Consider the following 57,671-nt stretch of genomic DNA (forward strand, 5'->3'; position numbering starts at 1 on the left):
CCCACCGCGATGTTCACGCCGCTCTTCGTGATTGCCCGTACGGCGGGCTGGAGCGCGCACATCATCGAGCAGCGCATCGACAACAAGATCATCCGACCGAGCGCGAATTACACCGGTCCAGAGAATTTGAAGTTCGTGACGCTAAATAGGAGAAAATAGCGTCCGCTGTGCGCTTTCAGGGCGCGTGCAGTTCCACCCTGGCGGCTGTGTTCACCCGTAGCCGCGCACTATTCAACCAATATTAGATAGAAAGGCTAACTCCATGAAAAAGCTGTTGATCGCCGCCGTTGTTGGCGCCTTGTCCTCGACGATGCTGATCGCCGCGACGGACGCTTCCGCACAAACGGCGTCGGCCACCGCCGCGACCTCGACCCCCGCCAAGAAGGCGAAAAGACCGGCTCCGAAACGCCTGATCAAGCGCAAGCCGAATCCGGCCAAGGAAGCGAAGGTCGATCCGGTACCGGACGGCTCGGTTAAGTGGGCATGTAACGAAGGCCTGTCGTTCGACCTGAAGGGCGACATGAAGCGCGACCAGATCGTCACGGTTCACTGGGCGAACAAGAACTACAACTTGCCGCGCGAAGCCACCACGACGGGCGCTGACCGCTTCCACGACGCCGCTTCGGGTCTGGACCTGGTCGTGATCCCGACCAAGGCCATGCTGTTCTCGGACAACGACGGCTCGCGCCTCGCGGACGAGTGCAAGACGCCGGAAATGGCACAAGGCGCACCGGCTCCGACGCAGTCGAACGAGCTGATCAAGAACCCGAGCAACTAAGTTTCCTTTTTACGAGGGAAGACCCCGATGTCCGCTCCGATATCCAACGTACGGCCCGACCCGGACCAAGTCCTGGTCGATATTGTCGATTACGTGCTGGATTTCCCGATCGACAGCACGCTCGCGCTGGAAACCGCGCGTAACTGCCTGATCGACACGCTCGGCTGCGGACTCGAGGCGCTCACCTACCCTGCTTGCTCCAAGCTGATGGGACCAATCGTGCCCGGCACGATCGTCCCCAACGGCGCCAAGGTGCCTGGCACGCAGTTCCAGCTGGATCCGGTTCAAGCCGCCTTCAATATCGGCGCCATGATCCGCTGGCTGGACTTTAACGACACCTGGCTCGCGGCCGAATGGGGCCATCCGTCGGACAACCTCGGCGGGATCCTCGCCACGGCCGATTGGCTCTCGCGTACCGCCATCGCCGCCGGCAAGAAGCCGCTGACGATGAAGGACGTCTTGATCGGCATGATCAAGGCGCACGAAATCCAGGGCTGTATCGCACTGGAGAACTCATTTAACAAAGTCGGGCTCGATCACGTGCTGCTCGTGAAGCTCGCCTCGACCGCGGTTGTGGGCCGACTCTTAGGCCTCACGCGTGACGAACTGATCAATGCTATTTCCTTGGCTCTCGTGGACGGCCAGGCGCTGCGTACCTACCGCCACGCGCCAAACACCGGCTCGCGCAAATCGTGGGCTGCAGGCGACGCCACCTCGCGCGCCGTGCGTCTCGCGCTGATCGCGAAGACCGGCGAGATGGGCTATCCGTCGGTGCTGACCGCGAAGACGTGGGGCTTCTACGACGTGCTGTTCAAGGGCCATGAGTTCAAGTTCCAGCGCCCGTACGGCTCGTACGTGATGGAAAACGTGCTGTTCAAGATTTCGTTCCCGGCCGAGTTTCATTCGCAAACCGCGGTGGAAGCAGCCATGACGCTGCATGCGCAATTGCGCGCAGTGGGCAAGACAGTGGAAGATATCAAGCGGATCACGATTCGCACGCACGAAGCCGCGATCCGTATCATCGACAAGCAAGGGCTGCTTAACAACCCGGCCGACCGCGATCACTGCATCCAGTACATGATCGCCGTGCCGCTGATCTACGGCCGCCTGACGGCCGCGGACTACGAAGATTCCGTCGCACAGGATCCGCGCATCGACGCGCTGCGCGACACCATGAGCTGCGTGGAAGACCCGCAGTTCACCAAGGATTATCACGATCCGGAGAAGCGTTCGATCGCCAATGCACTGACGGTCGAATTCAACGACGGGTCGACATTCGACGAAGTAGTAGTCGAATACCCGATCGGTCACAAGCGCCGCCGTGCAGACGGTATTCCGTTGTTGGTCGAGAAGTTCAGGACCAACCTCGCGCGCAAGTTTCCGGTCAAGCAGCAACAAGCGATTCTCGATGTGTCGCTCGATCAGGCAAGGCTCGAAGCCATGCCGGTCAATGAATACGTCGATCTGTATGTCATCTAGTTCAGTACTGTAGTTCCGCGATCAAACCAAGGAAAACACCATGGCCCACAACCTCCACAAAACGCTCAAGGAATTCGACAGCGGTTCCGGCAAAGGCAAGTTCTATTCGCTGCCGCAACTCGGCAAGGCACTGAACATCAAGATCGACCGCCTGCCGGTTTCGATCCGTATCGTGCTGGAGTCGGTGCTGCGTAACTACGACGGCAAGAAGATCGCCGAAGAACACATCACGCAACTAGCAAACTGGAAGCCGACCGCCTCGCGCGTCGATGAAATCCCGTTTGTCGTCTCGCGCGTCGTGCTGCAAGACTTCACCGGCGTGCCGCTGCTCGCCGACATCGCAGCGATGCGCGGCGTCGCGCAACGCGCCGGCAAGAACCCGAAGTCGATCGAACCGCTGGTCCCGGTTGACCTGGTGGTCGACCACTCGGTGCAGATCGATTATTTCCGTCAAAAGGATGCACTCGACCTGAACATGAAACTGGAATTCCAGCGCAACAACGAGCGCTACCAGTTCATGAAGTGGGGCATGCAGGCATTCGACACGTTCAAGGTCGTGCCGCCGGGCGTGGGTATCGTTCACCAGGTGAACCTCGAGTACCTCGCACGCGGCGTGCACAAGAAGACTGACGGCAGCGACACCGTGTACTACCCGGACACGCTCGTTGGCACAGACAGCCACACGACGATGATCAACGGCATTGGCGTGGTGGGCTGGGGCGTAGGCGGCATCGAAGCGGAAGCGGGCATGCTCGGCCAGCCGGTGTACTTCCTGACGCCGGACGTGGTGGGCGTCGAACTGAAGGGCAAGCTGCGCGAAGGCCTGACAGCGACCGACCTGGTGCTGACCGTTACCGAACTGCTGCGTAAGGAAAAGGTAGTCGGCAAGTTTGTCGAGTTCTTCGGTGAAGGCACGAAGTCGCTGTCGCTGCCGGACCGTGCAACGATCGGCAACATGGCGCCGGAATACGGCGCAACGATGGGCTTCTTCCCGGTCGACGAAAAGACCATCGACTACTTCAAGGGCACGGGCCGCACCGACGCCGAAATCTCAGCTTTCGAAAACTACTTCAAGGCGCAAGGCCTGTTCGGTATTCCGAAGGCTGGCGACATCGACTACACCAAGGTCGTCAAGCTCGACCTCGGCACCGTGACGCCGTCGCTGGCAGGTCCGAAGCGCCCGCAAGACCGTATCGAAATCGGTCACGTGAAGTCGACCTTCGGCGACCTGTTCTCGAAGCCGGTCGGCGAAAACGGCTTTGCGAAGAAGGCTGCTGATCTGGACGCGCAATACACGACGTCGAACGGCGTGAACGTGAAGAACGGCGACATCCTGATCGCTGCCATCACGTCGTGCACGAACACGTCGAACCCGAGCGTGCTGCTGGCCGCCGGTCTGCTGGCGAAGAAGGCTGTGGAAGCTGGCCTGACGGTCGCTCCGCACATCAAGACCTCGCTGGCTCCGGGATCGCGTATCGTCACCGAGTACCTGACGAAGACCGGCCTGATGCCGTTCCTGTCGAAGCTCGGCTTCGAACTCGCTGCTTATGGTTGCACGACCTGTATCGGTAACGCGGGCGACCTGACGCCGGAACTGAACGAAGCGATCACGAAGAACGACATCGTTGCTGCGGCAGTGCTGTCGGGCAACCGTAACTTCGAAGCGCGTATTCACCCGAACATCCGTGCGAACTTCCTGGCATCGCCGCCGCTGGTCGTAGCCTACGCAATCGCAGGCAACATCACGCGCGACCTGATGACCGAGCCGGTTGGCAAGGGCAAGGGCGGCAAGGACATCTACCTGGGCGACATTTGGCCGACCAGCGACGAAGTTAACGACCTGCTCAAGTTCGCGCTGGACGCAGAAGCGTTCCGCAAGAACTACGCACAGCTCACCAAGAAGGGCGACCTGTGGAGCAAGATTGAAGGCGAAGAAGGCCAGGTCTACGACTGGCCGAAGTCGACCTACATCGCTGAGCCGCCGTTCTTCGGCAAGGACTTCTCGATGACGCCGGCAGACAGCATCGCCGCCGTCAAGAACGCACGCGCGCTGGGCATCTTCGGTGACTCGGTCACGACCGACCACATCAGCCCGGCAGGTTCGATCAAGGAAGACTCCCCGGCAGGCAAGTGGCTGAAGGCAAACGGCGTGCAAAAGGCCGACTTCAACAGCTACGGCTCGCGCCGCGGCAACCACGACGTGATGATGCGTGGCACGTTCGCCAACGTCCGGATCAAGAACCTGATGATCCCGGTGAAGGCAGACGGTACGCGCGTGGAAGGCGGCTTGACGATTCACCAGCCAAGCGGCGAACAAGAGTCGATCTATGACGCAGCGATGAAGTACATCGACGCGGGTACGCCGACCGTTGTGTTCGCGGGTGAAGAGTACGGTACGGGTTCGTCGCGTGACTGGGCGGCGAAGGGTACGCAACTGCTGGGCGTGAAGGCTGTGGTCGCACGCAGCTTCGAACGGATCCACCGTTCGAACCTGGTGGGTATGGGCGTGCTGCCGCTGCAGTTCAAGGGCTCGGATAGCGTGCAGTCGCTCGGTATTACCGGCGAAGAAACGTATGACGTCGAAGGCCTTGGTGACGACTTCAAGCCGCAGCAGGAAGTCACGCTGGTGATTCGCGGTAAGGACGGCAAGGAGAAGCGCGTGCCGGTTCTGCTGCGTATCGATACGCCGATCGAAGTCGACTACTACAAGCACGGCGGGATTCTGCCGTTTGTGCTGCGTTCGCTGCTGGCTGCTTAAGGCTAGCGACTACGCACGCAGTAGAGCTAAGCTGTTTTGCAGGTGCTGCGTCCGTTAGGACGCAGCCGACTTTGGAAGCCCGACTTTGGTCGGGCTTTTTTTAAGTGTCGAGCTTAGTTAAACCCTACTCGGCTTTGGATTTAGCGCGTGGGTGTGTCATCGCCCAGCTTTTGAGAGCGGTGGTGACTTCGTCGATGACGCCAGTCCAGTCGTCGAACTTCGCTTGTCTGAACAGGCGTATCCCCTTCGGATACCAAGGCGAATCCGTCTGGTCGGTCAGCCAGCGCCAGTCAGTGTTGAAGGACGGTAGCATGACCCAACAAGGCTTCCCGAGCGCACCCGCAACATGGGCGACCGAAGTATCCACGCAAATGGTCAGGTCCAGTTGCGACACAATGGCCGCCGTATCGGCGAAGTCTTGAATGCCTTGTCCCAGCGGAATAAGGGGTTGTCCAGCCGGTGGTCGAATGGCTTCATCCTCTCCTTGCCCCTTCTGCAGGCTAATAAACGTCACGCCTGGAACTGACCATAGCGGCGATAACACGGAAATTGCCGGCAAAGACCTACTGGCGTCGTTACTGTGTGCGGCGTTTCCCTTCCAGACAAGCCCCACGCGCAAGCCATCGCGGGGCAGCTTCTTTCGCCAACGTTCGATTCGTTCACGCAAGGGGAAAACATAAGGAACGCGGGCTGGGATCGTTTGCACGGTCGTGGCAAAGCGCAGCGGCAGGCTCATGAACAGCGACCAGTAGTCGTGCAGAGGTACCGTGTTTGGATTGGTGAATACGGCGTCCACGCCCTCAACAGTTTCCAGCAAAGGCTTGAGTGCTGGGCGACAGACCAGAGTGACGCGAGAAGCGCCACGACGCTTTAGCAGTGATGCGTATCGCACGAACTGGACCTGGTCGCCCAAACCTTGTTCGATCCATATCACAATCGACTTCCCGGCAACGCATTCTCCGTGCCATTGCGGGTAGGGCAGATAGTGGGGTATCCCCGTGGCCGGCTTCTTTAGTCTTGGACTGTAGCGTAATTCGTAGCAATTCCAAGCCTCGGCATACCGCCCCAAACCAAGGAGTAGACAACCGAGGTTGTATTGGACATCTGTGAAATCAGGTTTGAGTTCCAGCGCGCGACGATAGGCGGCTTCCGCTTCAACATACCGCTGCGAATGCGCAAGCAAAACACCCCGATTGTTATGGAGATCGGCGAATTCCGGGTTGAGTTCCAGCGCCCGACGGTAAGCGGCCTCCGCTTCAACGATCCGCTTGGTGTCTGTATACAGGCTTCCAAGATTGTTGAGCGTTTCAGCGGAATCCGGTTCGAGTTCCAGCGCGCGAAGATAAGCGGCCTCCGCTTCGACAAACCGATTGGTGTGTGCGAGCAGATTACCCAGATTGTTACGGGCTTCCAGGAAGTCAGGTTTAAGTTCCAGCGCGCGGCGGTAAGCGGCTTCCGCTTCGAAAAAGCGCTTCGCCCGTACCAGCAGAATACCCAAATTGTTGAAGGCTTCTGCGAAATCCGGTTTGAGTTTCAGCGCGCGGCGGTAAGCAACTTCTGCTTCGGATATGTTGCCCTTTGCCGATTCGATTGCACCGATCTGACACGCAAAGATGGCATCCGCATCCGAAGTGCGTGAATCCGCGCCTTGCTGTTCCTCTGATTCGACAAACGTATGGGGTGCGAACGTATCCAGTATTGGGTCTTCGCTCACTGATATCTTTTGTTGGTTAAGCATTGTGGCATCATGCATTTCGTTAAATCAGGGATGGCGCCCACGCAGAGACGGTTGACGGTGCCGCTCTACCTGCGCAACAAGACACGCCCGCGCCCCTTTTCCGGTACCCGTCGTGACTGCGGCCGAGCGTCCCTTATGATTGGCGAGGAGGGTCGCGTTAAACCCTACTCACTGCGATCGGATTGGGCACACGGATGTGTCAGTGCCCAGTTCTTCAGGGCGACAGTGACTTCATCAATGACGTCAGTCCAACCATCGGACTTCGGTTGCCTGAACAGGCGCATCCCTTTTGGGTACCAAGGTGAATCTGACCGATCTTGCAGCCAGCGCCAATCACTGACGTAAGGCAGCAACACCCAGCAAGGCTTCCCGAGCGCGCCCGCAACATGGGCGACCGAAGTATCAATACAAATGGTCAGGTCCAGTTGCGACACAATGGCCGCCGTATCGGCGAAGTCTTGAATGTCTCGCCCCAGCGGAATAAGGGGTTGTCCAGCGGGTGGTCGAATGGCTTCATCCTCTCCTTGCCCCTTCTGCAGGCTAATGAACGTCACACCTGGAACTGACCATAGCGGCGATAACGCGGAAATCGCCGGCAAAGATCTCTTGGCGTCGTTGGAGTGCAAGACGCTTCCCTTCCAGACAAGCCCCACGCGTAAGCCATCGCAGGGCAGCTTCTTTCGCCAACGTTCGATTCGTTCACGCAAGGGGAAAACATAAGGAACGCGGGCTGGGACGGTTTGCACGGTCGTGGCAAAGTGCAGCGGCAAGCTCATGAACAGCGACCAGTAATCGTGCAGAGGTACCGTGTTTGGATTGGTGAGTACGGCGTCCACGCCTTCAACCGTTTCCAGCAAAGGTTTGAGCGCGTCGTTGCAAACCAGAATGATGCGAGAGACGCCACGACGCTTGAGTAGCGGTATGTATCGGGCAAATTGAATCTGGTCGCCAAAACCCTCTTCAGCCCATATGACCAGCGACTTGTTGGCGAGACGCTCTCCTTGCCAACGCGGAAAAGGCAGATGGTTGGGCGCTACAGCGACCCCATCTTTAAGGCTAGGATCGTAACGCGATTCATAATGCTCCCAAGCTTCAGCGTAACGCCCTGATCCAAGGAGAAAGCAGGCCAGATTGTGGCGCACGTCTGCAGAGTCTGGCTTGAGTTCCAACGCACGACGAAAAGCAACTTCGGCTTCGACAGGTCGCCCAATCTCCTTAAGTAGCTTCCCAAGATTGTTCTGCACTTCCACCCAGTCTGGTTTCGCTTCCAGTGCACAACGGTAAGCGAACTCAGCCTCGACGACTCTCCCTGCATCCCTAAGAAGATTACCCAAATTGTTGTGAGCTTCTACGAAATCTGGCTTGATTTCTAGCACGCGGCGATAAGTGGTTTCAGCCTCGACCCATCGCTTTGATTCCCAAAGCAGTATTCCCAGATTGTTTAGCACTTCAACGAAATCAGGTTTGATCTCCAAAGCGCGTCGGTATGCGAATTCCGCTTCGACAAAGCGCTTCGTCGCTGCAAACAAAATGCCCAGGTTATTGAGAACCTCTGCAAAATCCGGCTTGAGCTTCAGGGCGCGACGGTATGCGATCTCTGCTTCGGTCAAATTGCCCTTTTGCAATTCGATTGCCCCGATCTGAAGGGCAGAGATGGCATTGGCATCTGACCTGAATGTGTCCGCGTCCAGCCGTTCACTTGCATCGACAGACGTCTTCGGCGCACGGCTTGTCAGCGTCAGGTCTTCGTTCGCGGAGAGATTTTGTTGGTTAAACATCGTTGAATCGTGCATTTTGTAAACTCGCGGATACCCCCTGCAGACCGCCGGTTCGACCGTAACGTCGACACACACTCGTGCGTGCGGATCACAGATCAAAGCCGGCCAAGCCAGACAGTGCATATGTTGTCATTGGCCGTCGCGATCAGTATGGAAAGCGCTTGGATCGTCGGTAATCCGGCGCTGCGTCATGTGGTCGTTCCAATTGTTGTCGCCCGCCACCGGCACGGCGGCGCGCATGGTCGGACGCTGCTGCTGCGCCGACCAGTTGAGCCACGGGGCGTCGTTGTTCGCCTTAGCGTCGTCGTGCGGCATTTTGGCAGCCCATTCGGGTTGCGTCGACGGCACAGGTTGCGTCGCAGGATGCGTTGCGCGGCTCAATGCGACCCGTTCGTTGACGTGCGTTTCGCTCAGAGTGGCAACCTTGACCCGCTTGACTGGTTTCGCTGGCTGCGTTGAACTGTCTTCCTCACGGGCCGCAACGCGCACGGACTGCTTAGGTGCGACTTGCTTTGGCACAGCAAAGGACAACGGCTTGGCCTGGGTGACTTGCTCGGGTGCCGAGGAACGCACCGGCGCCGCTTGTGAAACCTGATTCGGCGCGGTGGAAGACAACGGTGTCACCTGCGCCGCCTCCTTCGCCACACTAGAGGGCGCAGCCGCAACTTGCGCGACGGGGTTCGGCGCCGCAGGCGCCGCAGGCGCTGCCGACACGGCGAGGGCGACCAGCGGCGTACCAGGGGTCGCCTGATTCGCCGCGGTATGTGTGCCTTCGTCAATCGTCGGCGAAGCCGGCTTCGCAACCGCGACCGTTTCTGCGTGCGTATCACCAACAACCGGCTTGGCGGCAGGTTTCGAACGATCGCCACGCGAGCTTGCAGACGCCAGCACCGTCGGCGCCGCCGTTTTTGCCTTCTCCGCATCCTTCATTGAGTACGTAACCAGCAGCCACGATAGCGCGATGGTGCAACCAGCAAAGATAGCGGCGGCCAGCGCATGATCCGAGCGCGACGAACGGGGACGAACCTTACCCATCTCGAGATAGCGTTTCGCTTCCGCCATCATCTCGTCGATATCATGAGTCGCCACGCGTTGCGGCGGCGCCTTGTAGAACAGCACGTGCTTGACGCCGGGAGGAAACAAGCTAGCCCGCGCCGGTCCGGCAGGTTCACGCACGGCTCGCTGCACCGCTTCGCGCAGCACATTCCGGCGCGAGCCGAACGGCGGCGGCAAACCGTCGAACGGGCGAGGCAGCGGAATCGTCAGATCGCCCTCGATCAAGGCTAGCGGTCGAGTCATGGTAGGTTGCTCCGTTGTGTTTCGATCGCTATGTCGAGATCCTTCATTAGCCCTTCTATACGGTATGCGAGCGCATCGATCGCGCCCGCTTCAGGTTCGGGCTGGACCACGCTCGCGCGCCGCAACGCCTCCATCAAACCGCGCGCCCCGACCAATCCCACGGCGCCGCTCAACCGGTGCAGCGAAGCGCGCAATCCGCCGATATCGCCCCGGTCGAGCACACCGCGCATCTGTTCCAGGTCGTCGATCATCGACTTGCGCCAACCACGCGCGAACGCGCGAAGATCGATACCTTCGTCCGACAGCGCGACGAGATACCACGGATCAAAGGTTTCGGCTAAAGCGGCCGACGGGGGTTCCACGGGCTGTGCGGCAGGCTCCTGCGCAGCCGCGCGACTATCGCAATGCGCCGGTTCAACGGATGAGTACTGCGGTTCGATTGCGAACGGCGCACTGAACATCCTGCTTGTACCGAAGCCCGGCTCACTGCGCACCGTGAGTTCGCCACGCATGTGATGCGCGAGTTGCTGGCAGAGTGCGAAGTTGGGATCGCCATGGTCACTCGCCGCTTCGGCCGGCGTGCCAGTGGCAAACAGGCAAGGAAGCTGCACCTGGATTGGGGCTTCAGGGAAAGCTGCCGCGGCACTGACATCGCGCACCCAGATGAAAATGCGCTGTGAGCCAGCGTTCAGAGACTCTGCACGTGCGGCTACCGTAATCTGCCCGCGCCCGGTCAACCGGACAGCATCACTCAACAAATGGAAAACAATCTGACCGAGTCGGGCACTGTCCGCCAGGATGCGCGCAGCCACCGACCGGTCGATACTCACGCTCAGATACAGGCCTTTCTGCGCCGCAGCAGGTGAAAACAACGCAACGACGCCATCGATGAGTTCGCGCAGGTCCGTCAGGTTTTCGTCGAGAACAACGGTACGCGCTTCGACGGGCGCGGGCGCCAGCATGTCTTCCAGTGCGCGCGCGCACGTGCGCACTGCGGACTGGATTTTGCCGACCACAGGCCGTTGGGACGAAGACATGGAGCTGCTATCAAGCGCTTCGAACAAACCGGACAGCGCGGACAGCGGACCACCCACAAAATGGCGCATGGACATAAGGATTCGTTCGCGCTCCTGAACAGCAGCGGCAGCTTGCCTCGCGGCAACTGCGCGCTCGGCCTGTTCGCGCTCTTCAACCGCGATATACCGGCGCTGCCATTCACTCTCCGTCCCACGCAGCTTCTCGGCTGCACGCTTAAGGGCGACGCGCGCGCGACACCAGCCGCCAAGCGCGACGAGCGTGAGTGCCGCCAGAGCTAGCAGGGATATCAGCAACCCGTGCCACACCATAACCGCACGATGAGCCCCCATTGCAACCTGATGTTGCAACAGACCGGCTTCAGCGGCGGGAATGACCTCGGAGTCGCAAGCGATGCCGGTCGCATCGCGAGAATAAGGATTCTCTTCCGGTTGGACGCGTGTCGCCAGCGCGTCGCGCGCGCTAAGCGCTGCGACTGCGCGCGGCCCGCGCGCGTACTGCGCGCCCGCGCCCTCATTGACCACCGGCGCGGCATTGGCACGCACCGACAGAACGCACAACATCACGAACGCCAAGATGCTGCCAAACGCGGTTGCGTAGCGGATCGAGGCCGCGCGTGCCGAGTGCGAAATGCTGCGAGCGCGGTCCTGCGCGAGTGCCCGGAAGCCAGGCAGGCTCATCATGTCCATACTCGGCCCAGCTCAATCGATCAGCTTTTGCAGCGACGCAAATTCTATGAGCGCGGCGAGCGACGACAAACCCAGCTTTTCCTGAATGCGACTCTTGTACGTACTGACGGTTTTGTCGCTCATGAACAGCGCGTCCCCGATCACCTTGTTCGACATCCCTTTGGACAGCATTTGCAGGATCATCAGTTCCTTATCGGACAGCAACTTGAGCTTGTCTTCCTCGCCGGCATCGTTGGCGGATGCGCCCTTGCCGGCGCCACCGGAACTCATAGGGAAGACGGTGTAACCCGCCATCACGGCCTCCACGCCGCGCATAATCTCCCTCATCTCCTGAGATTTCCCCACGAAACCCTGGGCACCCGAGCGCATAGCTCGTGGCGCGAAGGTAGCCGGATCCTGGCCCGACAAAACCAGCACGCGGACCGACGCATGCGCCAACTTCAGACGCGGGATGACCTCCAGCCCGTTGATACGCGGAATATCGAGGTCGAGGATGGCGAGATCCGGCGTACTTTGCCGTGCCACTTCGACCGCGGTTTGCCCGTTCTCCGCCTCCAGAACCTCGACGACGCCGAGCAGTTGCATAAGATGCATCTTGATGACCAGGCGAAATGCGGGGTGGTCGTCCACAACCAGGATAGTAGTCATTGCGTTGTTATCCTAACGAAATTCTTGTAAGAGGCGTATCTGTGTCGTGCGCCGGCAAAAGCGCGTGCCAGCTGTATTGGCGCGTCGCCTGATTTGCAGGCAGCCGCGTCCGTTCCGTTGTGTTGCGATCAGCCGGCATCGCGCAAGAAATCGATCTCGACGCGCCGGTTCGGCGCGAGACACTGCACGAGTTCGTCGCGCTTTGTTTGCGTACATTCCACCATTGGGTTCGTTTTGCCGCGTCCCGTCACGGTAATGGGCAACGTCACCCCGCGTTTGACCAAATAGGCTTTCACGGTCAGCGCACGCTGCAGCGAAAGCTTCTGGTTGTAGGCGTCGCCGCCCAGACGATCCGTGTAGCCACTGATGTTCAGTTGGCGGATGCCCTTTGCCCGTTGCAGACCGGCCACCACGGCATTGAGTTGTCCTTTGCCGCCCGGCAGCAGCGCAGATACGTCGCCACCGTTGAAGCGGAACGCCGAGTCGGCTCGCAGCGTGATCCGCGGCGCTGCGGCGTGCGCCGGAGCTGGTGCGGACGAGGGCACTGGCGAGCTCGGCGTCGCGCATTGCAGCGCCGCCTCCGCCGACTTTCGCAAGTTGCCCTGGATACCAGGCATCGCCTTCTCGGCAGCCGCGAAGTTACGCGTCCATGCGTGGTGGCCAGCCAGCATCAGTTCGACTTCGGCGCAGGCGAGCGGCGCTTGCGCGTCCGGGCAGCGCGCGGTGGCCGGATCGCTCTTGATGACGTTGACGATCTTCCACAAGTCCGGACGGACTGTCGATACAGTGCGCAGTTCTGGATTGGCAGCGGACAGCGGTGTGCTGTTTTCCAAACCGAAAGTGATCATGGCGGCCTGGCCGATCGCTTCCTCGACGAAGCCCCACTGGTCGTGCGCGCTCCATTCCGCTTGCCCTGCATCGATCCAGCATTGGGCCTTCGTGTGGAAATAGGTGTTCTTGTCGCCGGGCAATTTGTCGAGCCGCTGCTGGAGAGCAGCAAGCGCCTCGCCGCCGCTCGTGATCTGCGAATAGGTGCTCAGCCATTGCGGCGTGACCGCACCGGCGGCTGTGTCCTGAGCTGTTCCGATACCGGTCTGGAGAACCGTTGGGTCTTCAATGCCCAGTCGGTCGCGTTCGGCCTGGCTCGCGCAGCCCGTTAAAGCCAGTGCACACGCCACCATCGTTAGCTGAAATTTCATCGCTTCCCTGCGTTAAAACGCATTCATTCTGTAAGAAGCGTTGAGTATGGAGGGGCGCCTCTAGGCCTGGAATGGGAAGATTCTTAGAGTGTCGTCGGACGAGCGAGCGATTTGATCTATTTCGCATGTCCGAACTTCCCTCGCTAATTTAACTAACTAATCAACTAGCCTGAATAGATGAGCGCGAAAGGCTCTCCGGCAAAGCACGCGGATGCGGCAAACGAACCATGGCTAACCGACTGGATGGATGAAGTCACGGACTTTGCGGACACTGCTGGGCTGATCGAGAGCCTCGACCTGGTGATCTCCACCGACCTCGGCGGCCCATCTTGCCGCAGCGAGGCGACTCGGATGCTGTGTTGACTAGGGTGGCGGCAGCTTTGGCGGAGTGTTTCATTCCTCATGGCGAGCGTCGTGAACCGTTTCGGGACGATCCTACAGACCGACTGCCTTTCAACACGCATAATCGGCGTGGAGTAGAACTCGCACACCGCGCCGTGTTTCGCATATCTGGCCGAGCGTCTATCTTATCCTCGCGTCCCAACGTGCCGACTCGATTTAAGTGCTTATGGCCGTCGGACGGACCTCTCAGCGGCTCTTCGTTCTCCGATCATGCAATCCCCTTCCCACCTGCGGCCTGATGACACTTCAACCTGGTACGACGACGCCGTGGACGCCTATCAGGCGCGGCACTTTGACGTGGCGGCGGCGCTCGTTGACCGCATTCTTGCCCGGGACCCGGGACATGCGGGCTGCCTGCACTTGCGCGGGCTGCTGGCACTGGTGTCGAACCAGATCGAAGCGGCACAAAGCTGGGTTGAGCGCGCGATCAGGATTCAGCCCGAGCCGATCTTCTTCAATACCCTATACGCCATCTACCTGAGATTGAACGACTTCGACAGCGCCGTTCAAACCATCCGCCAAGGTCTGGCACTCCACCCCGCCTTTCCGGTGCTTCACTACAACCTGGCGCTGACACTACAGCATGAGGAACGTCTTGAGGAGGCAGCCATCAGCTACCGCCGGACGCTTGAACTCCAGCCGGACAACTCGGCGGCACACAACAACCTGGGCCTCGTCTACAAGAATCTCGGCGCATGGGATGACGCCGAGCGGCACTACAGGCACGCCGTCACGCTCGGACCGACCAATCTCGTCGCTCGCAACAATCTGGGCAATGCCTTGCTCGCCACGGGCCGCTATGAAGAAGCGTGGCCCTATTTCGAAGACCGCTGGGCCAGTTTCAAGGATGCCGAAGGGCGACCCCAACCAGTGCGCCCGCAACTGCCACTGCCGCAATGGAAAGGCGAAGGTCCCGGTGCAGCAAATCGCGTGGAGAGACCGCACGCACGCGGAATACGCCTGCTCGTCGTTCACGAACAGGGCTATGGCGACAGCCTGCAGTTTGTTCGCTATCTGCCGTTGGCACTCGAACGCTTCGCGCAGGTCGGCTACATCTGTCCGCCATCCCTGCGACGCCTGTACGAACAATCGTTGTGTTCGCGCTGGCCGGCCCTCGTGCTGCTCGACGCAGTACCCACCGACCTGAACGATTTTGACTGGTATTGCCCTTTGATGTCGTTACCGATGGCGTTCGGCACCCGGCTCGACAACATTCCGGCGGCGACGCCGTATCTGTATGCCGATCCCGAATGCGCTGCCCCATGGCGAGCAAAGCTGGCTGAGTTGCCGAACCCCGAACTGCCACGTGTGGGCGTTGTGTGGGCAGGTGGTCATTCAGGCTGGGCGGCCGACCGGGTGCGCAGCCTGACGGCCGCGCAAATGGCACCGTTGCTCGCCTTGCCGCACGTCCGCTGGATCAGCCTGCAAAAGACCGATGACCCGGAAAAGCGAGCCGATGCGGCAAGCAATGCCAGGCTGAAAGACTGGACGGACGAGTTCACAGACTTCGCAGACACCGCCGCGCTGATCGAGAACCTCGACCTTGTGATCTCGGTCGACACCTCAGTGGCACACCTTGCGGCAGCGATGGGCAAGCCCGTCTGGTTGCTCAACCGCTTCGCGGGTTGCTGGCGCTGGCTGCAGAATAGAGACGACAGCCCCTGGTATCCCAGCTTGCGCGTCTTCACGCAGTCGCGGCGCGGCAATTGGGATGAAGTGCTGGCGCGAGTCGCCGCGGCCCTGCAGCAGCACTTCTTGTCGCATGACGGGCAGAAAGAAAGCAGCCTCCCGAACTGCGAGAATCAGGCACCTTAACCTTGGCTCACGGCTCGCGATTTGCCATGTATCAGGCTCGCGCGGCGCTCACGCCTCACTTCAACCCAAAGTCCACCCGCGTCGTCGCTCCCTTATCCTTGATCCCCTGTGCATCAAGCTTCGGTGCAACGATAAACACACGGCTGCTGTCGATCTTCCCGTCGAAGTATTGCTGCACGCTCTGCGCACGCTGCTGCGCGAGTTCACGCAAGCTGGCGTCGTCGACGGGCGCATGTTCGGCCAGCGCGCTCTTCATGTCATCCTCGGGCAGCGACTTCGTGAGACCCACAAAATTGCGCGGCTTTTTGAAGTCCGCATCTTTGTAGGCCTTGGTCAGATACTTGTCGTAGTCCTTTGGATCGACCGTCACCGTCGACAGATCGACGCTTTCCCCATTGCCGACCACATCCTTGATCTTCTCCTGCTTGACCAGTTTCTCAACGTACGCCGTGCGCAATGCCGGCGTATCGACCGCCGGATCGACACGCCCGATCAAGTCAATGCGAATCGACGATTTATCCGTCAGTGCCTTCGCAATCGTGTCGAGCTTCTTGTCCGCAGCATCCGAGAGTTTTGCGGACCCCGCGTCGAATTCGACATAGCCCATCTCTTCGCCGCTACCGCCAAACGCATTCGCGAGCAGCGAGAACGGCGCGGTCACCGCCTTCTCCAGCAGATTCAGCACCGCGTGCCAGATCAGACCGCCAATACTGAATTCCGGATTCGACAGCGAGCCGGACACCGGAATGTTCACGTCGATCTCGCCTTTTGAGTTCTTCAGCAGCGAAATCGCAAAGCGCACCGGCAGCCTGGTCGCCGTGTTGTTGTCCACGTGGTCGCCGAACGTCAGTTGATCGATGAAGATGTGATTGTTCGCAGTCAACTGGTCGTTATCGAGCTTGTAGTGCAGGTCGACGTTGAGCTTGCCCTTCGTGATCGGATAGCCCGCGTACTTCGCCGAGTACGGCGTGAGGTTGGTCAACTCGATGTCATGCGCGCTCGCCGTCAGATCGAGCGCCGGCTTGGCGATCAGCGGATTCACCGTGCCTTTGATCGACAGCGGGCCGTTCGCCGCGAGCTTGGCGGCGACATCCACTGGCGCGGACGTGGTCGATTGTGTGCCGAACGCTCCGATCGTCCCCTGAATGCCCACCAGGTTCGCCGTGAAGTTCGGCTTGATGAAGTTGTCGGTGTACGTCACGCGGCCCTGCTGCAGTACAAGTTGACCGAAGTGCAGCTTTACGGGGCTGGATGGCGGCGTAGCCGCGGTCACTGTGCCGGAAGCCGTCGCGGATGCCGCATTCGTCGTTGCCGTGGACCTAGGCACGACCGCGGATGCCGGCACCGTCGCTGACGCAACCGCAGTCGTCGAGGCCGGCACCACAGCCGCAACCCCGGCGGTAGCAGGCGCCGCCGACTCAGACTCGGCACCGGCCGTACCCGGCGTCAACGGCACCGGCTCCGTTTTGCTCTTGCTGCGCGTCAGCGACTGCGGGCCGCCGGTTTCATGCGCGACGACGTCCGTGAGATTCAGCTTGCCCTGTGGATCCAGCAGCACCCGACCGTAGAAATTCGAGAACGTCACGCGCCCGGCATCCACGTCGGTGCCATGCTCGTCATAAATGGCCTTCAGGTTCGTCAGCGCGAGCGAGCCCCATCCTGCGAACGAGTCTGAGGTCGCCTTGTCGAGCATGCGCACGTCAACCAGCGCCGCGTTGCCGCGATAGGACGCCTTCAATGCTTTCGCTTCCTGCGACAGCGCCACATCGCCCTTCATGTTCAGCAGCGCGCTGGCAATCGTCGCGTTGAGTTTGCCACCAAAGTACGGTTCGAACGCCGCCGCGTCGAGTCGGTTCGCATCCACTCTCAGCGCGAGTTTGAGCGGTGTCGCAGTAACGTCGCCTGTGACCCCGAGCGTGCCTTTGCGATTAAGCGTTGCCTGCAGATCGATCGGCAATGGCCGGCTCAGATCGTCGCTGATCTGCTGTACCTTCAGTTGCAGCGGCGTGATGTTGAGTTTGACCGGATGCGGCGTCGAGTTATCGGTGAAGTTGGCCGTCGCATCCTTCAGGCTGAGTTCGCCGATCTTGTAGTGCCAGGCAGGCCCCTGTTCCTGCGCCTTCTTGACCGCATGGATGGCAGTGCGTTGCTGGGCCTCCTGATGCGGTCCGGCAAGCGCGGCGAGGTCGATGCTGCCGTCCTTCAGACGCTGGGCATTGATGACGAGGCCCGTGGTGTCGACGCCGGTGATATCCGCGTTGCGGCCGGACACGTCAACCGCCTTCACGTTCACCTGCCCCTGCGCGAGCGCCACGACCGGCTCCTTGCTGCCGTGAGCCGCCAGCTTCAGCGATTGCAGGTCCAATTGGCTTTCGCCGACCTGAATGTCCGGCGGCGATTTCGACCAGTTCGCGCTGACGTTGGCCGTCGCGGAGAGCGCGCCATCGGTCACCTGAGCGGCGGTCATGCTGTCGAGATACGGTTGCAACATCGGCAGCGACAGCGACTTGAGATCAATCTTCGAATCCGCGCTCTTCGCCACAAGGCCAAGCGAACCCGCCGCATCAAGCGAGCCGGGGCTGTCCTTGAACTGTGTGCTCACCGTGTAATGCGCAGGCGCCGCTGCAATCGTCGAGAAGTCCGCGAGCGAAACTGCCAGGCTCTTCAAACCCAGCGCCACGGGCCTCGCCGCCGCGTCATCCTGAACGTTGACGGCACCGTCGTTGAGCGCAAAGCGTTTGATCGCCAGATCGAGCGGCGCCGGTGCCTTTGCTGGACTCGCCGCGGATGACGCAGCCTCGGGCGCGCTCGCCGCGCCTTGCGCAACACTCGCGGATGCCGCCTCGCTTGCCGATGCAGCCGCGCTTGCCGGCACCGGACCTGCCGCCGGCGTAAACGTGCGCTCGACGCTCAACACGCCGTCCTTGTCGCGCGCCAGATTGACCGTAGGCGTGTCGACGCGGATATCGTCGAAGTGATACACGCTCTTCAACGGTTCGAGCATCGCCGCCGCGACATGCAACGCGTGCGCCGCGAAGAACGGCTGCTTGTTCTCATCGAGCACGTCGACATCGTTCAGATCGACGGTCCCAGTCACGCGCAGCGAAGGCGCGTTGTCGGACATGACGAAATTGAGCTTCAGATCCGTCGACAGCTTGGCCGTCTGCACGGTCACCGGCAACTTTGTGGGCGCATACGACAGGATGTGCGGCACATCGAGCCCGTCGAAACGCAGCGACACTGCCGACTCGCGCGACGCGGCAAACGGCTTGGTCTTGCCGTCGATGGCGAGCGGGCTGCCGTCGATTCGCGCGCGCAACAGTGGTTCGACGAAGATATCTGTCTTCGACGGCAACGTGGCGATAAACGGAATGCCAAGCTTCCACTGGTCGATCACGTGCTTCACGCCAAGCAGTCGATCATCGAAGGTAATCTGGCCGTTTTCGAGCCGGATATTCGACACCGAAAACAAAGTGGGCTTGCTATCGGGCTTGGACGGTTGCTTCGCGAACTTCTCGATCAGATCGGTGAAATTGAAGCGCTGCGCGTCGTAGCGAATGATGTTGAAGCGCGGCGAGTCGATCTGCACTTCGTCGACGATCGGCGCGCCGCGAAAGACCGAGCTCCACGACGGCTGCAAGATCAGCCGGGAGATATCAATGAAATCCCCCTCCCCGGCGCGCCCGCCGATATGGATGCGGTCGGCTTCGAACCTCAGCGTGTAGGGGTTGAGCGCGATACGGCCGATCGTAGCTGGCCGGTCGAGCTGTTTGCTGAGCTGTTGCTCGGCAATATGGCGAATCAGCGGCGGCGCTGCAAAAAAGCCGAGCAGACCGAACACCACGAGGAAGATCAGCAGGCCGATCACAATCCGTCGCGTACGACGTGCCTGCGCGACTCCGCGCACGGCCTGCAGGGAAGATGTCAGGGTAGCTTTATTGAGGCTTGCCATGCTCGGTCATGGGTGATGCGGCGGCAAGCCCGCCGCGTAACTAAGGTCCTGCCTCGGGCAAGTATATGTCTTGGGGCGAGTGCGGGATAGGAATGTAAGCCGAAAGGAAACAATCACCCGAATTGCATGAACCTAGTGTGAAACGAGCGGGATCACGCGGTTTGTGACGCTCGCTGCAATGCCGCGAACCTGCACTTCAGGTTCAGAAACAATCGACTGGCGGGTGTTGCGCCCGCCAGTCAGTATGCGCGCCGCATAGACGCGACACACACCCTTGCATCACTGACGCACCACCGCCGGCGGTTGCCAGGTGCCGTCAGTGGCTGGCGGCTTCGGCGCATAGAGACGCAGCACGAGCTGGAGGTCGGTATGCGGCGCCGGCAGCCAGTTCGCCGCCCGCACTCGCGCCGACGACACCACCACATCGAGCGAGCCGTCACGATTGCGGCGCGCGCCGTTGCGCTCGCCCACGGCAAGCCGCGCCGGCGCGCTTTCGCCGAGCGCGCCGTCTTTCGTATAAGCGGTGATGGTCCAAAAGCCGCGTACCGGCGGCAACTGGTTCGGCGTGAAATGGATCACGTAGCGGTTCGCGCCGTTCAGCGCGTGGCCTTCGCTATCCAGCGTCAGCGTGGCGCGCACTTCGTCGTCCCGCGTGCCAATGCCGGGCTGTGCATACGCCGCGTAGGCACGTAGCGCATAATCAGGTCCGTAGTTGCCGACCCCGTCGCCGAACCAGGTCCAGCCATTGACACTCAGCAGATTGGGCGGCGGCGTAACCACACGCTCGCGGCCATCGCTCAGGCCCGCGGTGATCGCGTCGCTGGCGTCCGGCAGTTTGACCGGCTCGCCTGGTTTCACGCCAAGGTCAGCGAGGATCTTCAAGGCGTGAGGATCGTCGGGCACCGGTGGGTTGTCCTGCAGTCCCTCCGCAAGGCGGCTGAAGAAGCCGCTCGCATCGAGCGCGGCCACCTGCGCGGTCGGCGAGCCAGATGCCGCCAACGCCGCTGCCGCCGCGGCGTTGCCGCCCGGTGCGATCGAGGCCGAGCGCGCATCGCTCGTGTAGACGCTCAGCGGTACCAGGCGAAGGCCGCGCTGCAGCTTGCGGATCAAGGTCACGTCATGGCCGCCGTTCGACTGGATCCGCACCGTCACCCACGCATTGCGGGACGGCACGTCGACGCGTTTAACATTCTTCGGCAAGTCCCCCTGCCAGCCTGGGCCGACGAAGGCCACCGCCTGCTCCTTGATACCGTTGGCACGCGGTCCGGTTTGCGCACTGGTCGACCAGACCACGTTGGTCCACATGTCGAGTGCACGCGCATCGACATAACGGCCGTGCGAATCGGGCAGCGAAAGGATGACCGGCTCCGCGCCAAGGTCGAGCCAGCCGCTCGAATCGAACGTATCGAGACTCGGCGTGGGCGGATTGGCCGAGCCGACCGGCGGCAACGCCTGCGCGTGCCGCAAGGTATTGAGCGGCGCCTGCCCGGGGTCGGTGCCGACAGCAGCGTCGCGCGCCGTTTCCATCAGCACGAGCGGGTAGCCGAACACGTAGGAATCGGCCACCTCGTCCTTGATCCAGCCGGTTGGCTTGGGTGTGTCGACGGCTGTCGAGGCGCAGCCGGCGAGAAACGCGAGCCCTGCGAACGACGCGCAGGTCCAGTGAAGCGAAAACAGTTCTCGGCGATTTTTTATCATTCGTTCAGAGGGCAGAACGTTCGGTCCAGGGAGATGCGTCGGTCAGCAGCGGCTCTGCCCGCGTGGCCCCCAAGCCCACCGCGAACGTGCCGCGTATCTCTATCCCGACAACAACGGGTTGTATCGTATCCTTGACAGCTAGCAAGCGCAAAGGCACAAACGTACCTTTTGCACGACTCGCCGCCCTCTCGCACCCGGAGTGCCCCATGTACGTCCCAGCCCATTTCGAAGAGAACCGTCCCGAGGTTCTTCACCAACTGATCGTCGACCAGCCGTTCGGCACGCTCGTCACAACCGGTCCCAACGGTCTCGATGCGAATCATTTGCCTTTTGAATTCGCCGCGGACGTGGGGCCGATTGGCACGTTGCGGGCGCATGTCGCGCGCGCCAATCCGGTCTGGCAAGAAGTGGCCGAGAATCCGGACACGCTAGTGATCTTTCAAGGGCCGGCGGCCTATATTTCGCCGACCTGGTATCCGAGCAAGCACGAGACGCATCGTCAGGTGCCGACCTACAACTACATGGTGGTTCACGCACACGGCAGGATCGTTGTGCACGAAGAAGAGGCGTTCTTGCGCGGCCTCGTCGCGCGGCTCACCCGCACGATGGAAGCCAATGAACCGAAGCCGTGGAAGATGGGCGATGCGCCGGCCGACTATATCTCCCAGATGCTGGGGGCGATCGTCGGCATCGAGATTGAAGTAACACGGCTGGTCGGCAAGTGGAAGCTGGGGCAGAACAAGGAGGCCCGCGATCGCCGCGGTGCAGCGGAGGGATTGCTGGCAGGGGGAAGCGAGGTTCAGGAGGCCGTCGCGGAGGCGATGTTGAATGCGCCGCCGGCGTTTTGAGTGAGGTAGCGAGCGGGCGTTTGAGCGTGATGCGCGTTATGGCCCCATCTAGTTTGCATTTGGTTAGCGTGAGCGCCGGGCGGCTTCCGATCCGGCTGCGATCCGGTTCCAACCGGGTCGTGATCTGGCGCTAATCCCGCGTCGGCCGATGCGGCTCGCCGTTGCAGCGCCAGTCAACGCGCGCGGCGGGCGGATTTCACCTCGCATTTCAGCTATTTCATCCTGCGCTGCATGAGTCCTTGACCTTCCCATCATGGGAAGGTGAATACTGGAATCATGATGCGGCCTCACGCCGCCCCGAGCCAATATCACCATGACCGATCTTTCCACTCCCGAACGCGTGGCGCAGGCCAGCGCCGAACTCGATATCAGCGGGATGACCTGTGCCTCGTGCGCGATGCGCGTCGAAAAGGCGCTCGCCAAAGTGCCGGGCGTCACGCGCGCCTCGGTTAACCTCGCCACGGAAAAGGCCAGCGTCGACGCCGATCCGTCGGTTCAGACCGACGCACTGCTCAATGCCGTTCGCAAGGCAGGGTACGACGCGACGCCAGTCGTGCATGCTGACGCGGCATCGGAGCAGGTCGCCGAGCTCGCGATCGGCGGCATGACGTGCGCTGCGTGCGCCATGCGCGTCGAAAAAGCGCTGGCGAAGCTGCCCGGCGTCGGCAATGTGTCCGTCAATCTTGCGACCGAAAAGGCGACCGTCAACCTGACCGATGCGACCACCGGTATCGATGCGCTCGTTGCGGCGGTGACCAAGGCTGGCTATCAGGCAACGCCGATCGTCTCCGACGCCGCGCCGGCTGCAGCGCCATCCGGTGCGGTGCAGCTCCAACACCAGACCCGCCGCGAGCTCGCAGCCGTCGTGATCTGCGCGCTGCTGACTCTGCCGCTCGTGTTGCCGATGGTCAGCGAAGGTTTCGGCGGCGCTTTCGGCTCACACAGCATGAGCGAGGTCGTGCCGCCATGGCTGCAGTTCGGGCTCGCCACGCTCGTCCAGGTCATCTTCGGCGCGCGCTTCTACAAGGCGGCGTACCGTGCCGTGCGGGCCGGCGCGGGCAATATGGATCTACTGGTCGCACTCGGCACCTCGGCGGCGTACGGCATCAGCGTCTACGAGCTCATCATGCATCCGGGCGACCCGATGCATCTGTACTTCGAGGCATCGGCGGTAGTGATCACGCTGGTGCGCTTCGGCAAGTGGCTCGAAGCACGTGCCAAGCGTCAGACCACCGACGCGATCCGCGCGCTCAACGCGCTGCGACCGGAGCGCGCGCGCATTCGTGTCGGCAACGAGGAACACGAGTTGCCGCTCGCGCAGGTCCGGGTCGGCATGATCGTGGTCGTACGGCCTGGCGAGCGCGTGCCCGTGGACGGTGCGGTGCTCGAAGGCCGCACTCACATTGATGAATCGCTGATCACCGGCGAGAGTCTGCCAGTGCCAAAGCAACCGGACGATCCGGTCACGGCGGGTTCGATCAACGGCGAAGGGGCGATTACCGTGACGACGAAGGCTATCGGCGCGGAAACGACGCTTGCCCGGATCATTCGCCTCGTCGAAACGGCACAAGCTGAGAAGGCGCCGATCCAGCGGCTGGTCGACCGGGTGAGCGAGATTTTTGTGCCTGCGATTCTGGTGATCGCCTTGCTTACGCTGGCCGGCTGGCTGATCGCCGGGGCGGGTGGCGAGACCGCCATTCTCAACGCGGTCGCCGTGCTGGTGATTGCCTGCCCGTGCGCGCTTGGTCTCGCGACGCCTGCCGCAATCATGGCCGGCACGGGTGTCGCTGCACGCCACGGGGTGCTGATCAAGGACGCGGAGGCGCTGGAGATTGCACACCGCATCAACATTGTTGCCTTCGACAAGACCGGCACGCTGACCGTAGGTCAACCGTCGCTGACCGCTTTCGAGCCGATCGGGATCGAGCGCGGCGAGGCGTTGGCGCTCGCTGCGGCCGTGCAGCGGCAGAGCGATCATCCGCTCGCACGGGCTGTGGTAAGAGCGTATGACGAGGCGATGACGCTGGAAATGAACGATGGCGAAGCCGCTACGTCCGGCGACGCGGAGGGCTCGGACACTGCGGTGATGGCCACCCATGCGAAGGGCCTTGCCATGGTGGCAAGCTCCAAGTCGCAGCCCGAAGGTACCTCTTACGGCAGCCCCCTCACGGGAGCGGCCTCCAGCGCGCGTGCCGTGCCAGGGCGAGGTGTCGAAGCGGAGATCGACGGCCGCACGCTGGCGATCGGCAGCACCCGCTGGCTGAACGAACTGGGCATCGTGTTGCCTCCCGACCTGACCGCCCGCGCGCAGCAACTCGAAAGCGCCGGCAACACAGTTTCATGGCTGATGAGCGTGGAGGACGGCACGAGCGGTAAAGCCACGCCGTCGACCGCACTCGCATTGCTCGCCTTCGGCGACACCGTCAAGCCGACCGCACGCGCCGCAATCGATCGCCTCAAACACATGGGCATCCGCAGCGTCCTCGTAACCGGCGACAACCACGGCAGCGCGGCTAGCGTCGCTGCGGCGCTCGGCATCGAGGAATTCCACGCTCAAGTGCTGCCGGAAGACAAAGCCCGCGTCATCCGCGATCTGAAGATCCGCACCACCGGCATCGTCGCCATGGCGGGCGACGGCATCAACGACGCTCCTGCACTCGCCGCCGCCGACCTCGGCATCGCGATGGCGACGGGCACCGACGTCGCCATGCACGCGGCCGGCATCACGCTGATGCGCGGTGACCCCGCGCTCGTCGCCGACGCCATCGATATCTCACGCCGCACCTGGCGCAAGATCCAGCAGAACCTGTTCTGGGCGTTTGTGTACAACCTGATCGGCATTCCGCTCGCCGCCTTCGGCCTGCTGAATCCGATGCTAGCGGGCGCGGCGATGGCGTTTTCAAGCGTCAGCGTCGTCACCAATGCGCTCTTGCTGCGCACGTGGCGAGGGGCGAAGCGCACTAGTTGAGGAGAGAACAAGTTCCGCCTGCAAACGTTTCCGATCTCAAGAATTCGGGAAATCTGCCGTAAATGGAGCAATAGCGCGGTCCGCCACGACGTACGGACAGCCCTATCTCTCTCATCCTTACACGCAGAAACCCCATGGAAATCTTCTCTTTGCGTCGCGCCAGCGTCGGCGCCAGGCTCGCCATGCTTTCGTGCGCGCTGGTAGCGCTGATCTTCGCCGCCTTTACATGGGCCCTCACCCGCTCGGCTGGCGCGCAGGTGAGCGAGCAGATGCTGGCACGCATCGTCGAAAAGGACCGCTCGATCGCCGCGATGATCGCCTTGTTCGACAAGGGGCTTTCGGCTGAAGTCGGCCGCTCCATGACGCTGTTCGCGAGCCTCCTGCCAGCCACTTACACGCTCGACGAAACCCAGAAAGTCGACATCAATGGCGTCGCCACGCCCACCATCAAAGCCGGCGACAAAGTCCTCAACATGGACTTCTCGATCCCCGACCAGTTTCTGCAAAACAGCGGCGCCATCGCCACCGTCTTCGCACGCACCGGCGACGACTTCGTGCGCGTCACCACGTCGCTGAAGAAGCAGGACGGCAGCCGCGCGATTGGCACCCTGCTCGACCGCAACGGCCCGGCCTACGCTCCAATCCTCGCAGGCAAGCCGTACACGGGGCTCGCCGCTTTGTTCGGCAAGCGTTACATCACACAGTACCGGCCCATCGCGGACGCGAGCGGCCGGGTCATCGGCGCGCTTTTCGTGGGCGTCGATGTGGGCGCGCAGATCCAGTCGGTCCAGGACGGCATCAGCCAGCTCAAGATCGGCGACAGCGGTTACTACTTCGTGCTCAATGCGGCGAATGGCGCGGACCGCGGCAAATTCATCGTGCATCCGGCCGCTACCGGCCAGCTCGCCGACGATACCAACGCGCCCTACAAGCAGATGCTCGACATGCAGCAAGGCCAGCTCGAATACCGCTCCGCCGACGCCTCGCTGGGCGAAGCCTTCGCGCGCGACAAATACGTGTCGTTCACCACGGTGCCGGAATGGCATTGGCTGGTAGGCGGTGTCGCGCCGCGCGACGAGGTGATGACCGAGATCACCGCCACCCGCAATCGCTTCCTCCTCATCGGTTTCGTGCTGGTGGCCGGCTTCGCCGTGCTGTTCCTGATCGCCGTGCGGCGGCTGGTGAGCCGTCCGCTCGAGGAAGCCGCGAAGGCGTCCGAGCGTCTCGCAGCGGGCGACCTGAGCGTACGGCTTACGAATGGCCATAGCCACCGCGCCGACGAAATCGGCCGCTTGATGCAGGCCATCGACGGCATCGGCGAAGGGCTTGCGCGTATCGTGACCCAGGTGCGCAATGCATCGTCCGACATGACGCAAGGCACCGAGAAAATTGCCGCCGGCAGCGGCGACATTGCCTCGCGCATCGCAACACAGGCGAGCAGCCTCGAAGAAACCGCTGCGAGCATGGAGCAGATCACCTCGACCGTGCAACAGAATGCGGACCACGCTGCACAGGCCAATACGCTCGTGACGAGCGCATCCGAGGCGGCCATGGAAGGCGGCCGCGCCGTGGAGCGCGTCGTTTCGACGATGGGTGATATCAGCCGCTCTTCTCAAAAGATCTCCGACATCACCAGCGTGATCGAAAGCATCGCGTTTCAGACCAACATCCTCGCGTTGAATGCAGCCGTCGAGGCCGCGCGCGCCGGCGAGCACGGCAGAGGGTTCGCGGTCGTGGCCTCGGAAGTACGCGCACTCGCGCAACGCAGTGCGGCGTCGGTGAAGGAAATCGAAACGCTGATTGGCGAATCGACGGCGCGGGTCGAAGGCGGTTTCAAGATTGCCGAAGAAGCGAGCGCGACGATGCACAGCATCGTCGAACGGGTCGGTCAGGTGCGCGCGATCATGGGCGAGATCAGCGTCGCATCGCGCGAGCAGTCGGGTGGCATCGAACAGGTGAACCTCGCCGTCACACAGATTGGCGAGGCGACCCAGCAAAACGCGACGATTGTCGGCGACGCAGAACACGCCGCCGCGGAACTACGGGATCACGCCGCCCGGCTCGCCGAGGTCGTGAGCGTGTTCAAGCTGGATGCAGGGCGGTGGGATTGACCGGCTAGCGGCCTAATGACCGCAGCAGGATGAGCGCCGGGTTGACGCGAGCGGATTCACTAACCGCCGCCCGCCCCTCAGAATTCGACGTCCAGTTCATCGATCTCGTCCACTTCCTGCTGCGCGTCCGCCATCCATTGCTGCATCTCCGGCAGCGCGAGAATGCGCTGTCCGTATTCGACGATGTCCGGGTCGAGCTTGACGTCGTAAGTGACGAAGCGCGTCACCACCGGCGCATACATCGCATCGGCAACACTGCGTTCGCCGAACAGATACGGTCCTCCATACTGTTCCAGACATTCACGCCAGATCGCGACGATCCGGTCGATATCCGATTGCGCGCGCGCCCAGACCTTAAAGCCCGGAAAATGCGCCTTCAGGTTCATCGGGAGTGCCGAGCGTAGCGAGCCGAAGCCAGAATGCATTTCGCCGCTGATCGCCCGGCAATGCGCGCGTGCACGTCGGTCTTGCGGCAGCAGTTTGGCATCGGGCTGCACCTCGTTCAGATACTCGGCAATCGCCAGCGTGTCCCAGACCTTGATGCCGTCGTGGAACAGGCAAGGCACGAGTATCGATGGTGAGAGCAACAGCAGTTCGGCGCGTGCGCTGGGATCGTCGACCGGCATCACGATCTCTTCGAAAGGCAACCCGCTGAACTTCGTCAGCAGCCAGCCTCGCAGCGACCATGACGAATAGTTCTTGCTGCTAAGGGTAAGCGTTGTATTCGCCATACGAATCTCCTCCTGAGCGCGGCGCACGTTTGTGCAACACGGTGTACCGGAGCCGCCGCATGCACGCTCTGGTGCGTAAGCGCACCAAATCACGGCAAAACCAGCACCCTGAGCGGAACAGCGCAAATGCTATGCCAGCGCACGCCAGTGCCAGACGCTCCGTTTTAGCGTTGGCACATGTATTGCCTCTATTCGGGCTCCTTCCTTTTGGGCATTCGTGCGAAGGCTATGAACCTGTTCGCATATCCCGCATACCAGGCGTTCGCCGACCTGATGCTGCCGGCCCGGCATAGCGCTGCGCTCGTCAATCGATCGCTGGATGCATGGCCAGCGATCGGCGACACGCCGCAAGGACGCTCGCTGCGCGCGTCGTGCGATCTGATTACCTTGGCAGGCCTCACTCACACACGACCACCGTTCGAGTTGGATGAGATCGACGTAGACGGCAAGCCCATCAAGCTCGTCGAGGAAGTCGCCGCACACACGCCATTTTGCTCGCTGCTGCATTTTCGCAAGGAGACGGCGCCCTCACCGGCTCAGCCGCGCGTGCTGGTGATCGCACCGATGTCCGGCCACTTCGCGACGCTGCTGCGCGGCACGGTGAAGACGATGCTCGCCGAGCACGACGTCTACATCACCGACTGGCATAACCCGCGCGACGTGCCGCTGTCGCAAGGACGCTTCGGCTTTGACGAGTTCGTCCAGCACGTGATCGATTTCACCGCGAAAATCGGCCCCGGCACCCATCTGCTGGCGGTGTGCCAACCCACCGTCACGGCCCTCGCGGCGGTTGCATTGATGGCAGCGGACGACCATCCCGCGCAACCGGCCAGCATGACGCTGATGGCGGGCCCGCTCGACACGCGCATCAACCCGACCAAGGTGAACGCGCTCGCCAAGAGTAAGCCGATCGAGTGGTTCGAACGCAACCTGATCAGCGCCGTGCCGTTCGGCTTCGCCGGAGCGCATCGCCGCGTGTATCCCGGTTTCATGCAGCTCAACGCGTTCATGGCGATGAATCTCGGCCGTCACCTCGACTCCTTTGAAACGATGTACCACGAGCGCGCCAAAGGCGATCCAGCCAAGGCGGACACGATCCGGGTCTTTTACGAGGAGTACTTCGCGACGATGGACCTGACCGCCGACTTCTATCTGGAAACGGTCGAAACCGTGTTCCAGCGTCATGCGCTGCCGCTGCATGAACTGGAGGTGGGCGGACGCCTGATCGAGCCGTCAAAAATCCGCCGCACGGCGCTGTTGACCGTTGAAGGCGAAAAGGACGATATCTGCGCGGTCGGGCAAACGCTCGCCGCACAGGACATGTGCGACAAGCTGCGGCCTTATCTGAAAACCCACCATGTGCAGACCGGCGTTGGGCACTACGGCGTGTTTAACGGTCACCGATGGGAGCGGCATATCTATCCGCGCGTGCGCGCGGTGATCTACGACAACGAGCCGCGCGCGGTAGCGGTGAGCTCACGCGCGCAGGCAATCAGGCCAGGCGTGCCGGTGGCGCTGGCGCCGATCGCCGCTCCGGCGGCTTCGGCTGTGACGGCCAATGCCGCAGCAGCCTCATCCACCGGCGAGGCAATTCCGCCGCATCAGAGCAACGTGGCTTGAAGATACGTCATGCTGTAACGCTCTTCCATGGCGTGACCGCCGGGACGTCGCACGGTCCCTCAACATCGATCGACTTGAAGTCGGCCGGCGAAACAATTTCGATGTACTCCATATCTTCGGAGTAGTCGAACAGATAGTGAACAATACCGGGTGCCTGATGCACGCAATCGCCGGCGGCGACCAGCGTTTCTTTATCGCCGTACATGAAGCGCGCCCAGCCCTTCAACATGATCACAATGTGGAAGTCGGCCTCATGACGGTGCCAGCCGGTGCCTTGCTCTGGTGCATGGTTCGCCTTTACGAGCTGGGCCAGCACCTTGCCACCCGTCGCCTGCGCGATGCCCAGATCGCGATAGAGAAAGAAGTCGCGCAGCCCCTGGTCCTCATACGAAGTGTCTTGCGGACGGACATGCGAGAACTGCGTGGCGAATTCGGTAGACATGATCGCGCTCCAGAAGGATGAACGGGCAAGGAAAACGGCACGGTGAGCGCCGTTTTCAAGCATCAAGTGTTCCAGCCTGGCGGAGCGGAGGTTAAGTGGTTTTGGCAGTTTTTCAGGCGGTTGGCCGGAACATCTGGAACATCTCGCCAATCTGCGCATAGTCAGCGCGATAGCCCGCACGCATGATGGGCTGGGCCGCATGCGTGTCGAACAGACCATCCTTGATATACGCGCTCTGGATGTGCACGCCGACCACCTGGCCGAGTGCGAGGTAGTTATCCATTGGGTCGCCATCGAGGTTGTTCAGCCGCACGATCTGCAGCAGCTTGCATTCGAGCGCCGCGGGCGATTCGCCCACGTGTGGCACCGAGACGCTGCGGCCAGGCGCGGGAGTGAGTCCGGCAAGTTCGAACTCGTCGACATCGGGCGCAACCGGTGCGGAGCTGCGGTTCATCTGCTCGGCGAGCGGCTTCGTCGCGAGATTCCAGACGAATTCGCCCGTTGCTTCGATGTTGCTGATGCTGTCTTTGCGGCCTTCGCTGCAGAAACCAATGATGGCTGGGAACGTCGCGAAAGCGCCGAAGAAACTATATGGCGCCAGATTGAGGTGACCGTCGGTGCTGCGCGTCGAGATCCAGCCAATCAGGCGCGGCGCAACAATGGCCTTGAACGGATCGTGCTTGAGAGCGTGGCCTTTGGCCGGGTCGTAGAAGTATGTGTCGTTCATGTCGGAAGACTGATCCGGCATAAAGCCGCTGATATTACTGACAATAATGGCATCATCGCCAAGCAAGGCCGTCAGATGGAAATTAATAGCGCCCGAAGGCAACTTAAGCGCTGGCGCTTATCACAGCGCGGCGAGCAAGCTGAGTGTCTCTGGATGCTTCTCGACCAGCTTGATGAGAACCGCCGCCTGAGCATTTGGCTTTGCCTTTCCCTGCTCCCAATTCTGATAGGTACGCTGATTGACGCGCAGACGTCGAGCCATCACCGCCTGAGATGCATGCAAGGCTTCCCGTACAGTCCTGATTTCGTCGGGCGATATATCAAGTACCTCCGGAACTTCGACCTCCACTTTCCGCAACGTCAGCTTGCCTTCGCGCTCGGCGGCAAGTTCAGCCATACCTTCTTTCAGTTCGGCAAACAGGTTCCTTTTCATCGTGCACTCCTTTGCGCAATTTCGGCGTCGAGCATGCGCGCCAAAATTTTGCGCTCGTCGCTCGTCAGATCGCTCATCTCGTCTTTATCGTAGAGCGTGAACATCCAGAACTGGAGACCACCGCCCCAATAGTAGTAGATCACTCGGAGGCCACCGCGCTTGCCCTTGTTTCGCCGTTTGTCGGCAAAACGAAGCTTACGCAAACCGCCGGTTCCCTGGATCAGATCGCCGGCATCCGGCTTGGCAAGCATCTCTTCTTGCAGAAGCCGATATTCGTCATCCGTCAGGTAGTCGCTTCGATATTTCCGGAATGGGGCCAGCTCGACAAAGATTGCTCTCATCTCTAAATATACGCTATTTACGTATAGTTTAGCAATTTGCTCCTACGGGCGATAGCTGCAGCGCGGTTTGACGCAGGCTAAAGCAACGAGGCCGGTCCCCCTTTTCGGGAAGACCGGCCTCGTCAGATCTCACGACGCGTTGCGTCGCTACGACTACATCAATAGTGGTTTTGACGGTGGTCGTCGTGGTGACGCGGATCCGGATCGTGCGGGTGACGATGCATCCAGTCGTCATGCGCCCAATAACGGTGGCCGTCCCAATACCGGTCACCATGCCAGCCGATGTCAATCTGCACCCCTACCGGCATCATCTGCGGCTGACCGTAGGTTACAACCGGACCCGGCGCAGAAATGACCATACGGTCTGCCTGGGCAAATGCGCTGCTTGCGGTCAGCAACGCGCCGCCAGCCAGCAAGGTTGCGAGAATCGAACGCGATGTCTTATTCAACGTTTTCATGTTGGGACCTCCCTTTCAAGATTGATGTCGCCGGACCGAATGACGGAAATCACTGTCCAGCACCGGCGCTTGAGAATGACTTTAGCGGCCCTGAATGCTTAAAGACGTGAGCGCTTGTAAGAGGAAGTTTCAGAAATCGGGGAACGATGCACACCCCTGCCCGTAGAGGAAGCGCAAGCTTAATGGCGGCTTAGCGAAGGCCGCCGGGCCGACCCGACGAACCATAGCTGTCAGCCGCTGTTACATTCATTTCGGCCAGGAAATATTCAGAAATCGGTCTCGGCATTCCACTTTCGTTGGACGGTTGCCGACAGCACCCCCAAGACCGAAGAAGTGGCTGCCGGAAGCGTGATCGGAAAATGGACGCACCTGACGCAATGTGTAGTGCGGCGACCGAAGAGCCACGCCGCGCACAGCGCACCAAGGCCGCGCCAAGCTGTAAACGAACAAAAGCCACGGCAAGACCGTGGCTTAAATACAGCATCGCGCGCCCTACGGCGTGCAGCCAGCGCGGCGAACCGCGCCAACGCCAAACGAGTTAGTCGCTCAGCTTGATACCGAACAGCGTAGATTGCGCGAGACGCTGACGCTCTGCTTCGCGGTGACGCGCTTCGTACGAGTAGTCCGAATCCATCGGAAGATGCGGCGACGCGAAGAGGTCGCTGACCTTTTGGAACAATGCAAAGATAACGCTCATGGCGACTCCCGGTTAATTTGGTGCTAGGGTTTTCCCTTAAGAAGCATTATAGGGTTTTCCCTAGGCAAAAGCTAGTGCGACGCAGCATTTTTTAGGTGTGGTCCCTTGTCGCATGGCTACAGCGGAATGTTGCGTTGCGTCATTACAACAGACAAGGTTATCCGAGGGCGGTCTCCGGCACTGAGCGTTTCGGCCCTATCACCCTCTTCGTATCACCACAGCCTGCTGCATTCAGTGCCCAGTGACCTTCCTGGATACCGTGGCGCGCGGCAACAGCTGGATCAGTCAGGCGCGCACCAACGCGCCGCGCCGGACCGAACCGACGCGGTATGTCGATTTTCGCGAAACGTGGGGAGAACCGGCTGAGCCGAAGACCGGCGCGCGAACTCGCGGCCGGCCCGGTCGATCAGTGAGTGGGCGCCGCTTTGGGCTTGTGGGCGTGCGCGTGCGCTTTGTGCTTGCTGGCGGGCGAAGCAGCGGTGGCTATGGCGGGGGCACGAGGTGCCACAACCGGTGCGGAGGCGCCTGACGGCGCGGCGGAAGGCGCATTGGCAGCCGCATTCGCCACGGCCAGGTGGGCGTCGAGCAGGCTCGTCATCGCCGCCTGCTGGTTCTGCATCAACTGTTCGATGCGGTGCTGCTGCGCAGTGGTTTCGCGTGTCAGACGCATCAGCAGGACGGTCTGCGTAATGCCGATCGCAACGGTCGCGAGCAGCGCGCCGACTACGATCGACAGCATCCATTTCATCCGGCGCGAATGATCGGTCGCTGCCCGGCGCTGATCGGAGATCACGCCGTACAGTGCGTCGACGGTATCGGCAAATGCCGTCGCCCGGGCACGGTCGAGTTCGGGGACCGTGGGCGCCGTGTCTTGCAGCGGCGTGGCAAACGGCGCGTTCGGGCGGGCAGCGGCCGTTGGGGCCCGTGCCGCCTCGGCTTTCGCTGCCATTGAGGAGGGAGTCGATGAGCCTGATGCGGTCGAGGCGCCTGATGGGGTTGATACGGTCGAGGCGGGTGCCACAGATGGCGCGTTCACGCGAGCCGTAGTTGCCGCACCGGCCGTTGCCGCCGAACCTGTGATCCCCGAGACCGTAGAGGCTCCCGCAACGCCAGTCACGCCGGCCACACCTAACGTCGCCGCGGACACGCCCGCAGACGCCTTGGCCTCACCCGCCTTCGCCTTGTCCCCTCGCACCCCATCGTCCAACGCCGGCTTGACAGCCGCAGTCGCAGAAGCAGCCGCCGCTCCATCCAATGCCTCGCCGCTCACCGCAACACCCTCACGCGAAGCCATCGCGGCCTTGTCCAAAGTCTCGGCAACTCGCTGCGGCGGCACGCCGCCCGGTTTGCCAGCGGTGGTCGGCTCAGTCAAAGGATCGGCCACCTGACGCCGCGCGGTCACGCTGCGTACGAGACTCGCCGCCGCCATCGACGGCGAAACGAGCCCAAGGCTAACCGGCAACGATGTGGTCTGCACATCGCGCTTCGTCGCCGGGCCATTCGTCGCTTCCAGCGCCGCACCGCTCAAACCCACAGCATTGGAAGGCTCGTCCTTAGGCACACTGACCTTCTGTGTCGGCTCGAAACGTTCAAAGCCGTCCAGCGGCACCGCGGCATAAGCCGGCTCAACCTTCTCACGCGGAGCGCGACGCGCAGCCCTTGTATCGGACGAGGCGCTTACCGCCGCTTCCAGGCTAGTGGTTCCGCCCACCGCGGCCAGCACAACATCCGGCAATTCAAAGCCATGCAGCGTACCTTGCCGGATGTCGATATTCATCGCCTCCAGCGTTGCGCGCGTCGGATCGTCGGGGAACATATCAAGCGTGCTGTCGTCGCGCGACGCATCGCTCAGTTGGGCGAGGCGCTGTGCCGAGCGGGCTGCGCGCGCCAGTTTGTTTTCGGTCTCGGTGGAGACGGTGTTCGCGCGCCGCTTCGTCGAGCTGGCGCGGGTCGTACGGGACTGCGTGGATGCTGCGGTATCTGCCATAGAGAAAGAAGCGGTCGTCGCCGGCCACCGGGCGCCGTACACCGCTACAAGATGCCATTGGTTTTTTTCGAGACCGCATTGTCTCATGGCCACGCGCGCCCGCTGAAGGCATTCGCCGATTTAAGACGTCGAATCGTCTTCGCGGAATTCCTTCACGCAGGGTAATTGACGCAGGCGGTCGCGAATTGCCGCATATTCGGTCGTCGAGACGCGGTGCAGCGTGATCATCACCACGTCGCAATCGGGTGCATCGTCGCTCTGCTGCATGACGAACTGCTTGACCCGCGGGCTTGCCGCGCCGAGCGCGTCATGCAGCGAGTGAAACGTCAGCGCGCCGCGTTCGACCAGCAACGTCATCTGCCGCCGCTGCTTGATCGTGATGAAACGCCGCTCGAGCGGCTTGATCCCCGCCAGGATGATCAGGATGATGATGGTCGCCGCAATCGACGCCGTGTACATGCCGCCGCCCACCGCCAGCCCGATCGCCGCCACCGACCACAGGCTCGCCGCGGTCGTGAGCCCTCGCACGATCTCGCCGCGCATCAGGATCGAGCCCGCGCCCAGAAAGCCGATGCCGGAGACCACCTGCGCGGCCATCCGTGATGGGTCGAGCACGACATTCTGGGTGCCCAGCACGTCGGCAAAGCCGAACGCCGACACGATCATGATGAGCGCCGAGCCGACGCATACCAGCATGTGCGTGCGCAACCCCGCGGCCCACGACAAACGCTCACGCTCGACGCCGATAACGCTGCCGAGCGCAGCCGCCAATACTAGTCGCGCGATGAGTTCGAGATTTCCGAGCACGTCTGTTCCTCCTTATCCGAATTTTTAGTAGCGCAGTTGGCCACGGGGCGGCGTGCCATCGCCAGCGGTTTGCTTTATGCTTGGTCGCGCGCGCCGCCGTTGCCGGCTCTGGCGCTTACTTTTTTACGATCTTACTGAAGCCGATTCACCGCACAGCATGAACACACCCGCCTCCGCGATCACCCTTGCCGCCACGCTACGCGATCATTTCGCACGCGTCGTTCTGCCAATCTGGCGCGGGCCGGGCTTCAATACGGCCCTGAAGCTCCCCTACGAGGCAGTCAGCGCCGAAGACCACCATCCGCTGCCTGCTGAACGCTACCGCGCAATGGCGTGTGCCCGCCAGTTGTTCGTCTTCTCCCAGGCGGGCGCTACTGCTCACGCCCAGGTACTGTTCGATGCCCTTGTGCACTACTTTCAGGACAAGCAACGCGGCGGATGGTTCTTTAGCGTCGACGCAAAAGGCGCGCCGCTGGATACGACGAAGGACCTCTATACGCACGCGTTCCTGGTCTTCGCGTGTGCCGAATATGGCGCGCGCTCGGGAAATCCCGATGCACTGGACATCGTTCGCGGCACTTCCGCGCTGATCGAAAACCGCTTTGCAGCGCAACACGGCCTATTCAATGCCGCACTCGATGCGGATTTTTCGACCGTGACCGGCATGCCGGTACAGAACCCGATGATGCACCTCACGGAAGCCTGGCTCGCCGCGCGCGCTGCGACCCAAGACAGCGCGTTCGATGCCGCGCTGCGCAAGCTGGCCGATGCCATCGAGCGCACCTTCGTACATGCGCCGACCGGCTGCATCGCGGAACTGCCGCTGGGCGCGGACGACAATCGTCTGGAGCCCGGTCATCAGTTCGAATGGTTCTGGCTGGTCAAGCAGGCGGGTGCGCTGCTGGACGGATCGGGTCTCGACGAGGCGCTCTCGCGGGCCTTCGGGTTCGCGCAGCAGTACGGCGTCGATCCGGTCACGGGCGGGGTCTGTGCGTCGCTTGACGAAACCGGCCGCGTCAAACACGCGACTCAACGCATCTGGGCGCAAAGCGAATATCTGCGCGCGCTCGCCACGCGTGACGACGACGCCGCGCGTGCCGTGTTGCCCGGGCAGATCGAGCGCTTCCAGCAACGCTTTCTACACACTCGAGGCTGGTACGAGTGCAAGACGGCTGCCGGCGAGGTGTCGCGCGCCGACATGCCCTCGACGACGCCGTACCATCTCGCCACGGCTTACGCTGCATTGCCAGCCTGAGTGGTGGCGTCGCGCGCCGCCGGTGTGCGGGGCAAAACGAGGCTGCGCACCGCCTCTTGCGCCGCCCAGCCGCTATGAAGTGAACTAAGCAGCCGACCCCGCGCCCAGCGAGAACTCCTGCTCATGCGGATGGACCGCACCGAACTGCTGCGTCCTCAATACCGCGTCGGAAATCTCGAACACCGAGACAGCCTCCTTCAGCTGCTGGGTCTGCTGATGCAAAGAAGCCGCAGCCGCCGCAGCCTCTTCGACGAGTGCGGCGTTCTGCTGCGTCATCTCGTCCATCTGCACGACTGCCTGATTGACCTGCTCGATGCCTGTGCTCTGTTCGAGCGACGACGCGCTGATCTCCGTCATCATCTGCGTCACGCGCGAGATCGACGCCGACACGTTGCGCATGGCGTCGCCTGCATGCTCGACGAGCGTCGAGCCGCCCTTGATCTCCGCGACCGATTCGCTGATGAGCGTCTTGATCTCCTTGGCCGACTGCGCGCTACGCTGCGCCAACCCGCGCACCTCGCCTGCCACCACCGCGAAGCCGCGCCCCTGCTCGCCCGCGCGCGCGGCTTCGACGGCCGCGTTCAGGGCGAGGATGTTGGTCTGGAAGGCGATGCCGTCGATCACCGAGATGATTTCAGCGATCTTGTCCGAGCTTTGCGCGATCCCGTGCATCTTCTCGACCACCTGGTTGACGACTTCGCTGCCCCGCGAGGTGGCGTCCAAAGCAGTCTGCGCCAGCGCGTTCGCCTCACGGGCGTGATCGGCGTTTTGACGCACGGTTGCGGTCAACTCTTCCATGCTCGAAGCGGTTTCTTCCAGCGAAGCCGCCTGATTCTCCGTACGCGCCGACAAATCTGCGTTGCCCGTGGCGATTTCGTTGGCGCCGAGGTGAATCGAATCGGCCGATTCGCGTACCGTCTTCACCGTGCGCGCCACGCTTGCCTGCATCCTTGCCAGCCCGGAAAACAGACGACCGATTTCGTTCGTGCCACGCGACGCGATAGGCTGGTCAAGCCGGCCTTGCGCGATGCGGTCAAAATGACGGCCCGCTTCTTCCAGCGGGGCGACCACGCCACGCTTGAGCCCCACGTAGACCGCTACCGTGCCGCCCAGCAGCAACAACAGGATCGCGATGCCAACGGTGCGGAACAACGCGAGGCGGCTATCGATCGAATCGAGCGAAGCACGGCTCGCGGCATCGCCAAACTGCACGAAGTTATGCAATTCGGCGAGGTAAGCGTCCTGGAAGGATTGGGTCGGCTGGTCAAGGAAGGCCTGGATATTGCCCGCGTCCAGGTCTTGCGCCAGTTCGCCCAGCGCCGCATGCAGTTTCTGATAGCGCTCGGCAAGCGCGGCCGCACGCGCGCTGTTTTCGTCGCTCGTCTTGGGAGCACTGGAGAAGGCAGCGAAGGACTGGTCCGCCGCGGCCAATTGATCGCGGGCGTGCTGGACGATGTCGGCAGGCTCGGCGCCGCCCTTCACCATCCGCGTGCCGGCGCGCGACAGGTTGATGCGCGCGTCCATCAGCGACTGGGTGGTTTGATTCACCGCGTCGACCTGCTTGAGCGCCACGTTCGACAGATCGCCGACGTCATCATGAGTCCGCGTCAGGGACCAGAACCCCAACCCCTCAGTCACCACTTGCAGCACGCAGAAAGCGGCCAGAACACACAACAGGCCGGATGCGACCTTGATCTTGCTAAACATCTTGAATTACCTGAATTGCAATGAACGACGGGAGCTACGGGCGTGTTTACGGCAAAGCAAACGTTTTCTTGAGAAAAACACCGGAAAACCTGCCTTACGCGTGCTTTCGTCGTGCAATCGCTCTATTTACTCCGTTTTACACAACAATGCAGGCATCATTTTTGTGATTCACCTTGACGCAGCGCGTTGACGCTTCCTAGAGTGGGTAGGGACGCCACCACGGGCATCGCCCCGAAGGACTCAACAATGACCGATCTACTGGACCGGGCGCGCGGCGCACTCCACGCCCAGCCGTTCAGCATGCTGCTTGGCGCCGAACTGATGCAAGCGAGCGCCACCGAGCTGACGCTGTGCCTGCCGATTCGCGATGAGTTGCGGCAACAGCATGGCTTCGTCCATGGGGGAGTAATCAGTTACCTTGCCGACAATGCGCTCACCTTCGCCGGGGCACTGGCGCTCGGACCACGGGTCGTCACAGGCGAATACAAGATCAACTATTTGCGGCCCGCCATGAACGGCACGCTGGTCGCGCGGGCGCAGGTCGTCTATGCCGGACGGCACCAGGCGACCTGTCAGTGCAATATCTTCGTGATGGACGGCGACCGCGAGCGGCTTGTCGCTGTCGCGCAAGGGACCATCAACCGGATCGGCGATGGCGGCGAGAGCGTGCCGGCGGGTTAAGGATGAGGGGGCGGCGAACCACGCTGACCACCAGCGGCCCACACCTATGCTGAGCAACGCCGTGGATCGGCGCCGCACAACAAAAAATGTCGTTCCCGACAAAACAGGAACGACCTTCGTTCAACCGTAGTGCTCACGGAGCCGTTAGCGCCGCAAGCCCCACAACATTACTCCGCCGCGTAAGTCTTCTGCTTCTGCTCGCCCAGCCCTTCGATGCCGAGACGGATCGTCTGACCCGGCTTCAGGTAAACCGGATTCGGCTTCACGCCCATGCCAACACCCGGCGGCGTGCCCGTCGAAATCACGTCGCCCGGTTGCAGGCTCATGCAGGTCGACAGATACGACACCAACTTGGCAACACCGAACACCATCGTCTTGGTCGAGCCGTTCTGATAGCGATGGCCGTCCACTTCGAGCCACAGGTTCAGGTTCTGCGGATCGGCCACTTCGTCGCGCGTGACCACCCACGGGCCGATCGGGCCGAAGGTGTCGAAACCCTTGCCCTTGTCCCACGTGCCGCCGCGTTCGATCTGCCATTCGCGTTCAGAGACGTCGTTGATCACGCAGTAACCGGCGACGTAATCGAGTGCGTTGGCTTCGTCGATGTACTTGGCCGGCTTGCCGATCACCACGCCGAGTTCGACTTCCCAGTCAGTCTTCTTCGAACCGCGCGGGATTTCAACGTCGTCGTTCGGGCCGCTGATCGCGCTATTCCATTTGTTGAACACCACCGGCTCGGTCGGCACGGGCAGGTTCGATTCCGCCGCGTGGTCAGCGTAGTTCAAGCCAATGCAGATGAACTTGCCGATCTTGCCGACGGCCGGCCCGAGGCGCGGATTGCCTTCGACCACCGGCAGCGACGCCGGATCGAGCGCGCGCAGTTTGGCGAGACTGGCATCGGTCAGCGTGGCGCCGTCGATATCGCCCACTACGCCTGACAGATCGCGAATCTTGCCTTGCGCGTCGAGCAGGCCGGGCTTTTCCTGACCTTTCGGTCCATAACGAAGCAGTTTCATCGTTGCACTTCCCTATCTATCCAGAGTGTCCAGTGAAAAAAAACAGGCGAGTCCTTTTACACGCACCACGCCCTGCTGATCAGTTCGACCAGCCGCCGTCGATCACATGCGCCTGGCCGGTGGTAAACCCCGACTCGTCGGAGGCCAGATACAGCGCCAGCGCCGCGATCTCTTCGGGCTTGCCGACGCGGCCCATTGGCTGGCGCGCGACAAAGGCCGCTTGCACCGCGTCGATGGTCGCACCTTGCGCCTGAGCCTGCGCCGCAATCCGCTGTTCGAGCGACGGTGAGGCCACCGTGCCCGGGCAGATCGCGTTACAGCGTACACCACGTGCGACGAAGTCTGCAGCTACGGCCTTCGTCAGACCGATCACCGCAGCCTTCGATGCGCCATAAACAAAGCGGTTCGGCACGCCCTTTACGCTCGACGCCGCCGACGACATATTGATGATCGACCCACCGCCCTTCTCCAGCATCGCAGGCAGAAACGCGCGAATCGTCCGGTACATCGCTTTCGCGTTCAGATCGAACGCGAAGTCCCAATCTTCTTCCGTCGCTTCGAGAATCGAACCGGCGTGCACGTAGCCCGCGCAGTTGAACAGCACATCGATCGCGCCGAGTTCGGCAGCGAGCGCGTTGATCGCGGCTGCATCGCGCACGTCGAGCTTGCGCGCTTCGACCGGTTTTCCGGCGAGCGAATCGATACGGATGTCGGTCGCAATCACACGCGCGCCTTCGCTTGCGAACAGCTCCGCGGTCGCGAGACCGATACCTTGTCCGGCGGCGGTAATCACGGCCGTCTTCCCGGCCAGTCTTTGTGTCATCTACGGCTCCAGTTGAAATGGAAATGGCAGTTGAGTCATACCGGATATCGCAACATGCGCACAACAGCGCGCTTTTAACGGCGTTTCAGCGCCTCTCGTCAGGGTGTGGGCGGTGTGCTTCGAGTTGAAAGATTGCATGCGCTTCACAGACGGTAGAACGCAGTGGCGTTTGCGCCGAACACCGCCACACGCTCCGAGTCGGATAACCCGGCGAGCAAGGTATTCGCCACCGAATGCCACAGCAGGTAGTCGCCGTTCAGGTTGAGTACCGGCCAGTCGCTGCCCCACATCAGGCGTGCCGGGCCGAACGACTGCAGCAGATGATCGACATACGGCTGCAGCGTCGCTTCGGTCCAGCCGGGTGCGGCTTCCGTCGCCAGCCCGGATAGCTTGCACTGCACATGCGGCAGGCTCGCAAGACGCGTGATGCCGTCAGCCCAGCTTTGCCAGCCGCTGCGGCCGTCGCGGATCGGCGGCTTCGCGCCGTGATCGATCACGATGCGCAGCGTCGGAAAACGCGTGACGAAGGTTTCGAGAGCATCCACGTGGCGCGCAAAAATCAGCGCATCGAACGCGAGGTCGTGCGCGATCAGCGCTTCGACGGCGGGCGCAAGGTCAGGATTGGCGATCCAGTCGTCGTCGGGTAAGTCTTGCAGCATCGGGCGAATGCCCTTGAATTTCGGATGGCGTGCGAGCTCGGCGATCAACTCGGGAGCGTCGCGCGAGAGCATCGGCACCCAACCGACCACGCCCGCAACCGACGCATCGTCCTGCGCCAGATCCAGCAGATAGCGGGTTTCCTGGACCGTGGGCGCCGCCTGCACCAACACCGTACGCTGCACATCGGCGCGCTCGCGCAGTGGTGCGAGATCGGCCGGCCCGAAGGTCCGGTACAGCGCGTCCAGGTCCGGCGTCAGCCAGCCGTAATCGCCGCGAGCCGGGTCCCAGTAATGCTGATGGGCATCGATGTGCATGTTCCGTCAGTCCTTCGGCACGGGTGCTCGCGGATCCAGCAGACCTTTGTCGCGCAATGCCGTCCATAACTCTGCGGGAATCGGGCGTTCGAACGATGCGACGTTCTCGCGCAATTCTTCGACACTACGCGCGCCGGTCAGCACCGTTGCGACAGCCGGATGGGCATACGGGAACTGCAACGCGGCGGCCGCCAGCGGCACGTCGTACTCGCGGCATACCGCTTCCAGCCGGGCCACACGTTCGATCACCTCTTTGGGCGCGGCAACATAGTTGAACTTCAAGTCCCCTTGCACGCCACGCGCCAGGATTCCCGAGTTAAACGCGCCACCCAACAGGAGACTTACGCCCTTCGCTTCGCATGCCGGCAACAGGTCGTCCAGCGTGGCCTGCTCCAGCAGTGTGTAGCGGCCTGCCAGCAGCGCACAGTCAATGTCGAAATCGGCCATCACCTCGAGAATCGCCGCCCCTTCGTTAACCCCTAGGCCCACGGCCTTGACCACGCCCGCCGAGCGCAATTCGTCGAGCGCGCGAAAACCGCCGCCTTCGGTCAGTTGCTTCCAATAGTGCGGATTCTTCTCGCCGTGTGTGACACGGCCGATGTCGTGGATCAGCAGAATGTCGATCTCGACGATGCCGAGCCGCTGCTGGCTGTCCTCGAAGGAACGCAGAATGCCGTCGTGCGTGTAGTCGAAGATGGCCTGAAACGGCAGCGGGTCTTGCCACCCTTCGCTGCCGTCGTACGGCGTGGTGCGCGGCACGAAGTGCCGGCCGGTTTTGGTGGACAGCACATACTGGTCACGCGAATAGCGGCGCAGTGCATCGCCCAAACGATGCTCGGCTTTCGTATGGCCGTAGTGCGGCGCCGTGTCGAAAAAGCGGACGCCTGCCTCCATGGCGGCGGCCACCGTGGCCAACGCCTGTTCGTCGGACAGATCGCTGTACAGGCCGCCGAGCGGTGCGGTGCCCAAGCCGAGTCCCGTGACCTGCAACCCGCGCCGGCCGATCGTGCGGCGCTGCGCGACTTTTGAATGAATCGCCTGTGTCATGCCGAAGTCTCCATGCAACGTGGTTGCGATTGTTTATGAGCTTCAATCAATGCGAAGCGACTTCGACCACCCGATGCTTCGGCGCCGCGTTCGAAGGCAGGCACGACGGTCCCACCGGCTCGAAGGTCTTATACGTAAGAATAAACTCCTGATGCCCAAGCGTCTCCGACTTCGACGCAGCGCCTTGCGCCACCGCCAACGTCTGGTCGAACACTTCGCGGCCCACCTCTTCCAGCGTGCCGCGGCCTTCGAGAATCCGGCCGGCGTCGACATCCATATCGCCAGCAAGATTGCGATAGGTGGCAGGATTTGCACACACCTTGATGACCGGCGAAATCGCCGAGCCCACCACGGAACCGCGTCCGGTCGTGAACAGGATCACGTGCGCACCGCACGCGATCAGCTCGCCGATTTCCGCGTTATCGCTGATGTTCGGGAAGCCGAAGCGCGGCTCGCCATCGGGCACGACGTCGAGCAGATACAGTCCGCCGGTCGGCGGCACATCGCCCGGTTTGATGATGCCGACAATCGGCGACGCCCCGCTCTTTGCATACGCGCCAAGCGACTTTTCTTCCTGCGTGGTCAGGCCGCCGTCCGCATTGCCCACCGCGAAGCTGCCGTGACCGAGAATCGAGTAATAGCGTGCCGCCTTGGCTACGCACGCGACGATTTCGTCGCCCAGTTCCGGCCGCGCCGCACGCGTTTTCATATGGAACTCGCAGCCGACCAGCTCGCCCGTCTCTTCGAAGATGCAGGTTGCGCCGGCATCGATCAGATGATCGAACGCTCGGCCCACGGCCGGATTCGCGGTGATGCCGCTGGTGCCATCCGAGCCACCGCAGATCGTGCCGATCACCAGTTCGTCGAGGCCCATTGGCACGCGCTGCTGCGCTGCCAGTTGCTTGCGCGCGTCGCGTACCCAGTCCATGCCGTACTGAATCGTGCTGCGCGTGCCGCCTTTTTCCTGGATCGTCAGCACTTCGACGGGCCGCCCGCTTGCACGCACCACGTCGACCAGGTAGTGCTTGTTCATGCTCTCGCAGCCGAGCGACACGAAAAGCACCGCGCCGACATTCGGATGCGTGGTGAGCTGTTCGAGCATCTTCTCCGCGTAGCTGTTCGGATAGCAGCCAGGGAAGCCGATTAGATGCACGGGCGGCTCGCGTTCCGTATTGGGATCGTCGAACGCGTCAAGCGGCTCGCGAAACTGCGTCACGATCTCGCGCGCGACGTGATGCGCGCATTCGACGAGGTACGCGACCGCAACCACATTGCGTATGCCTTTGCGGCCGTCGCTGCGCAGATAGCCTTGCAGCATCGGCTGCGGGCCGGCAGCCGACGGGATCGTTGCTTCGGAAGTGTCAGTCATGATCGTTCCAGCGCGGTATCACACCGCGTCAATGATGCACGAATTCGTGGCCTGCATCGTGGGTATACGTGGGCAGGTAATCGCTTTCGAGGTTGTGGGTGTGCAAATGCTCGCCACGCGCGACAGGTTCCGTCACATGGCCGATCACCGCGCCATAGCGCAGCACCTTGTCGTCTTTCGCCAGCGGGCCGCGTGCGACCTTGTGTCCGAGGTCGATCGCCTTGCTGAGCGTCACGCTCTCACCTTCAATCTCAACCTCGGTGCCGGCTTCGAGCCGCGCCGCCGCAATCAGGCAGTTGTCCTGCGGGCTTAGCAGGATCAGGCGGGCATCGGTATGCAATGGACTACTCAAGATAGGTCTCCGTAATAGATCGCGCGGTACCCCATATCAATTCTGACCTTCGCCGCTCGCGAGGCGTGCCACCATCAGCGAACCGAGGATGATCGCGCCGTAGATGGCCTGAATCCAGAACGACGGCACCTGTGCCAGCGTCAACAGATTCTGCACCACGCCGAGCAGCAATACCCCGGAAAGCGCGCCAAGCATCGTGCCCTTGCCGCCGTCGAGCGAAATGCCGCCGATCACCGCCGCCGCGAACACCGTGAAGATCATGCCGTTGCCCTGATTGGCGTTGATCGCGCCAACGTAGCCGGTGACGATCAGGCCGCCAATCGACGCCAGCACGCTGCCGAGCACAAATACGCCCCACGTGATTCGCTCGACGCGAATCCCAGCGGCGCGCGCCGCCTCGGGATTCCCGCCGATCGCATACAGCGCGCGCCCAAGACGATGGTAGCGCAGCATAAAAGCAGCCACCGCGAACGCCACCGCTGCGAGCCACACCGACAACGGTAGCCCCAGCACAATGGTGGTGGCAAGCGTGAAGAACGACGGCGGCATATCGAACAGCGTGCCGCCCTTGGTTGCGCCCACCAGCATGCCGCGCAGCACAATCAGCATGGCGAGCGTGACGATGAAGGCGTTCAGCCGGAGCCGAACCACCAGGAAGCCGTTGATGAAACCAATCACCGCGCCGACTACGAGGATCGCGAGCAAGCCCGCTGCAGCCGGCCATTGCCAGCCAAAGCCTGCCGAAGCCGCCGGCATCACCAGCATCGCGCCGACCGCAGGCGCAATGCCTACGGTGGACTCGAGCGACAGATCGAACTTGCCGGTCAGCACAATTAGAGATTCGGCGAGCACCACCAGCGCGAGCGCCGCGGACGCACCGAGCACGCTGATCAGGTTAGCCTTGGTCAGAAAGCTCGGGCTCACAAACGCGCCGATCACAATCAACAGGGCGAGCGCGGGCACCAGCGCAAGATCGCGCAGCCGGGCGAATTCGATCCGCACCCGACGGCCGCGCGCGGCTTGCGCGCCAGCCTGTCCTTGGGCCGCGGCGAATGCAGGGCTTGGCACACTATTCTTCATGGAGACTGACTCCTTCAACGGATGCGATCAGGTCGTGGTCCTGCCAACCCGCGGGAAATTCGGCCGCGACGCGGCCACGGAACATGACCAGCACACGGTCACAGGTGCGCAGGTCATCCAGTTCACCAGAGACCACCAGCACCGCCTTGCCTTCTTCGCGCACGCGGTCCACTACGGACAACAGCGCCTCTTTCGATTTGACGTCGACGCCGGCGGTCGGGTCAATCAGGACGAGCACGTTCGGATCCGTCGCCAACGCGCGCGCCATCACCACTTTTTGCTGGTTGCCGCCGGACAGTCCCGACACCACGTGCTCCGGCCCTGGCGCCACGATGCCGAGCGCGTCGATCATCTTCTGGCCGAATGCGTTCTTCTTTGCCGGTGGCGTAAGGCCGAACTTGCCGAGCAAACGCGTGATCGTCATGGACGCGTTTTCCGCGACCGATTGCGTCAGCACCAGGCCCTCGTGATGCCGGTCCTTCGGCACGCAGCCAATGCCGGCTGCCAGCGCCGCGGGCACATCGCCGCGCGGAAGCGATTTGCCGGCCACGCGAATGTCGCCGCGCTTGGGCGAACGCAGACCGGCGATGGCTTCCGCCACGCTGGTGCGGCCACTGCTGGTGGCGCCGGTCAAGCCGATGACTTCGCCGCGTTTCACCGTGAACGACACGTCTTCATAATCGGCGCCGCCGAGACCGGCGACTTCCAGCGCCACTTTCGTATCGGCCGGCAGCGGCGCGCGTGCGGCAGCGTCGGCGACGGCGAGGCCGCCGCGCTCTCCGGTCATGGCCTCGATCAACTGCTCGCGCGGCAACGCAGAAACCGGCGCGCTGACGATATGCCGCGCATCGCGAAGCACCGTCACGGCCTGACAGATCTCGTATACCTCCTGCAAATGGTGCGAGATAAACAGAAACGTCACGCCTTCACGCTGCAACTCAGTGATGCGGCGAAACAGCCGTTTGATTTCGTCACCGTCGAGTTGGGCAGTGGGCTCGTCGAGAATGATGAAACGCGCGCCATACGACAGCGCCCGCGCGATTTCCACAAGCTGACGCGCCTCGACGCTCAGATCACCGGCGCGCGCATCCTCGCGCACATCGATCTTCCAGTGATCGAGCAATTCGCGCGCATCGCGGCGCATGGCGCGCCAGTCGATCACGCCGCGCCTTTCCGGCTGCCGGTTGATGAACAGATTCTCCGCGACCGTGAGATCACGAATGATGGTCGAATGCTGATAGACGCAGGCCACGCGTTCGCGCCACGCGTCACGGTCTGCGATTGAGGGCGCAAGTGCGCCGCCGAAGCGCACCTCGCCGGTGTCCGGCATGCGCAGGCCGGTGAGAATCGATACCAGTGTCGATTTGCCGGCCCCGTTACGCCCGACAAGTGCATGCGACTCGCCGGGCATCACACGGATGCTCACGTCTTTCAGTGCGGCCGTGGAACCGAAGCGCTTGGTGACGTCCTGCGCTTCAACGACCGGAGGAATTCCGGGCGAAACAACCGCCGCCGCAACGCCAGGCGTGTGCATGGGCTCGCTCATTTGACCGTGTTGCCCCACAGGCTCTTATCGTCGACGTTCGCCTTGGTCACGAGCGGCGCAGGCAACTGGTCTTCGAGAACGCCCGGCGAAAGCTGGACAATATTGCTGCCGTGATCGGTCGGACCCGGTTTGAAGGTCTGTCCGGCGAGCGCGGCCTTGATATAGAACAGGCCGTACTTCGCGTACAGATCGGCAGGCTGCGACACTGTGGCGTCGATTTCGCCCTTACGGATTGCGTCGAATTCCTGCGGAATGCCGTCGTTGCTGACGATCACAACGTGTTTCGGGTCGCCCACCGGAACCAGCATCTGCTTGCGGCGCAGTGTCTGCAGCGTCGGCGACAGGTACACCCCGCCTGCCTGCATGTAGATCGCCTTCACGTCCGGATTGGCAGTCAGCAAGCTGTCCAGCGCGGTCGCGGCGACCTCACCCTTCCAGCCGGCCGGAATCTCTAGCAGCGAAAGCGACGGGTACTGCTTCAGGCACGCGCGGAACGCTTCCGAACGGTCGCGTCCATTCACCGACGCCAGATCACCCATGATCTGCACGACCTTGCCGGACTTCACATGCTCGCCGATGTACTTGCAGGCCATCTCGCCATACGCATGGTTGTCGGCACGCACCACCATGGCCACCTTGCCCTGAGTCGGCGCGACATCCACCGCTACGACCGGGACGTTTTTCCCGGACGCCGCGTCGAGCGCACGGCTGATCGCGGCTGAGTCCAGCGGACCCACGACGATGCCCCTCGCGCCCAGGTTGAGGATGTTGTTCATGTCGGTGATCTGCTGGGCAGGATCGTTGTTCGAATTGACGGGCGCGAGGATGTCGAGCCCCATCTGCTTCGCGTACACCGGCAGATAGTTGTTGTACGACTGCCAGAACGGCGAGGTCAGCAACGGCAGATCGAGGCCGATCTTGCCGGTATCGGCAGCGCGGGCAACGCCGCTGGTCACAAGGCCGGCCACGCATGCGGCGGCGACCCCGACGGATAAAGCGCCCTGAATGAAACGGCGGGCCGCACGCGGCCCCTTTGCGAAGGTCATAGCTTGTCTCCTGATGCGTTGTTGAACTACCTGAACCGGCGCCCCGTGGAGCCGGAACATCGTCCTGCGCTTTCTTATGAATATTGGTGGTGCGTTCATTCACCAATGAACGTATTATTCATATACGGACTTTCTTAAGTCAAGGATTGTTCGCTGCACCATCCGTCCGGACTTTCCCTGGCCACGTGTGGTCAACTACGCTCTACACTCAGGCGCCGGATGACAATGAGATCTGCAGCTTTGCATGGGACCGGAGTAACCACTAAAGCGCTAACTCCGGTCGACAACGGGGAACCACTCATGATGGAAGCGGAAGAAAAAGACGACGCCGACCGTTACCGCGCACCCGCGCTGGACAAAGGCCTCGATATCCTCGAACTGCTCGCCGAGCAGAAAGACGGACTGACGCGCGCTGAGATCACCAAGCTGCTGGGGCGCAATGCGAGCGAGATGTACCGGATGCTCGAGCGTCTGGTCGCGCGGCAATACGTGGTGCGCTCGGCGGGGGGTGACCGTTACTCGCTGAGTCTGAAGCTGTATGCGCTGGCACATCGCCATCCGCCGATGAACCGGCTGATCTACGAAGCCCTGCCGTTGATGCAGCGGTTCTCGGACCGCGCGGAGCAGTCGTGTCACCTGGTGGTGTACGACCGCGGCAATCTGCTGGTGATTGCGCAGGTCGACGGTCCGGGCACGTGGGGGATGTCAGTGCGGCTCGGCTCGCGGGTCGGGCTGATCGACACCGGTTCAGGCCGCGTCATGCTGGCCTTTCAAACCCCCGAGCAACGCGCTCACATGCTTGCCGAACATACCAAGGTGAAGGGCGAGGTCACGATCGACCGCGACGCGCTCGAACAAACCTGCGAGCAGATCCGCACGGCAGGGTTTTCGCAGAAAGACAGCCAACAGATTTTCGGCGTCACGGATTTGACCTTCCCACTTCTCGGTCCATCCGGGCAGGCGATCGCCGCGCTGACGTGTCCGTATCTGCGGCGCATCGACGAATACGTCGCGCCGACCCTCGACGCAGTGACCGTGCTGCTGCGCGAGACGGTCGAGGCGTTGTCGATGTTTCGCGAGGGGACCGGCTAGCAGTCTCCGCGCTCGCATGGTTTAGAATGGCGACCCTCTTAAAAATGTCGCGGCGTGGGTATCGTCCTGCGCGCGCTATCGATACCTCATGGCGAAACTTCTGACCGATTCCGAATTCCAGCGTTTTTCCGAACTCCAGCAGAAGCAGGCAAGCTTCACGATCACCACCGAGGAAGCTGACGAACTGCGCGACATCGTGGCCCGCGCACAGCAAAAGCGCGACGATCGCGCAGCGGCCATGCAGGCTATGGAAGCCTATATCCAGCAGTTCGACATCAGCCCGGACGAGCTGTTTTCGCCGGAACAGATCGGCGACGCCGCACGCACTTATGGCCTGATCCCGGCCGCGAAGAAGGAGCGCGTACTGCCGCCGTCGTTCACCTACAACGGCAAGCCGTACCAGTGGACCCGCGCGTTGCCCGACGATATCCGCGTGCCGCTGTTCGACGCGTTCAAGGCAGGTCAATCGGTAAAGGACTTCATCGCGACGCCGAAGGACGCCCCGCGTTGCGCGGCAACCATCGCGCGACTCGAACGTGAGACGGGCGCCATCTACGCAGATACGTGGCTCGAAGAGTTGTCCGTGACGCGCGGCCAGGTGGATGAAGCGGCGGCCAAGCTGGCTGCCTGAGCGCGTGCCATTTCACCGCAACCGTAGTAAATAGCCCCGCCTACCAGTACTACGCGCCGGCTTCCTGCTTCGTCACGGTCTCGATTTTGACAAGCAGGGTGCCGGTGCGTGGCAGATCGAGCGCTGCCGCTGCGGCATAGGACAGGTCGATCACCCGGCCGTGCGTATAAGGTCCACGGTCGTTGATCCGCACGATCACCGAGCGCGCGCTCGACACGGCCGTCACGCGCACATAGGAACCTAGCGGCAACGTTCGGTGCGCTGCGGTCAGCGCGTGCGAGTTATAGCGCTCACCGCTTGCGGTGCGGTGGCCCTGAAACTTGTTGCCATAGTAGGACGCTAGCCCGGATTGCCAGAAGGAGGACACGTCCGCACTCTCGTCCTGGGATGATGCGGTCCCGGTCTGCGGCCGTAGCTGTTCCTGCTCCTGTTCCGACGGTCTCGATAAGAGCGGCGAGTCCTCGGTGCCAAACGGCCTCGTCGCCGCGACAGTCCTTGATTCTTCCTTGTGTGGCACGTCGTAACTGGCCTGCCCGGTTATGCCGGGCGGCTGCATACATCCCGCCAACAACGCTAAGGACAACAGAATTCCAAGGTTTCTATAGAAACAATATGCTTTCAAAAAAATGTGCCTGATGAGATGAGCTCGGCAGCGCCGCGGTGGCGCGCGATGATCAGGTGATGACGCAAGCGCTCGGCGCTCTTGCGCCGACGCCAGTCGCGAGTGGTTAGCCGGGACGTTTAGGCGAATAGATCGACGGATCGACCGGCTTGCCATCCTTGCGGACTTCAAACTTGAGGGAGCCATTGCCGCTGGCGTCGGCGCCCATCTCGGCGATGGTCTGCCCTTGTGTAACGACAGTGCCTTCCTCGACCAGCAGCTTTCGGATGTTGCCGTAGGCCGTCACGAAATGGCCATCGTGCTTGATGACAATCAAACGACCATAAGGCTTGACGCGTGCTCCTGCGTAGACCACCCGGCCGCCTGCGGCAGCCTTGACCGGTTCGCCCACGCGGCCGCCCAGCTCTACGCCGTTGGAGCGCCCTGTGACGAACTTCGCTGTGACTGGACCGGGAACGGGCCATTTGAAGCGGCTTGCCTCCGCCGACGCAGAAGCAGAAGCAGAAGCAGAAGCGGGAGCGGGAGCGGGAGCGGGAGCGGGAGCGGCGCCGAGTTTCGCGCTTGCCGCGGGTTTAGCCGTTGGGACCGCCACCGACTTAGGCGCGACACTCTCCGGTGGCGCAACTCGCAGTATCTGTCCGGCCGAAATCGCGTCGGTCGCCGACATCTTGTTCCAGCGCGCAACCGCCGTTGGCGCGCGTCCGAAGGACTTCGCGATACTCACCAATGTGTCGCCGGCGTTGACGCGGTAAAAGCCCGCTTCGACAGGCACCAATGCATCTGCTGCCGTCGAAGCGGAAGACGCTTGCGCCGCGGTGGCCTCGTTCGAGGCCGCCGGGCGATGCGCGCTTACGCAACCCGTGAGTGTTGTCAGCGTGGCGCAGAGCAGCAGAAGCCGCCAGCGAGAGGGAGCGCACGGATACATGGTCTTTCCCGGTTGGCGAAGCGCGGACACGGACCGAAGCGAGACTTAGGGCTTCATGACCGGAGCGGAGGCCGGCACTGCGGCAGATGCCTCGGTCGCTGCCGACGCGTGGTGCTTGTGGTGTTTGTGATGCTTGTGGTGGTGCTTCGCCGTGGACGCTGCGTCGGCCGGGGCGGCGGTCTGCTCTTGTGCGGGCGCAGCGACGGGTGCCGATGCCTGCGCGAATGCGCTGAGCGAAAACAGTCCTGCGAGGGCGGCGATGGTGATCTGTTTGTTCATTGTTTGTATTTCCTGAAAAAAGCCATGATTGAATGGGCGACCTGGTAGTGGTCGTGTGTTTAACGGCTGCCCGTGCAGGCCGTTGACCCATCTCGAATTAATCTGGAATCCTTGACGATATTTTGCAAATGCGCACAAAAATTCGACTTAAGACCCGACTATCGCAATGGCCCAGGCAAACAGGCAGCCTGCTGGCGCGCCGATCAGACGGCCGAGTGCGCTCGCTTTGGTGAACTCCCCGATCCGGCTTTCGATGGCTCCCTTCAGGACGCCTTGATGACGCAACAGCGGCTCGGCGACGCAGATGACGGTAGCGACCAGCCATGCGATCCCTTCGCGACCCACAAGGTGATCCGGGTCGATGAGATTGGTCAGTTGCAGGACAAAAATGATTACAGCACTCAGGAAAAACGCGAACAGTAACGATTTAATGAACTGATCGGAGACAGCGAGGTTATCCATTTGAATATCGGTCGAAACATTTTTGATTTGCTCAGCGAGCCGAGCTTGTCCAATGACGTGAATGGGCACTGAACCTGTGATACAGCCACACCGCGAACAGGGCGACGGCACTGCAATTGGCATCGCTGAATGAAGCAAAAAAATATATCGGAATCGAGCGCGGCAAACACTCAGAGGATTCTCAAAGGCGCGACATGGGAAACCGACATGCGAGACAGTCGCTTCTGAAGCAGCCAACCGTCTCTTCGCCCCGGACGTTTCGGAACGGTCCTACACACTCATTGCTGACGCGCGTTGCGGCAGCCTTGCAGCAGCGATTTGCGCCGTAGCGCCACAGGATGGCCCCCCGCGCTACGCCGCGGCTTCCGCCTCATCCAGCGCCATCCTGAACCCCACTACGCCAGGATCTTCGGTCGGTGTGATCGTGAAACCACACGCACGGGCCAGCCCGATCATCGGCGCGTTCTCGCGCAACGCTTCGCCTACTAGCCAGTGCGTGCCACGCGTGCGGGCGTACGCGATGATCTTCTCCATTAGCAGTCTGCCGAGTTGCCGCCCCTTCTGATCCGAACGTATCGCCACCGCGAACTCCGCGGTTTCGTTATCGGGATCCGCGACCGCGCGCACCACGCCCAGCGTCCGCGTGAAACCCTCGTCGCACGGGACCGTCGCGATCAACGCCATTTCCCGGTCATAGTCGATCTGCGTCATGCGCGCGAGCTGCGAATGATCGAAGCTGCCCACCGCGCCAAAAAATCGCAGACGCAGGTCGTCGGGCGTCATGGCTTCGACAAAGTCATGATGAGCGGCTTCGTCTTCCGGACGGATGGGCCGCACCGTGATGCGCAAGCCGTGCCAGTCGAGCGTTTCTTCGTAGCGGCGCGGATACGGCATGATCGCGAGCCGGCTGCGTTTGGCGCCGAGCCGGATACAGGGCGCAACGACCGCGGTGTGCTCGCGAAACACGCGCAACGCAAGCGTTAAGCCGACGATCTCGCGCACATCGCACACCGCTTGCGAGAGCGCCGTAAAAGCGGCCAGCACCGGCTCGGGCGCGGCGACGCGGGCGTAAGGCGAACGGGTCACCATATCGCGCGCCAGCATGGGATTGAGCGGCGGCAGGCCGAAGACCCGCAGCGGCGCCGACACACCATCGGCCGACGGCGTCGTAAAGCGGAACACCGGGCCGAAGTTGTCGTCGTCGTGTAGTTCGACGTCGATGTCGACGATCATGTCCTGGGTCGACTCGCGCGACTCGACGCGCAACCCGAAATGCGCGAGCAGACTCACCGCGGGTTCTTCAGTGAGCGTGTTCTCGCCCGCTGCCAAGGCCGCGCGTGCCTGTGCCTGGGCCGCGTCGATTTCGGCGGGGATCTGCGCCGGTAGTCCCTCCGGCGTCTGCATCAGCAACTCGCGCCCCAAGCGGTAATCGACCAGACGTGCGAAGGCCCGCGCGAGCCGCTGTGGCGTCGTGTGGACCGGAATGCCCTGCGCGTGCAACGCATCGCGCGTCGCGGCGTCGACCCCACCGAAGAAACACACCAGCAGCCCACGATACGCGAACCGTTGATTCGCAATCAGCGCCTGCGCGACCTCGCCGACCGGTGCGTTGTGCGTCGACGCGTGAACCACGAACGCCGTGCCGGTTGCCCGATATTCCGCCAGCATGCGCAACGCACAGCCGAAATCCTCTGCCCTCGCGTCGTCACCAAGCAGCAGCGGGTTACCAGGAACCCCACGAGGCAGCGCCTTGGCGACCGCGTCCGTAGCCTCTAGGGGCCACTGCGCCAGCGTGTCACCCGCCGCTGCGAACGCATCACACGCTAGCGTGGCCACGCCGCGGTCGCTGGTGATCAGCGTCGCCGTCGCCCCGGCCGCGACCCGGCCCACGCCCAAGGTTTCGATTTCGTCGAGCAGGTCGTCGAGCGAGTCGACGCGCACCATGCCGGCGCGACGGAACGCCGCCGTGTAGAGCCCGTCTGCGGGATCGGCGCGGCCCGAGCGCAGTGCCAGGACTGGCTTGTTGCGCGCCGCCGCGCGCGCAGCGGACATGAACTTGCGGGCCGCGCGGACCGTATCCAGTTCGAGCAGGATCGCGCGCGTGCCCGGGTCGCTCGCCAGATAGTCGAGCACGTCGCCCGCATCCACATCTGCCTCGCCGCCGAGGGCCACCGCGTGTGAAAAACCCAGGCCGCGCGCATATGCCCAGCCGAGCACTGCATTCGTCAGTGCATTCGACTGCGACACCCACGCCACCCCGCCCGCCTTCACGAGGCGCGATGGCGCACCCAGGTGCGCGCGCAGCGCGGGCGATACCACTCCCAGACTTCCTGGGCCGACAATCCGCAGCAGATTCGGCCGCGCCGCCGAAAGCGCGTGCCTGAGCGCGAGACGGTCTTCATCGCTATGCACTTCCCCGACGATGATCGCCGCGCGTGTGCCGAGGCCGCCGAGCTTGTGGACGATGCCAGGCCATGTCGCAGGGGGCGTGCAGATCAGCGCCACCGTGGGCGCCTCGGGCAGATCGCCCGCGTCCGCCACGGCTGGATGGCCATCGAGCGCGTCGTATTTCGGGTTCACCGGCCAAAGCGGGCCGTCGAAGCCGCCCCCTAGTACGCTCGCCCACACCATGGCGCCGGTGCTGCGCGGCTGCCGCGAAGCGCCGATCACAGCGACGGATTTCGGTCGAAACAGGGCATCGAGATTGCGAACGGTCACGGGGCGCTCCGCGCATCGAAAGGGGGTGCGTTCAAGACGAACACGCGTCCCCCTCAGGATAGGCGATGTCGGGCCGTTGCGCGGAAGCCGGGGCAGGAAACCTTTTGGCCCGGCGGGCCGCTTGACCTGCTCCCAAGCGGGCGCATTTTTTGCCTGCTCCCGCTCAAAGTGCGCTCCAAAATGCGACAATTCACGCCATGACGCGTGTTGCAGACGACGCGGCGTCGAAGACAACCATTGCCGACGGTAGGAGGCGCCATCCGGGCGCGCCACCGGACGACCAGAAAAGACAGAAGGTGAAGTTATGCGGCGCTTGCCATCGCTGATTGCGTTGCGCTTCTTCGAAGAGACCGCACGTCATTTGAGCTTCAACCGCGCGGCGAGCGCGTTGTGCGTGACGCAGGGCGCCGTGAGCAGGCAGATCAAGATTCTGGAGGAGTCGCTCGGCGCGAAACTCTTCGAGCGCGACCACAAGGGCATCCGTTTGACGGCGGCGGGTTTGCAGTTGCTGCCGTGCGTGTCGGAGGCGTTCGATACGATCGAGCGCGGCACGCGCCAGGTCACCACCGCCAAAGGACGGCGGCGCCTCGTGCTATCTGTACCGCCCACCTTCGCTACACAGTGGTTTTCGCCGCGGCTCGGCTCGCTGGCGGTGGAGTTGCCGGATGTCGAATTGTCGATCCGGACCGAGCCGACCGAGGATTGTCACTGCAATATCCGTTTCGGCCGCGAAGCGCTGCCCGATGCGCATTCCGAATTGCTGATGATCGAGCGGCACACTTTGGTCGGTGCACCGCATCTGCTCGGGCGCCCGCTCGAGGCTGTGCTCGAACACATGCCCGCGCTGCATGTGCTGCACAACGAGGCACGGCTTGATCTGTGGCCGAACTGGCTCGCGACGGCGGCCCTGCCGTCGCGTTACGCTGAAAACGGCATCGAGTTCTCGAATCTGGAGCAGGCGATTCATGCGGCGCGTAAAGGCGCCGGGCTGGCGGTCGTGGATCGCAACATGATCGTCGAGGAACTCGCAGATGGGAGTCTCGCGCGAATCTCGGACATCGAGGTTAGCGGGCCGTATGGCTACTGGCTCGACGTGGCGCAACGCCACGCGGCGCTTGAGCATGTGCAGGCATTTGCCAGTTGGATGAGGGAAGAGGTTTTGAAGATGGGGTGAGGGGAGTCACTCAGCCTCGCATCGGCTTTCACGAATCCATCTATAAGAATTTTCTCACTCGATTCGGAATATTCCGATGTTTATTGAGACATCGGAAGGCCAGAATTTGTCTATGCCAGCGATGCCGAAACCTTATTTGATAGCGTCGTGAACGACTAATCTGCACCAAACCCGGCGCTGGCATACAGCGCGGCTCGCTCAATTACGACTGTTCAACGCAGCGCTTTCGTCGACCTCATCGCTCTCGTCATGCAGACAACACTGGCGATCGAATAGCGAAATGCCTCATCGCCGGACACAACGCGCTCGCCGTGAACTACTTTCTCAAATTGAGGGGCAAAATGAACCGCTTAATGAATCAGACCGCCTACGTGGAGCGCCTATTGGGCAAGACAAGGATGTCGGCACACACATGGAGTCTGTCGCGCACTTGCCGCTTCATCTGCCAAACACTTCTGATTTTCCTGCTTGGTACGACGATGGCACACGCCACCTGCACCTGGCAGAATGGTGCGGGTCCGCTCAGCTATACGTATACGATCCCGCAACTCACGGTGCCACGCGACGCGGCAATTGGGACAGTCCTCTACTCGGCTCAAACTGAAGCGACCCCAGCGACCGGCGTTTATATGTCCTGTAATAGCAATGACAGCTGGTCTTACACCGTATCGGGGGGACCCAGGTTGCCAGCAGTCCCAGTACGTATGCCACTAATGTGCCGGGTATCGGAATGCGGTTCTACCGTGCGCAGGGCGCAACCGGATCGCGTCAGTACTACAGCCCCACAAACTACGGTAACTATACCGGTACCTGGGCCTTTAACTCAGCGTATTTCGGCATAGAAGTAGTCGTAACCGGGCCCGTCGGGACGGGAACGATTGACGGAAGTCTGGTCGGTACGTTCGCGCAAAGTACGGTGGCAGTCGTAACCATGCGGGCCGCTACGGCCGGCAGCATCACCGCAGCCACTTGTCAGATAGTGGCCGATCAGTCGCTGACAATGCCCTACGTTGGGCCGAAGGATCTTCCGACCGTAGGATCCTCTGCCGGAAACACGCCATTCCGAATCACCCTCACCAACTGCCCCGCAGGCATGAACCAGATCACCTATCAACTTGATGCACCGGCCGGCGTGATTGCTGCAGCCAACGGGACATTCCTCGCCGGATCGGGCTCCAGTGCAAAAGGCGTCGGCTTTGCCCTCAGGGACTCCTCGAACAATCCGGTCGGTCTCGGCACTCCCAACACAGTCACCGCGTACAACGCAGCGACGGGCGGAACCTATCCGATTCAACTGGCTGTTCAGTACTACCGCACGGATACGCTTGGACCTGGCATCGTAAAAGGCGCCCTTACCTACACTATTTCCTATCAATGACGCGGAGCGGGACCGGGCGACGCCTGGCGTTCGCGTCAATCCGGCGAGTCAGACCAA

General features: G+C 62.0%; 48 protein-coding genes. 16 read left to right on the top strand and 32 right to left on the bottom strand.

Annotation, left to right across the window (positions count from 1 at the left end; translation table 11 throughout):
* The 4 genes from P3T40_RS40250 to acnA form a co-directional block, all read left to right on the top strand.
* A partial coding sequence (locus P3T40_RS40250) for a citrate/2-methylcitrate synthase (protein WP_429273300.1) occupies positions 1-159 on the top strand: 159 nt, incomplete at its 5' end.
* Between the two features lie 103 nt (positions 160-262).
* A complete protein-coding gene (locus tag P3T40_RS40255) occupies positions 263-778 on the top strand; it encodes a hypothetical protein (RefSeq protein ID WP_429273254.1) in 516 nt (171 codons plus the stop codon).
* A gap of 27 nt (positions 779-805) precedes the next feature.
* Positions 806-2,257: a bifunctional 2-methylcitrate dehydratase/aconitate hydratase gene (locus tag P3T40_RS40260; protein ID WP_429273255.1), complete on the top strand. Its 1,452-nt coding sequence runs from the start codon at positions 806-808 to the stop codon at positions 2,255-2,257.
* A 40-nt stretch (positions 2,258-2,297) separates the two neighbouring features.
* Positions 2,298-5,015, top strand: coding sequence for an aconitate hydratase AcnA (acnA, locus tag P3T40_RS40265; protein WP_429273256.1), 2,718 nt, complete (start codon positions 2,298-2,300; stop codon positions 5,013-5,015).
* Positions 5,016-5,139: 124 nt separating this feature from the next.
* On the opposite strand, the gene P3T40_RS40270 is transcribed toward acnA, so the two are convergent.
* From P3T40_RS40270 to P3T40_RS40295, 6 genes are all read right to left on the bottom strand, one after another.
* Positions 5,140-6,753: a tetratricopeptide repeat protein gene (locus tag P3T40_RS40270; protein WP_429273257.1), complete on the bottom strand. Its 1,614-nt coding sequence runs from the start codon at positions 6,751-6,753 to the stop codon at positions 5,140-5,142.
* 164 nt (positions 6,754-6,917) lie between these two features.
* Positions 6,918-8,531 carry a tetratricopeptide repeat protein gene (locus P3T40_RS40275; RefSeq protein WP_429273258.1) on the bottom strand — a complete coding sequence of 538 codons (1,614 nt, stop codon included), beginning with the start codon at positions 8,529-8,531 and terminating at the stop codon, positions 6,918-6,920.
* 129 nt (positions 8,532-8,660) lie between these two features.
* Positions 8,661-9,830, bottom strand: a complete 1,170-nt coding sequence (locus P3T40_RS40280; protein WP_429273259.1) for a hypothetical protein — start codon at positions 9,828-9,830, stop codon at positions 8,661-8,663.
* Positions 9,827-11,548, bottom strand: coding sequence for a hypothetical protein (locus P3T40_RS40285; protein WP_429273260.1), 1,722 nt, complete (start codon positions 11,546-11,548; stop codon positions 9,827-9,829). Before P3T40_RS40285 ends, P3T40_RS40280 begins: the two co-directional genes overlap by 4 nt.
* Positions 11,549-11,566: 18 nt before the next feature.
* The gene (locus tag P3T40_RS40290; RefSeq protein ID WP_429273261.1) at positions 11,567-12,202 is read right to left on the bottom strand and encodes a response regulator; all 636 of its coding nucleotides are present in this window, start codon (positions 12,200-12,202) and stop codon (positions 11,567-11,569) included.
* 128 nt (positions 12,203-12,330) lie between these two features.
* On the bottom strand, positions 12,331-13,401 hold the full coding sequence (locus tag P3T40_RS40295; protein ID WP_429273262.1) for an OmpA family protein: 1,071 nt from the start codon (positions 13,399-13,401) through the stop codon (positions 12,331-12,333).
* Between the two features lie 177 nt (positions 13,402-13,578).
* On the opposite strand from P3T40_RS40295, the gene P3T40_RS40300 reads away from it, so the two are divergent.
* The gene (locus P3T40_RS40300; protein ID WP_429273263.1) at positions 13,579-13,764 is read left to right on the top strand and encodes a hypothetical protein; all 186 of its coding nucleotides are present in this window, start codon (positions 13,579-13,581) and stop codon (positions 13,762-13,764) included.
* A 249-nt stretch (positions 13,765-14,013) separates the two neighbouring features.
* Positions 14,014-15,618 (top strand): tetratricopeptide repeat protein, encoded by a 1,605-nt coding sequence (locus tag P3T40_RS40305; RefSeq protein ID WP_429273264.1) that lies wholly within the window; start codon positions 14,014-14,016, stop codon positions 15,616-15,618.
* Between the two features lie 55 nt (positions 15,619-15,673).
* On the opposite strand, the gene P3T40_RS40310 is transcribed toward P3T40_RS40305, so the two are convergent.
* Together P3T40_RS40310 and P3T40_RS40315 are read right to left on the bottom strand one after the other, a co-directional pair.
* Positions 15,674-19,570: a DUF748 domain-containing protein gene (locus P3T40_RS40310; protein ID WP_429273265.1), complete on the bottom strand. Its 3,897-nt coding sequence runs from the start codon at positions 19,568-19,570 to the stop codon at positions 15,674-15,676.
* A gap of 279 nt (positions 19,571-19,849) precedes the next feature.
* Entirely contained in the window at positions 19,850-21,268 is a 1,419-nt protein-coding gene (locus P3T40_RS40315; RefSeq protein WP_429273266.1) for a DUF1254 domain-containing protein, read from the bottom strand.
* Between the two features lie 206 nt (positions 21,269-21,474).
* Between P3T40_RS40315 and P3T40_RS40320 the strand changes: the two genes are divergently transcribed.
* From P3T40_RS40320 to P3T40_RS40330, 3 genes are all read left to right on the top strand, one after another.
* Positions 21,475-22,116, top strand: a complete 642-nt coding sequence (locus P3T40_RS40320) for an FMN-binding negative transcriptional regulator (RefSeq protein WP_429273267.1) — start codon at positions 21,475-21,477, stop codon at positions 22,114-22,116.
* Positions 22,117-22,429: 313 nt separating this feature from the next.
* Positions 22,430-25,084, top strand: coding sequence for a heavy metal translocating P-type ATPase (locus P3T40_RS40325; protein WP_429273268.1), 2,655 nt, complete (start codon positions 22,430-22,432; stop codon positions 25,082-25,084).
* A gap of 134 nt (positions 25,085-25,218) precedes the next feature.
* The gene (locus P3T40_RS40330) at positions 25,219-27,195 is read left to right on the top strand and encodes a methyl-accepting chemotaxis protein (protein WP_429273269.1); all 1,977 of its coding nucleotides are present in this window, start codon (positions 25,219-25,221) and stop codon (positions 27,193-27,195) included.
* A gap of 77 nt (positions 27,196-27,272) precedes the next feature.
* On the opposite strand, the gene P3T40_RS40335 is transcribed toward P3T40_RS40330, so the two are convergent.
* Positions 27,273-27,926 (bottom strand): glutathione S-transferase family protein, encoded by a 654-nt coding sequence (locus P3T40_RS40335; RefSeq protein WP_429273270.1) that lies wholly within the window; start codon positions 27,924-27,926, stop codon positions 27,273-27,275.
* A 228-nt stretch (positions 27,927-28,154) separates the two neighbouring features.
* Between P3T40_RS40335 and P3T40_RS40340 the strand changes: the two genes are divergently transcribed.
* Positions 28,155-29,546 carry a polyhydroxyalkanoate depolymerase gene (locus P3T40_RS40340; protein ID WP_429273271.1) on the top strand — a complete coding sequence of 464 codons (1,392 nt, stop codon included), beginning with the start codon at positions 28,155-28,157 and terminating at the stop codon, positions 29,544-29,546.
* A 7-nt stretch (positions 29,547-29,553) separates the two neighbouring features.
* Here the strand turns inward: P3T40_RS40340 and P3T40_RS40345 are convergent, their stop codons facing one another.
* The 8 genes from P3T40_RS40345 to P3T40_RS40380 form a co-directional block, all read right to left on the bottom strand.
* Entirely contained in the window at positions 29,554-29,988 is a 435-nt protein-coding gene (locus P3T40_RS40345; RefSeq protein ID WP_429273272.1) for a cupin domain-containing protein, read from the bottom strand.
* A 112-nt stretch (positions 29,989-30,100) separates the two neighbouring features.
* On the bottom strand, positions 30,101-30,715 hold the full coding sequence (locus P3T40_RS40350) for a flavin reductase family protein (RefSeq protein ID WP_429273273.1): 615 nt from the start codon (positions 30,713-30,715) through the stop codon (positions 30,101-30,103).
* A 120-nt stretch (positions 30,716-30,835) separates the two neighbouring features.
* Positions 30,836-31,147, bottom strand: coding sequence for a helix-turn-helix domain-containing protein (locus tag P3T40_RS40355; RefSeq protein WP_429273274.1), 312 nt, complete (start codon positions 31,145-31,147; stop codon positions 30,836-30,838).
* Entirely contained in the window at positions 31,144-31,488 is a 345-nt protein-coding gene (locus P3T40_RS40360) for a toxin (RefSeq protein WP_429273275.1), read from the bottom strand. The genes P3T40_RS40355 and P3T40_RS40360 overlap by 4 nt, the downstream gene beginning before the upstream one ends.
* A gap of 158 nt (positions 31,489-31,646) precedes the next feature.
* Positions 31,647-31,946, bottom strand: coding sequence for a hypothetical protein (locus P3T40_RS40365; protein WP_429273276.1), 300 nt, complete (start codon positions 31,944-31,946; stop codon positions 31,647-31,649).
* A gap of 538 nt (positions 31,947-32,484) precedes the next feature.
* The gene (locus tag P3T40_RS40370) at positions 32,485-32,643 is read right to left on the bottom strand and encodes a hypothetical protein (protein WP_429273277.1); all 159 of its coding nucleotides are present in this window, start codon (positions 32,641-32,643) and stop codon (positions 32,485-32,487) included.
* Between the two features lie 406 nt (positions 32,644-33,049).
* A complete protein-coding gene (locus P3T40_RS40375) occupies positions 33,050-34,630 on the bottom strand; it encodes a hypothetical protein (protein WP_429273278.1) in 1,581 nt (526 codons plus the stop codon).
* Between the two features lie 120 nt (positions 34,631-34,750).
* Positions 34,751-35,437 carry an MgtC/SapB family protein gene (locus P3T40_RS40380; protein WP_429273279.1) on the bottom strand — a complete coding sequence of 229 codons (687 nt, stop codon included), beginning with the start codon at positions 35,435-35,437 and terminating at the stop codon, positions 34,751-34,753.
* A 157-nt stretch (positions 35,438-35,594) separates the two neighbouring features.
* Here P3T40_RS40380 and P3T40_RS40385 point away from each other — a divergent pair, with 157 nt between their 5' ends.
* Entirely contained in the window at positions 35,595-36,692 is a 1,098-nt protein-coding gene (locus tag P3T40_RS40385; RefSeq protein ID WP_429273280.1) for an AGE family epimerase/isomerase, read from the top strand.
* An 84-nt stretch (positions 36,693-36,776) separates the two neighbouring features.
* Here P3T40_RS40385 and P3T40_RS40390 read toward each other — a convergent pair whose 3' ends face one another.
* The gene (locus tag P3T40_RS40390) at positions 36,777-38,399 is read right to left on the bottom strand and encodes a methyl-accepting chemotaxis protein (protein WP_429273281.1); all 1,623 of its coding nucleotides are present in this window, start codon (positions 38,397-38,399) and stop codon (positions 36,777-36,779) included.
* Between the two features lie 246 nt (positions 38,400-38,645).
* Here P3T40_RS40390 and P3T40_RS40395 point away from each other — a divergent pair, with 246 nt between their 5' ends.
* Positions 38,646-39,080: a PaaI family thioesterase gene (locus tag P3T40_RS40395; protein ID WP_429273282.1), complete on the top strand. Its 435-nt coding sequence runs from the start codon at positions 38,646-38,648 to the stop codon at positions 39,078-39,080.
* A 167-nt stretch (positions 39,081-39,247) separates the two neighbouring features.
* On the opposite strand, the gene P3T40_RS40400 is transcribed toward P3T40_RS40395, so the two are convergent.
* The 9 genes from P3T40_RS40400 to P3T40_RS40440 form a co-directional block, all read right to left on the bottom strand.
* Entirely contained in the window at positions 39,248-40,096 is an 849-nt protein-coding gene (locus P3T40_RS40400; protein WP_429273283.1) for an ureidoglycolate lyase, read from the bottom strand.
* A 79-nt stretch (positions 40,097-40,175) separates the two neighbouring features.
* Positions 40,176-40,919 (bottom strand): SDR family oxidoreductase, encoded by a 744-nt coding sequence (locus P3T40_RS40405; protein WP_429273284.1) that lies wholly within the window; start codon positions 40,917-40,919, stop codon positions 40,176-40,178.
* Between the two features lie 143 nt (positions 40,920-41,062).
* A complete protein-coding gene (locus P3T40_RS40410) occupies positions 41,063-41,893 on the bottom strand; it encodes an amidohydrolase family protein (protein WP_429273285.1) in 831 nt (276 codons plus the stop codon).
* A 6-nt stretch (positions 41,894-41,899) separates the two neighbouring features.
* Positions 41,900-42,940, bottom strand: coding sequence for an aldo/keto reductase (locus tag P3T40_RS40415; protein WP_429273286.1), 1,041 nt, complete (start codon positions 42,938-42,940; stop codon positions 41,900-41,902).
* Positions 42,941-42,986: 46 nt separating this feature from the next.
* Positions 42,987-44,309: a UxaA family hydrolase gene (locus P3T40_RS40420; protein WP_429273287.1), complete on the bottom strand. Its 1,323-nt coding sequence runs from the start codon at positions 44,307-44,309 to the stop codon at positions 42,987-42,989.
* Between the two features lie 28 nt (positions 44,310-44,337).
* Positions 44,338-44,661, bottom strand: coding sequence for a UxaA family hydrolase (locus P3T40_RS40425; protein ID WP_429273288.1), 324 nt, complete (start codon positions 44,659-44,661; stop codon positions 44,338-44,340).
* A 36-nt stretch (positions 44,662-44,697) separates the two neighbouring features.
* Positions 44,698-45,741: an ABC transporter permease gene (locus P3T40_RS40430; RefSeq protein WP_429273289.1), complete on the bottom strand. Its 1,044-nt coding sequence runs from the start codon at positions 45,739-45,741 to the stop codon at positions 44,698-44,700.
* Positions 45,731-47,275, bottom strand: coding sequence for a sugar ABC transporter ATP-binding protein (locus tag P3T40_RS40435; RefSeq protein WP_429273290.1), 1,545 nt, complete (start codon positions 47,273-47,275; stop codon positions 45,731-45,733). The genes P3T40_RS40430 and P3T40_RS40435 overlap by 11 nt, the downstream gene beginning before the upstream one ends.
* An 8-nt stretch (positions 47,276-47,283) precedes the next feature.
* Positions 47,284-48,333, bottom strand: coding sequence for a sugar ABC transporter substrate-binding protein (locus tag P3T40_RS40440; protein WP_429273291.1), 1,050 nt, complete (start codon positions 48,331-48,333; stop codon positions 47,284-47,286).
* Positions 48,334-48,636: 303 nt separating this feature from the next.
* Here P3T40_RS40440 and P3T40_RS40445 point away from each other — a divergent pair, with 303 nt between their 5' ends.
* Both P3T40_RS40445 and P3T40_RS40450 read left to right on the top strand, forming a co-directional pair.
* Positions 48,637-49,425: an IclR family transcriptional regulator gene (locus P3T40_RS40445; protein ID WP_429273301.1), complete on the top strand. Its 789-nt coding sequence runs from the start codon at positions 48,637-48,639 to the stop codon at positions 49,423-49,425.
* An 88-nt stretch (positions 49,426-49,513) separates the two neighbouring features.
* On the top strand, positions 49,514-50,056 hold the full coding sequence (locus P3T40_RS40450) for a hypothetical protein (RefSeq protein ID WP_429273292.1): 543 nt from the start codon (positions 49,514-49,516) through the stop codon (positions 50,054-50,056).
* A 49-nt stretch (positions 50,057-50,105) separates the two neighbouring features.
* Here the strand turns inward: P3T40_RS40450 and P3T40_RS40455 are convergent, their stop codons facing one another.
* The 5 genes from P3T40_RS40455 to P3T40_RS40475 form a co-directional block, all read right to left on the bottom strand.
* The gene (locus P3T40_RS40455; RefSeq protein WP_429273293.1) at positions 50,106-50,423 is read right to left on the bottom strand and encodes a septal ring lytic transglycosylase RlpA family protein; all 318 of its coding nucleotides are present in this window, start codon (positions 50,421-50,423) and stop codon (positions 50,106-50,108) included.
* A gap of 361 nt (positions 50,424-50,784) precedes the next feature.
* The gene (locus P3T40_RS40460; RefSeq protein WP_429273294.1) at positions 50,785-51,603 is read right to left on the bottom strand and encodes a peptidoglycan DD-metalloendopeptidase family protein; all 819 of its coding nucleotides are present in this window, start codon (positions 51,601-51,603) and stop codon (positions 50,785-50,787) included.
* A 45-nt stretch (positions 51,604-51,648) separates the two neighbouring features.
* Entirely contained in the window at positions 51,649-51,882 is a 234-nt protein-coding gene (locus tag P3T40_RS40465) for a hypothetical protein (protein WP_429273295.1), read from the bottom strand.
* 147 nt (positions 51,883-52,029) lie between these two features.
* Positions 52,030-52,344, bottom strand: coding sequence for a hypothetical protein (locus P3T40_RS40470; RefSeq protein ID WP_429273296.1), 315 nt, complete (start codon positions 52,342-52,344; stop codon positions 52,030-52,032).
* A 351-nt stretch (positions 52,345-52,695) separates the two neighbouring features.
* Complete coding sequence (locus P3T40_RS40475) at positions 52,696-55,062, bottom strand: GNAT family N-acetyltransferase (protein WP_429273297.1); 2,367 nt, start codon at positions 55,060-55,062, stop codon at positions 52,696-52,698.
* A 304-nt stretch (positions 55,063-55,366) separates the two neighbouring features.
* On the opposite strand from P3T40_RS40475, the gene P3T40_RS40480 reads away from it, so the two are divergent.
* Both P3T40_RS40480 and P3T40_RS40485 read left to right on the top strand, forming a co-directional pair.
* Positions 55,367-56,236, top strand: a complete 870-nt coding sequence (locus P3T40_RS40480) for a LysR family transcriptional regulator (protein ID WP_429273298.1) — start codon at positions 55,367-55,369, stop codon at positions 56,234-56,236.
* A 667-nt stretch (positions 56,237-56,903) separates the two neighbouring features.
* Positions 56,904-57,614, top strand: a complete 711-nt coding sequence (locus tag P3T40_RS40485; protein WP_429273302.1) for a fimbrial protein — start codon at positions 56,904-56,906, stop codon at positions 57,612-57,614.
* The last annotated feature ends 57 nt before the right edge of the window (positions 57,615-57,671 follow it).

Source organism: Paraburkholderia sp. EB58, from assembly GCF_050436665.1.
Lineage (GTDB): Bacteria > Pseudomonadota > Gammaproteobacteria > Burkholderiales > Burkholderiaceae > Paraburkholderia.

Bases quoted from the DNA above. Each gene is read 5' to 3' on its own strand.
- P3T40_RS40255 (WP_429273254.1), top strand. From the start codon at position 263: ATGAAAAAGCTGTTGATCGCCGCCGTTGTTGGCGCCTTGTCCTCGACG.
- P3T40_RS40260 (WP_429273255.1), top strand. From the start codon at position 806: ATGTCCGCTCCGATATCCAACGTACGGCCCGACCCGGACCAAGTCCTG.
- acnA (WP_429273256.1), top strand. From the start codon at position 2,298: ATGGCCCACAACCTCCACAAAACGCTCAAGGAATTCGACAGCGGTTCC.
- P3T40_RS40270 (WP_429273257.1), bottom strand. From the start codon at position 6,753: ATGCTTAACCAACAAAAGATATCAGTGAGCGAAGACCCAATACTGGAT.
- P3T40_RS40275 (WP_429273258.1), bottom strand. From the start codon at position 8,531: ATGTTTAACCAACAAAATCTCTCCGCGAACGAAGACCTGACGCTGACA.
- P3T40_RS40280 (WP_429273259.1), bottom strand. From the start codon at position 9,830: ATGACTCGACCGCTAGCCTTGATCGAGGGCGATCTGACGATTCCGCTG.
- P3T40_RS40285 (WP_429273260.1), bottom strand. From the start codon at position 11,548: ATGATGAGCCTGCCTGGCTTCCGGGCACTCGCGCAGGACCGCGCTCGC.
- P3T40_RS40290 (WP_429273261.1), bottom strand. From the start codon at position 12,202: ATGACTACTATCCTGGTTGTGGACGACCACCCCGCATTTCGCCTGGTC.
- P3T40_RS40295 (WP_429273262.1), bottom strand. From the start codon at position 13,401: ATGAAATTTCAGCTAACGATGGTGGCGTGTGCACTGGCTTTAACGGGC.
- P3T40_RS40300 (WP_429273263.1), top strand. From the start codon at position 13,579: ATGAGCGCGAAAGGCTCTCCGGCAAAGCACGCGGATGCGGCAAACGAA.
- P3T40_RS40305 (WP_429273264.1), top strand. From the start codon at position 14,014: ATGCAATCCCCTTCCCACCTGCGGCCTGATGACACTTCAACCTGGTAC.
- P3T40_RS40310 (WP_429273265.1), bottom strand. From the start codon at position 19,570: ATGGCAAGCCTCAATAAAGCTACCCTGACATCTTCCCTGCAGGCCGTG.
- P3T40_RS40315 (WP_429273266.1), bottom strand. From the start codon at position 21,268: ATGATAAAAAATCGCCGAGAACTGTTTTCGCTTCACTGGACCTGCGCG.
- P3T40_RS40320 (WP_429273267.1), top strand. From the start codon at position 21,475: ATGTACGTCCCAGCCCATTTCGAAGAGAACCGTCCCGAGGTTCTTCAC.
- P3T40_RS40325 (WP_429273268.1), top strand. From the start codon at position 22,430: ATGACCGATCTTTCCACTCCCGAACGCGTGGCGCAGGCCAGCGCCGAA.
- P3T40_RS40330 (WP_429273269.1), top strand. From the start codon at position 25,219: ATGGAAATCTTCTCTTTGCGTCGCGCCAGCGTCGGCGCCAGGCTCGCC.
- P3T40_RS40335 (WP_429273270.1), bottom strand. From the start codon at position 27,926: ATGGCGAATACAACGCTTACCCTTAGCAGCAAGAACTATTCGTCATGG.
- P3T40_RS40340 (WP_429273271.1), top strand. From the start codon at position 28,155: ATGAACCTGTTCGCATATCCCGCATACCAGGCGTTCGCCGACCTGATG.
- P3T40_RS40345 (WP_429273272.1), bottom strand. From the start codon at position 29,988: ATGTCTACCGAATTCGCCACGCAGTTCTCGCATGTCCGTCCGCAAGAC.
- P3T40_RS40350 (WP_429273273.1), bottom strand. From the start codon at position 30,715: ATGAACGACACATACTTCTACGACCCGGCCAAAGGCCACGCTCTCAAG.
- P3T40_RS40355 (WP_429273274.1), bottom strand. From the start codon at position 31,147: ATGAAAAGGAACCTGTTTGCCGAACTGAAAGAAGGTATGGCTGAACTT.
- P3T40_RS40360 (WP_429273275.1), bottom strand. From the start codon at position 31,488: ATGAGAGCAATCTTTGTCGAGCTGGCCCCATTCCGGAAATATCGAAGC.
- P3T40_RS40365 (WP_429273276.1), bottom strand. From the start codon at position 31,946: ATGAAAACGTTGAATAAGACATCGCGTTCGATTCTCGCAACCTTGCTG.
- P3T40_RS40370 (WP_429273277.1), bottom strand. From the start codon at position 32,643: ATGAGCGTTATCTTTGCATTGTTCCAAAAGGTCAGCGACCTCTTCGCG.
- P3T40_RS40375 (WP_429273278.1), bottom strand. From the start codon at position 34,630: ATGGCAGATACCGCAGCATCCACGCAGTCCCGTACGACCCGCGCCAGC.
- P3T40_RS40385 (WP_429273280.1), top strand. From the start codon at position 35,595: ATGAACACACCCGCCTCCGCGATCACCCTTGCCGCCACGCTACGCGAT.
- P3T40_RS40390 (WP_429273281.1), bottom strand. From the start codon at position 38,399: ATGTTTAGCAAGATCAAGGTCGCATCCGGCCTGTTGTGTGTTCTGGCC.
- P3T40_RS40395 (WP_429273282.1), top strand. From the start codon at position 38,646: ATGACCGATCTACTGGACCGGGCGCGCGGCGCACTCCACGCCCAGCCG.
- P3T40_RS40400 (WP_429273283.1), bottom strand. From the start codon at position 40,096: ATGAAACTGCTTCGTTATGGACCGAAAGGTCAGGAAAAGCCCGGCCTG.
- P3T40_RS40405 (WP_429273284.1), bottom strand. From the start codon at position 40,919: ATGACACAAAGACTGGCCGGGAAGACGGCCGTGATTACCGCCGCCGGA.
- P3T40_RS40410 (WP_429273285.1), bottom strand. From the start codon at position 41,893: ATGCACATCGATGCCCATCAGCATTACTGGGACCCGGCTCGCGGCGAT.
- P3T40_RS40415 (WP_429273286.1), bottom strand. From the start codon at position 42,940: ATGACACAGGCGATTCATTCAAAAGTCGCGCAGCGCCGCACGATCGGC.
- P3T40_RS40420 (WP_429273287.1), bottom strand. From the start codon at position 44,309: ATGACTGACACTTCCGAAGCAACGATCCCGTCGGCTGCCGGCCCGCAG.
- P3T40_RS40430 (WP_429273289.1), bottom strand. From the start codon at position 45,741: ATGAAGAATAGTGTGCCAAGCCCTGCATTCGCCGCGGCCCAAGGACAG.
- P3T40_RS40435 (WP_429273290.1), bottom strand. From the start codon at position 47,275: ATGCACACGCCTGGCGTTGCGGCGGCGGTTGTTTCGCCCGGAATTCCT.
- P3T40_RS40440 (WP_429273291.1), bottom strand. From the start codon at position 48,333: ATGACCTTCGCAAAGGGGCCGCGTGCGGCCCGCCGTTTCATTCAGGGC.
- P3T40_RS40445 (WP_429273301.1), top strand. From the start codon at position 48,637: ATGGAAGCGGAAGAAAAAGACGACGCCGACCGTTACCGCGCACCCGCG.
- P3T40_RS40450 (WP_429273292.1), top strand. From the start codon at position 49,514: ATGGCGAAACTTCTGACCGATTCCGAATTCCAGCGTTTTTCCGAACTC.
- P3T40_RS40460 (WP_429273294.1), bottom strand. From the start codon at position 51,603: ATGTATCCGTGCGCTCCCTCTCGCTGGCGGCTTCTGCTGCTCTGCGCC.
- P3T40_RS40465 (WP_429273295.1), bottom strand. From the start codon at position 51,882: ATGAACAAACAGATCACCATCGCCGCCCTCGCAGGACTGTTTTCGCTC.
- P3T40_RS40470 (WP_429273296.1), bottom strand. From the start codon at position 52,344: ATGGATAACCTCGCTGTCTCCGATCAGTTCATTAAATCGTTACTGTTC.
- P3T40_RS40480 (WP_429273298.1), top strand. From the start codon at position 55,367: ATGCGGCGCTTGCCATCGCTGATTGCGTTGCGCTTCTTCGAAGAGACC.